Consider the following 57,129-nt stretch of genomic DNA (forward strand, 5'->3'; position numbering starts at 1 on the left):
TGATGACCGGGCGCACGTACTTGAGGATCACGTAGCTGCCCGGGCGCTGCGCCAGACGGTGGCTCACCTTCTCGCCGATCACCTCGAACTGGTCGGTGGTGAGTCCATCGGTCTCGGGGTTGGCGAGCGTGATGGTCTCGATTGGGACGCGGGTCTCGTCGAAGAACAAGCCCGAGTCGTCCTTGTCGTTCGTGAAGTCGGTACGCGACACACGACGGGTGTGTCCCGCCACGGTCTTGCCGGGGAGGTCGGGCTGTGTGTCGGGGATCGGCAACTCGCCCAGATGCATCTGCGCCGGGTCTGGTGAAACCACGCGCTTCTCGCTCTTCTGGCCGAAGAGCTGGCGGCGGAACCACTCGAGCTGATGTTGGATGGTCTGCACTTGGCGCTGCAGATCCTCATGCGCCTGGGCCAGTTCGACGACGCGCTCGGGCGCCCACTGGGCGGCCTCGGCAAGGGTCGGAACGGGGGCGGAGTGCGGCGCGGGCATGGCGCATATTTTACCGTAGAACCCAGCATTCATGCGGGTTGCACGGCGTTTTCGGGCAGTCGGAAACGGCGCTTGGAGCGGACCGGCTCGATACCTTCGAGCAGCAGCTTGAGCCCGGTCCAGTCCATCTGGCGCGTGCAAACCTGCGCCCAGTTCGACACGAAACGCCCCTGTTCGAGGCGCTTGGCCCACACGCAGAATCCGGTGCGGTCCCAGTACAGCACCTTCATCTGCGTGCCGCGCCGGTTGATGAACACGAACAGCTCGCCCGACAGCGGATCGCAGCCGAGCGCCTGGCGCGTGAGCGCGTACAGGCCGTCGAAGGATTTGCGCATGTCGACCGGGCGGCCATAGACATGGACCCGGACGGCGCCTTCGGGGAAGAACATCAGCCGCGCGACAGGTGAAGGATCACGCCGTCGCCCAGATCGAGCCGGAGCTCGAGGCGGCCCATGCCGCCGAGTTTGAGCGTGCCGGCGTCAACGAAGCCGATGCGCTCCATCGCCGGCGCGGCGGGCTGCGTACTCGGCTCGCCCAGCAGGCTACGCCAGCGCCGGAAGGTCGACTCGCTGAGCCCCTCACGGGCGCAGAACGGCTCGACCCCCAGCCCACTCTCGGCAAACCGCGCGATGACCGCTTGCCATTCCTGACGGCCACGCCGCCGCCACTTGTTGTTGGTCGCTGTCGCCCTGGTCACTGCCGGCTCCTCCCTGATGAATGTGGGAGGGATTGTTCCGCGCGGACGGGGGCTGGAGAAGGACGCCGCTCAGTGACCGGTTACCGCATAACCGCCGGCCCGTCGCTTCAGGCTACGCCCTTCTTTGTCGAAGGTTTGGCGCAGCACCAGACCGGCCCGCTTGGCGAGCAGCACCAATTTACGGCGGGCTACATCGAGCAGCCGGCTGTCGGTGGGATAGGCGATGGCCTTCTCCTGCACCGTGGAGTCGACGATGACGCGCTCCAGATCCTTGGGGGCAATCGCCTTGATCGAGACTGCAGTTTCGATCGTCTTGGCCAACAACTCCTCAACCCCGGCATCACCGAGCACACGACGGAAACGCGTCAGGCCACTCGGGTCGCACGGCAGGCGGGTCTCGAAGTACGCGCTCCCGCAAAAGAACTGCCAGTAAGGGTTCTCGGCCCAGCGCTGAACCACGGTCTCGTCACTCTCGCCGAAAGCATGCTTGAGATACAACAAGCCCACCATCAACCGGATCGGCAGGCGCGGTCGTCCCGCTGCACTTGTGCCCGCACCCACCACGTGTGTCGTCGGGCCGAAGAGATCAACACCCTCGATCGCGCGGCCCTGACGATCCTTGCGAGTCAGACAGGGCGCAAGCGCCGCCTCAATCTGCGCCCACGGCATCCGCGTGGCCAGGACCGCCAGCGGGTGGCGAAGATCGATCATGGCGTCCAGCCGAGCGCGGAAAAAGTCCGGGGTGGTCATCGGGAGTGAGCTCTCAAAATCTTCCAGAAACTGAGCGTGATTGCACTGGAAACTGGGAGATCAGGCAAGGCCAAAATCGGTGTCAGCCCGCGTGAGGAAAGAAGGTGGGGGATTATTCAGGGGCGACTTGTTACGCTTTTCGCACCGGGCAAACATCGGGGGTCGTTCTCGCTGAACTCCAGCAACTTGGAAGCTGGGACATTAAGGGCTTCAGCCAGTCGGCAAATGTTCAGAAGCGCGATGTTACGGTGGCCGCGCTCTACCTCACCCAAGTAGCTTCTCGCCAAACCGCTCACGTGGGATAGCGTCTCCTGCGACAACCCCCGTTCGTGTCGCAAGGTCGCGAGCCGTTTGCCAAAGAGGATTCTGGGGTCGGAAGGTTGCACCGGGAGCCGTGAGGGTAATTTCGGCTGATGCTAGGTTTCCGCCCGATATAGGACCACGCGCTATAAGTGACAATTAGCGCGCCGAGCCCTACTATCCGGCCCCCGATAACTAAACACGACCACACAGTGGGCTCAAAATACGGCGAACTGGCGATCGCGCAGCTGCGCGATCATCTACACAAGCGAGAGCACGAAGCCTTTCTCTCCGCATTTCGGGCGCCCACTCTCCTTGTCCTCGCAATGCGAGACAACTACCTCAAGGCGCTTGGCGGTGAGGCTCTCTGCGTTCTCCTTGAAGAAGTGCCAGAACCACCCCCAGATATGCTGCGGCACTACGAGGCACTCCTCCTTGATGGCGCGCTACTGGTGCCGTGCGGCGTTGTCCTCGATCTGGCAAGGCGTCTGAAATCCAAACCCCTCCAGTTGCTTGGCGAGCGGGTTCGCTTACTCGAGAACAGGCTTTCCCGGGCGAAACCTCGGGAGCCTGTCCGCGAAGAGCAGATCGAGGACCTGAAGGCCCCCGTCATCGAAGTCCGTCGCTTCGTCCAGAGCACCTTCATGGAGTTCACTCCGCGCACGGCGGCGGAGACGCTGGGTATGCGAAAGTCGATTTTCCGCAGCGAACAAGAGCGAGCGTTCCAGAAAGCCCTGTCCCTGAGATTCCCGGCGCTCCTGGCTCTACCGAACTACGCTCTCGATCAGATCGCGGAGCTTTCAAGTCTGCGCAAGTATCTCGGGGAGCGGGTATGGTCGTACGGGCGGCATTGCCGGATTGACGCACTGCTCGTGCTGCCAGACGAGGGGCGCCCAGTCGCAGCGTTTGAGCTCGACAGTGGATACCATGACCAACCCGAGGCCCAGTTTCGCGACGAAATGAAGAACGCGATCTTCCGACTGCTCGGAATGCCATTCTTCCGGCTTCGGGTCGAGTCGCCGAGCTCAACAACCAGCGACGAGTGGTACGCGATCCTGACCGATGAGGTCGTACCAAGGTTGGACCTGGGGCGGCGCCTGCATTCCCAGGCGAGCGTTTAACTCGACAGCCCCGCCTATCGACACCATGAAGTGCTCCGTTGAGAACATGATCCTGGTGCTCTGGGATCTTGGTCAGGGCTGCCGAGTAAGTCAACGGCAGTCGCTTGAGAACGTAGCGAGTATTGGGTAGAGAAAAAAATGCCCAGAGACCGAAGCCTGAGAAAAATATTACTGTTAACAATCACAAATCTACGCTGTTACTCACTCACGCGAAACTATGATTGTTTTTACTCCACATAGTGGCTCATCTTGGTCTGGACATCGAGGTCACGCTTGCTGATCGCGACATGGGTGGCCGCGCAGCCGGAAAGGACGAGGGCGGTTACGGAGACGAGGGCAATTCGCTTGAGCATCGGAGGGCTTCCTTGGAAACGGGAAGGCATCGCTCGATGCACCCCCGATCCTGAATCCTGCTATGGGGTGCGTGCGATGCCATATGGAAAATGCGAAATGCATTGTATTCCATATGCTTTATTCATGCAGCGTGAATTCCTCGTGCTGTCGAGCGCTCCGCCGCGCCGCTTTGTTTTCGATGCATGCCTCGTCAAGTATGGCTGTCCGCGCGGTTCGACGTGCGGACGGCCTGCCGGTTAGCCGATCATGCCCGCGCCCACCGTGTTGTTCGTGCTCTCGTCGATGAGAATGAAGGCGCCGGTGGCGCGGTTGGCCTTATAGCGGTCGGCGACGATCGGCTGCGCGAGCTTGAGGCTGACGCGGGCGATGTCGTTCATCGCGAGGCCGCTGGTCTCTTCTCTCTCCAGCGTGTTCACGTCCAGCCGGTAATCGATCCGGGCGACCTTGGCCTTCACCTCGCGCGTGGTGTGGCGCACGAGATAGGTGCGCGCTGGCGACAGCGGCGTCTCGGACAGCCAGCACACCGTGGCGTCGATCTGCTTGACCGGTGCGGGCGCCTCGGCCGACTTGACGATGAGGTCGCCGCGCGAGATGTCGATCTCGTCTTCCAGCAGCAGGGTCACCGACTGCTCGTGGATGGCACGCGGCAGGCTTGCGCCGCCGAGCTCGATGCGCTTGATGCGGCTGGTGGCGCCCGAGGGCAGCACGGTGACGGCGTCGCCGACGGCGATCTCGCCGGATTCCACCCGGCCCATGAAGCCGCGGTAGTCGTGCAGTTCGGGGTTGGCCGAGTCCTGCGGGCGGCACACGTACTGCACCGGGAAGCGGAAGTCCTCAGCCTGCTCGGTGTGGGCGGCGGGGGCGTTCTCGAGGATGTCGAGGAGCGTGGGGCCGTCGTACCAAGCGAGGCGCTCGCCGCGATCGACGATCATGTCGCCGGCCAGCGCCGAAATCGGGATGAAGCGCACGTCATTGATGCCGAGCCTGGCGGCGAAGGCGAGGTAGTCGGCCTTGATGCGTTCGAACACGGCCTCGTCGTAGTCGACGAGGTCCATCTTGTTGACCGCGACCACCAGGTGGGGGATGCCGACCAGGCTGGCGAGGTAGGAGTGGCGGCGGGTCTGGGTGAGCACGCCCTTGCGCGCATCGATGAGGATGATGGCGAGGTTGGCGGTGGACGCTGCGGTCACCATGTTGCGGGTGTACTGCTCGTGGCCGGGGGCGTCGGCGATGATGTACTTGCGCCGGCCGGTGGAGAAGTAGCGGTAGGCGACGTCGATGGTGATGCCCTGCTCGCGCTCGGCCTGGAGGCCGTCGGTCAGAAGGGAGAGGTCGACCGCGCTCATGCCACGCTTGGCGGAGGTCTTCTCGATGGCGTTGAGGGTGTCGGCGAGGATGGTCTTGGTGTCGAACAGGAGGCGCCCGATCAGGGTGCTTTTGCCGTCGTCGACGCTGCCGCAGGTGAGGAAGCGCAGCAGGCCGTTGTCGATCTCGGGGAGGTGCTCAAGGGCGGACATGGTCATTATTCCTTCAATCTTTCTTAAGGGTGGTGCCGGCGAACCGCCGTGGCCCCGCCGGGGATTCCTTCCGAAGGCTGCACCGCTACGCGGTGCTTGGCGGATGGTACGCAAATGAGCGCGCTTCGCGCTTAGACAATCCTCGCCTTCTCCAGGATTACCCGACATGCCCCCGGCTACGTAGCGTGATGGTCAGAAGTAGCCTTCTTTCTTGCGCTGCTCCATTGACGCTTCCGAGGTCTGGTCATCCATCCGCGTCGCGCCGCGCTCGGTGATCGTCGTCGTCGCGGTCTCGGCGAGGATTTTCTCCACCGTATCCGCATCCGACTCCACAGGCGCCGTGCAGGTGATGTCGCCCACGGTGCGGAAGCGCACCAGCACGTCCTCCACCACGTCGCCATCCCTGGCCGGGGTTACGTCGGTCACAGGCTGCAGCAGCCCGCTCTTGCGCACCACCGGGCGCACATGCGCGAAGTAGATCGACGGCAATTCCAGTTGCTCGCGCTGGATGTACTGCCACACGTCGAGCTCGGTCCAATTGCTGATCGGAAAGGCGCGGATGTTCTCGCCCTTGTGGCTGCGCGCGTTGTACAGGTTCCACAACTCCGGGCGCTGGTTCTTCGGGTCCCACTGACCGAACTCGTCGCGGAAGCTCATGATGCGTTCCTTGGCGCGCGCCTTCTCCTCGTCGCGGCGGGCGCCGCCGATGCAGGCGTCGAAGCCGAATTCCTCGATCGCCTCGAGCAGCGTCACCGACTGGTGCTTGTTGCGCGACTCGCCCGGGTGCTTCAGCACCACGGTGCCGCGCGTCATCGAGTCCTCCACCGAGCGTACGATCAGGCGTTCGCCCAGCTCGGCGGCGCGCTTGTCGCGGAAGTCGGTCACTTCCTTGTAGTTGTGGCCGGTGTCGATGTGCATCAGCGGGAAAGGGAAGCGGCCGGGGCGGAAGGCCTTCTCGGCCAGGCGCAGCAGGCAGATCGAGTCCTTGCCGCCGGAGAACAGCAGCACCGGGTTGGCGCACTGGCCGGCAACTTCGCGCAGGATGTGGATGGCTTCGGCCTCGAGCCAGTCGAGGTGGGACAGCGTCTGTTTGGTCAGCGTGGACATGGTGCGTTTACCGTTGCGGATGCTTGATCGGATGTGTTCTGAGCGCGCGCAGCGCGGCCTTCAGTCCGGCACTCAGGGCGTCGAGGCGATGCTGCAGGCTGCGGCGGCCGGCGCCGATCGCCGGGCTGCGCGGGGCTTGGGCGGGATGCTTGCCGTTCATGGTCTCAACCCTCCTTGGCGTGCAGTCCGCACTCCTTGGTCTCGGGGTTCTCCCACCACCAGCGTCCGGCGCGCACGTCCTCACCGGCGGCGATGGCGCGCGTGCAGGGGGCGCAGCCGATGCTGGGGTAGAACTGGTCGTGGAGCGCGTTGTAGGGAACCTCGTTGATCCGGATATAGGCCCACACCTCGGTCTCCGTCCAGTCCGACAGCGGGTTGAGCTTCTCCAGTCCGTTGCCGGCGTCGAATTCGCGCAGCGGCAGGCCGGCGCGGGTCACCGACTGGGCGGCGCGCAGGCCGGTGATCCAGGCTTTGCGGCCGGCGAGCGCGCGACGCAGCGGTTCCATCTTGCGCACGCCGCAGCAGGCCTTGCGCAGCTCGACCGAGTCGTAGAAGGCGTTGATGCCATGGCTGCGCACGTAGGCCTCGACCGCGCCGGCGTCGGGGAAGTAGATCTCGAGCTTGCGGCCGTAGCGGCGTTCGACCTCGCCGATCAGGCTGTAGGTTTCGGCGGGCAGGCGGCCGGTGTCGAGCGAGAACACGGTGATCGGCAGCGCGTGCGACAGGATCAGGTCGGTCAGCACCATGTCCTCGGCGCCAAAGCTGTTGGCGAAGGCGAGCTCGCCCTGCGCCCCGAACTCGGCCACTGCCTCGCGCAGCAGTGCCAGGGCCGTGGCCGCCTTGGCGCCGACCGTGGTGTGCAGGGCGTCGGTCAGGGGCGGTCGGGTGGCCGGGTTGGTGGCTGGGTTGGCGGCCGCCGGACGCAGGATCGAGACGCTAGCGCTCATGGCTGCACCTGTGGGTCGGCCCCGCGCTCGACGCGGCGGAACAGCGGCAACGGATCCTTCACGGAGCGCTGGTAGGGCTGGGTGAAGTCATCGATGCTGGCGATCGCCGCTTCGAGCTGTTCGGCGGTGTAGCGGCCGGCGCGAGGCTGCAGGGCATCGAAGCCGCAGCGTGTCATGTAGTTGAACTGGTCGCGCAGGACCTCGCCGATCGCACGCAGCTCGCCCTGGTAGCCGTATCGGCTGCGCAGCAGGGTGGCGGCCGAATAGCTGCGGCCGTCGGTGAACTTGGGGAAGTGCAGGCCGATGACCTGCAGCACCTCCAGATCGGCGGCCAGCGCGGCGACCTCCTCGCCGGCGGCCAGCCATACGCCCAGGGCGCCGCTGCGTGCACGCGCCAGGAGTTCGTCACGGCGGGCCTGCCATACGGCAAGCGGCACCAGCACCGGGCCGGCAGGCACGGCGATGTCGGCTGCGGCTTCACCCTCGGCGAGCTGGACGATCAGGCGGTCATCTTCGATGACGCGACCGTTCTTCAGGATCCTGTCAGACATGGGCGGCTTTCCTTTGCGGCTGGCGGTCGGCATACACGCGGGCCTTGAAGGGCTCGGTGCCGACGCGTTGTACGGTGTCGATGAAGCGCTCGTCTTCATGGCGCAGTTCGACATAGGTTTCGAGCAGCTTCTCGATCACGTCGACCACCTCATCCTGTGCAAACGACGGGCCGATCACCTTGCCGAGCGTGGTGCCGTTGCCCTGGGTGCCGCCGACGGTGATCTGGTACCACTCCTCGTCGTTCTTATCGACGCCGAGGATGCCGATGTGGCCGACGTGGTGGTGGCCGCAGGAGTTCATGCAGCCGGAGATGTTGAGCTCGATCTCGCCGATGTCGTGCTGGTAGTCGAGGTCGTCGAAGCGGCGCTGGATGGCGTCGGCGACCGGGATCGAGCGCGCGTTGGCGAGGCTGCAGAAGTCGCCGCCGGGGCAGCAGATGATGTCGGTCAGCAGGCCGATGTTCGGTGTCGCCAGCCCGGCCTCGCGCGCCGCCTGCCACAGCGCGAAGAGGTCGGTGCGGCGCACGTCGGCGAGCGCGACGTTCTGCTCGTGCAGCATGCGCGCCTCACCGAAGCTGAAGCGCTCGGCGAGGTCGGCGATTGCGTCCATTTGTTCGGCTGTGACGTCACCTGGGGCGGTGCCGGTCTTCTTCAGCGACAGGACCACCGCGGCGTAGCCGGGCTGGCGGTGGGCGCGCACGTTGCGCTTGATCCAGGTGGCGAAGGCCTTGTTGCCGGCGAGCAGTTCGTCGAAGGCGGCGTCCTGCGCGGGGAGGGCTTCGTAGGCGGGGGGAGCGAAGTGGGCTGACACGCGGGCCAGTTCGGCCTCGGTGATCGTGTTGGGGCCGTCCTTGGAGTTCGCCCACTCCTCTTCGACCTGGCGGCCGAACTCTTCTGGCCCGAGCGCCTTCACGAGGATCTTGATGCGCGCCTTCCACAGGTTGTCGCGGCGGCCCCAGCGGTTATAGACGCGCAGGATGGCCTCGCAGTAGCTGATCAGGTGCTGCCAGGGCAGGAAGGGCTTGATCTCCTCGCCCAGGATCGGGGTGCGGCCGAGGCCGCCGCCCACCAGCACGCGAAAGCCGAGCTCGCCGGCTGCGTTGCGCACCAGGTCGAGGCCGATGTCGTAGACGCGCAGCACCACGCGGTCTTCAGCCGCGCTGTTGAAGGCGATCTTGAACTTGCGCGGCAGGAAGGCGAACTCCGGGTTGTAGGTCGCCCACTGGCGCAGAATCTCGGCGAAGGGGCGAGGATCGGCAACTTCGTCGGCTGCCACGCCGGCGAAGGGGTCGGCGGTGATGTTGCGGATGCAGTTGCCCGAGGTCTGGTTGGCGTGCATCTGCACGCTGGCCAACTCGGCGAGCATCTCCGGCACGTCTTCCAGCTTGGGCCAGTTGAACTGCACGTTGGTGCGCGTGGTGAAGTGGGCGTAGCCGCGGTCGTAGCTGCGTGCGAGGTGGGCGAGCTTGCGAAGCTGGCGGCTGGCGAGGTGGCCGTAGGGCACCGAGATGCGGAACATCGGCGCGTGGCGCTGGATGTAGAGGCCGTTCTGCAGGCGCAGCGGACGGAACTCGTCATCGGGCAGCTCGCCGGCCAGGTGGCGCCGCATCTGGTCGCGAAACTGGGCGACGCGCTCGTCGAGCAGGCGCTGGTCGTGTTCGTCGTACTGGTACATGGCTCTCTCTGTCGTGACCGGATGGGGCCGGCGCTTCGGTGCCGGATGGTGCAGCGCATCGTAAGCACTCTGTTTAAGCGCATGAAGCGGTTTGAGGTTAGACTTTAAGAACTCATTGTTATATGTGGTGCCCAATGAACCTGCAGCAACTCCGCTATGTGCATGAGGTCGCCCGCCGTGGGCTCAACGTATCCGATGCGGCCGATGCACTATTCACTTCGCAGCCCGGGGTCTCGAAGCAGATCCGCCTGCTCGAATCCGAGCTTGGTATCGAGATCTTCACGCGGCACGGCAAGCGCCTGGTGGCGGTCACCGAGCCGGGGCGTGCGGTGCTTGCAATCGCCGAACGCGTGCTGCGCGACCTGGACAACCTGCAGCAGGTGGGCGACGAGTTTGCCAACGAGTCGGTCGGTAGCCTTTCGATCGCGACCACCCACACTCAGGCGCGCTACGTGCTGCCCGATGTGATCCGCCGCTTCATGCAGCGCTATCCGCAGGTCAGGCTGGAACTGCATCAGGGCAATCCGCGCCAGGTGTGCGAGATGGCGCTGGACGGCACGGCCGATATCGCGATTGCGACCGAGGCCATCGCCGAGTATGACGATCTGGTGATGCTGCCCTGCTACCAGTGGAACCGCTGTGTGGTGGCCACGCCCCGTCACCCCATCCTGCAGGCTGCGCCGCTCACGCTGGAGGCGATCGCACGCTACCCCCTGATCACCTACGACGACGCATTCACCGGGCGTGGCCAGATCAACAAGGCCTTCCTGGGACGCGGCCTCAAGCCCAACGTCGTGCTGAGCGCGATCGACTCGGACGTGATCAAGAAGTACGTGGAGATGGACCTGGGCATCGGCATCCTCGCGCGCATGGCCTACGACCCGGCGGAGGACCGCAAGCTGGGCATGGTGGATGCCGCCCATCTGTTCGAGTCGAGCACGACGCGCATCGGGCTGCGCAAGCGGGCCTGGTTGCGTGCCTACGTGTATGCCTTCATCGAGGGGTTCGCGCCGCAGCTGTCGCGGCGCATCGTCGAGGCTGCGGTTGCCGGCGGAGGCTCCGATCCGGGCTTGTGATGCAGGGTGCGCGCTCAGCAGCGCTCGAACCAGCGCCGCAGCCGCGCGCCGCGCAGACCGCCCCCCAGGCCTGCGATCAGGCGCACGCGTGCCTTGAGCGCATCGAGTGGCCCTGGGCTGAGCCAGTTGGCGGGGAGCGCTTCGCGCGGAGCGCTCACCCCGCCGCCGCAGCGACTCGCCAGCACCACGGGGACGTTGTTTGGCAGGGCTTCGAGCGCGGGGCGCCAGGCGTCCGGGAGGCTGGCGTTGCCCGGCAGTGCCAGCACCAATCCCGCAGCCCCGGTCAGCAGGCTGGCCTTGGCAAGCGCGCGGGCAACCGCCGAGGCGAGGGCGGGTGAACTGCCGGCCGCGACCGTCAGCAGCTCCACCGGAGGTAGCGCCTGCGCGTCGGGTGCGATCGAGATGCGGCTGTACCGGTAAGGCGCCAGGGCCTGCAGTGCAGCGTCGCTTGCCAGCACGGTGAGGGCCTCGGCATGCGCGAAGGCATCCACCGCCGAGGGGTGGCGTTTGCTCGTACAGGCTGCGGGCAGGATGCGGTCGCCCAGTACCGCGAGCACCCCCGCGCGACCGGCCGCCGGCCTGCATGCCAGCTCTACCGCCTGGTAGAGGTTGAGCGGGCCGTCTGCCGACAGTGCAGTGGCGGGTCGCATCGCAGCCGTCATCACCACCGGCTTGTTGGTGGCGACGGTGATGTGCAGGAAATACGCCGTCTCTTCCAGCGTATCGGTCCCATGTGTGATTACGATGCCGTCGATCGCAGGGTCCTCGGCCAGCGTCTGTACCCGGCGCGACAGCAACAGCCAGTGCTGTGGGGTGATGTCGCGGCTGTCGAGGCGGAACAACTGCTCGGGCACCAGCTCGGCCAGCCGGGTGAGGGGCGGGATGGCCTCGAGCAGGGCCTCGATCCCAAGCTGACCGGCAACGTAGCTGCGGGTGTCGGCGGCCGAATCGGCGGTGCCGGCGATGGTGCCACCGGTGGCGAGGAGGGCGATGCGGGGTTTGCGCATGGCGGAGAGCGGATTCGGGCGAGTTGGTTGGTCGGGCGGTCGGTCGCGGCAGGGCTGCGGGGCGGCGGGCTGTTCAGGGCAAACGAGAGCCGTTCAGGGGTGCTGAGGGGCGGATTATGGCCCGGGTGTGCAGCAATCGCGCAAGGCCAAGATACGTCGCTCGCGCTCCTGCTCGAGCTGGCGCAGCGCGGCCTCTGGCGGCACGCCGAGCGTCTCTAGGACCCAGCTCGTGAGCTTGAGGCTGGACTCCAGGGTTTCGGGCACGACCACCGAGGCGCCGGCCTCGCGCAGCAGCAGTGCGTGCTTCTCGTCGCGTGCGCGGGCGATGATGCGCATCATCGGCACCATCCGCCTTACGGCATGCACGGCGTGGATCGCCGCTGCGGTGTGGTCCATGGTCAGCACCACGGCGCGTGCCTCGTCGATGCGCAGCTTGCGCAGCAGTTCGGGCCGGCTGGCATCCCCGAACACCAGGGGCGTGCCGGCCTTGCGTTGGTGGGCAACGAGCTGGGCGTTGTTCTCGATCGCAACGTAGCGCACACCTTGCTGGTCGAGCATCTGCCCCACGAGCTGACCGACCCGGCCATAGCCGGCGATGATCACATGACCGTACAGTTCGCCGATGCCCGTGTCTTCTCCTTCGGGCTCCGGTGTGGCAATGCGGCGGTCGATGGCGTCGCCCAGGCTCTGGCCCAGACGCGCCACCACCGGCGCCGCCAGCATCGAGACGCCGACCACGATCAGCATGAACTGGCCGGTCTGGCGCTCGAGCAGTCCGAGGCCGAGCGCCATGCCGATCACGATGAAGGCGAACTCGCCGCCCTGGCTCAGCAGCAGTCCGCCCTCTGCAGCGCGCCCCCAAGACAGGCCGAACACCCGCAGCAGCACGAACACGATCAGGCTCTTCAGCGCGAGCAGGCCCACTATCGACAGCGGAATCCACAACGGCTCCGCGAGCAGCGCACGCAGGTCGATGCCCATGCCCACGGACATGAAGAAAAGACCCATCAGCAGGCCCTTGAAGGGTTCGATGGTGATCTCGACCTCGTGGCGGAACTCGGTTTCGGCGATGATCAGGCCGGCCAGGAGGGCTCCCAGCGCCATCGAGAGTCCCGCGAACCAGGTCAGCGCCGCCACGCCGAGGGTGGTCAGCAGGGTGAGTGCGGTGAAGGTGTCGGGCTGCTTGTCCACCGCGATCTGGTGGAACAGCGGTCGCACCAGCCGCCGTCCGACAAGGTAGATCACCACGACCGTGAGCACGCCCTTGACGACCGCGTAGCCGAGCAGTCCGGCGAAGCTGCCTTCGCCGGAAGAGGTACCGAGAATGCTGATCAGTACCAGCAGCGGCACCACCGCGAGATCCTGGAAGAGCAGGATTGCGAATGCGGACTGGCCAAGCGGCGTGCCAAGCTCGCGGCGCTGGATCAGTAGTTGCATGACGATCGCGGTCGAGGAGAAGGCGATCACTACGCCGAGGATGACCGCAGCCTCGATACCGTTGCCGAAGGCCATCGCCAGCCCGCCGATCGCCACTGCGGAGAGCACGACCTGCAGCCCGCCCAGTCCGAATACCATCCGGCGCATCGACCACAGGCGCTCGACGGATAGCTCCAGGCCGATCATGAACATCAGGAAGATCACGCCGAGTTCGGCAAGGAAGGCGACCTGGTCCGGGCGCACGAAGGTGAACCACGACAGGGGCGGCCAGGCCTGTGCGAGCGAAGCGAGGCCGTACGGGCCAAGCAGCACGCCCACGGACAGGAAGCCGAGCACCGGATTGATCTTCAGGCGCGAGAGCAGCGGCATCAACACGCCACTGAGCGCAAGGAAGAGGATGATTTCCTTCAGGAAGGGAAAACTGTCGTGGGCGTCCATGCAGGCCTGGGTGGGGGATGGATGCTTTCAGTTTATGCCACGCCGCCCGCGGCTGCGCCGAACGATTCGGCGTGCGCGCCCTCGTCGCCGAGGGCAATCGCAGCCTCTTCCTGCTGCTGCAGCATCCACATCTGCGCATAGGCACCGCCTTGCGCCAGCAGCGAGGTATGGCGGCCGCGCTCGACGATGCGCCCCTTGTCCAGCACGATGATCTCGTCCGCACTCATGATCGTCGACAGCCGATGCGCGATCACCAGCGCAGTGCGTCCTTCTGCGGCGCGCTCGATCTGCGCCTGGATGGCCTTCTCGGTCTTCGAGTCCAGCGCCGAGGTGGCCTCGTCGAAGATCAGGATTGCCGGGTTCTTCAACAGTGCACGCGCAATCGCGACGCGCTGCTTCTCACCGCCCGACAGCTTCAGCCCGCGCTCGCCGACGCGGGTGTCGTAGCCGTCGGGCAACTGACGGATGAAATCTTCAAGTTGCGCGGCGCGCGCGGCAGCTTCGACGTCTGCGCGGCTGGCCGTGGGGCGGCCGTACTGGATGTTGTAGTACAGCGTGTCGTTGAACAGCACCGTGTCCTGGGGAACGATGCCGATCGCCGCACGCAGGCTGTCCTGGGAGAGGCTGCGCAGGTCGTGGCCGTTGATGCGGATCGCGCCGCCCTGCACGTCGTAGAAGCGGTACAGCAGGCGGGCCAGGGTCGACTTGCCCGAGCCGGAGTGGCCGACCACCGCCACCGTTCTGCCTGCGGGGATGTCGAAATCCACCTCGAAGAGGATCGGGCGCTTGGCGTCGTAGGCGAAGCTCACGTTCTCGAAGCACACGCTCGCCGGCCCGGCGGGCAGGGCGCGGGCGTCGGGCGCGTCGGCGATCTCCCGATGGGTGTGCATGAGGCCGAACATGCGCTCGATGTCGGTCAGCGACTGGCGGATCTCGCGATAGAGGACACCGAGGAAGTTGAGCGGGATGTAGAGCTGGATCATGAAGGCGTTGACCAGCACGATGTCGCCAATCGTCATCTCACCGCTGGCCACCCGGTCGGCCGCCTGCCACATCATTGCCGTCACCGCGACCGCGATGATCGCTGCCTGGCCGACGTTGAGTGCAGACAGCGAGTACTGGTTGGTGACTTGCGCCTTGGTCCATTTCTGCAACTGCTCGTCGTAGCGCCTGGCTTCGAACTCCTCGTTGTTGAAATACTTCACCGTCTCGTAGTTGATCAGGCTGTCGATCGCGCGCGCGTTGGCGGCGGAGTCGAGTTCGTTGGCTTCGCGCCGCAGCGTGGTGCGCCAGTTCGTCACCTTGACGGTGAAGAGGATGTAGATCGTTAGCGCGGACAGCGTGATGAGCGCGAACACCGCGTCGTAGTTCACCAGCAGGATGCCGATCACCATGCCGATCTCGATCAGCGTGGGCAGGATCGAATACAACGTATAGCTGATCAGTGAGCCGATCGAGCGCGTGCCGCGCTCGATGTCGCGGGTGAGGCCGCCGGTCTGGCGCTCGAGGTGGAAGCGCAGCGACAGCGCGTGCAGGTGGCGGAATACGCGCAGCGAGATCTCGCGTACCGCCTGCTGGGTCACGCGCGCGAACACCACCTCTCGCAACTCGGTCAGCAGCGAGGTGGAGAAGCGCAGTGCGCCATAGGCCAGCAGCAGCGCCGCCGGCACCACGATGAAGGCCTGTTCCGGGGTGATCGTGAGGTCATCGATCAGGTGCTTGAAGATGATCGGCACCGACACGTTGGCGCCCTTGGCCGCGACCAGACAGGCGAGGGCGAACAGTACCCGTCCCTTGTAGGCCCAGATGAAGGGGAAGAGGCTCTTCAGCGTCTGCCAGTCGTGGCGCTGACTGGGTTCGGGGCCAGGGAGTGCAGCGGCTGGGGCACGTCTCATGTGAATTCCGTGGGGCGGTGTTGCGGTGAGTGTTGCGCGGGCAGGCAGCGGTGGTCGAGCCTGGAGGTCGGCGGGTAAGCGCGGATTCTGTTGGCCAGCCAGGATGGCGTCAAATTCCAGACCTTCCGCGCAAAAAAACACGCATGCTCAGCTTGACTTCCGCGGCGGACTTTGTAGGATTCAAACAAACGTTCGAATTAGTTCTTTCGATACGCTCATCGCAGAAACGATGGGTGGCTCGCGCAGGCCGGACGGTGCATACGCGTTTTTCCCGAGGAGACACGGAACGCGGACTTGCGCATGCTCGGTATCGGTGTTTGCGCGATGCGCTCGGCATGCGATGCGTGTTTCGCAGAATCTTGGCCACGTCTACAACAAGATTTTCCGCCAGTTGGCGGCGAAATCGCCCATGAGGAGGAGTCAAATGAGTCGGAGTCATTCAGCAGCGCAGCCGCGCCGCCCCGGGCTGGCGCTCGGTACCCTGGCAGCTTCCGTTGCCCTGGCCTTTGCTGCGCCCACCGCGGTGCATGCGTTCGAGTTCACCAGTGCCAGCGGCGAGGTGACGGGCAGTTTCGATACCACGCTTTCGGTCGGCGGCCTGTGGCGGATGCAGGATCGCGAGTCTTCGCTGATCAGCATCGCCAACGGCGGTACCTCGCGCGACCCCAACTCCGATGACGGCAACCTCAAGTACGACAAGGGTGACATGGTTTCGCTGGCCTTCAAGGCCACGCACGACCTGGAGCTGAGCTACCGGAACTTCGGCGCCTTCTTCCGTGGCACCTATTTCTACGACCACGCCTTCATGCACAAGAGCGGCATGAGCAATGCCGCGCGCGGTGAACTCGGGCGCGATGCGGAGCTGCTCGACGCCTATGTGCGCGGGCGCTTCGACGTTGGCGGTCGGGCGCTCAATGTGCGTGCCGGTCGCCAGGTGGTGAGCTGGGGCGAGAGCACCTTCATCCAGAACGGCATCAATGTCCTCAACCCGGTCAACGTCAGCCGCTTGCGCGTGCCCGGCTCCGAACTCAAGGAAGGCCTGACCCCGATCGGCATGCTGTGGGCTTCGCAGGAACTCACCGACAACGTCTCCGCTGAAGTCGTGTGGATGGCGGAGTGGGAGAAGACCAAGATCGAGCCGGCGGGGACCTTCTTCAGCACCAACGACTTCGTGTCTGCGGGGGGCAACATCGCCTACACCGGCTTTGGCCGGCTGAATGACGGCAACAAGCCGCCGATGATGTACATGGGACCGACTACGCCCGCCCAGCTTTTCGCGCCTCGTGCGGATGACCGGGAGCCGGGGAATGGCGGCGAGTACGGTCTTGCGTTGAGGATGCTGGTACCTGAGTGGAACTACACCGAATTCGGCCTTTATCACGTGAACTACCACAGCCGGATTCCGTTCGTTTCGGGCTACCGGGGAGGGTACTCGACCCACGGCACGCCGATTCCCGGCTGCAACGTGTTCGATCCTGTCGTCGCCTCAGGGGCAAGCGGCTTGCCGGGCGGGTGCGCCTACGCGAGCGGTCGTGGCGGGGAGTATTTCGTCGATTATCCAGAGAACATCAAGCTGTTCGGTTTGAGCTTCAACACCGCAGGTCCGGCCGGCATCGCCCTGCAGGGGGAGTACTCATATCGCAAGAACCAGCCGGTCCAGTTGCCGTCGGCAGAATTGCTGCTTGCAGCGCTGGGTGCGCCCAACCAGATCACGGGCACGGGCGTGACGCAGGTGGGGCCGAGCACATTCGTTCCGACTGCCTTCCTGAAGCCCTATGGCGAGGAGATCACGGGGTATCGCCGCGTGAAGATGCATCAGGTTCAGCTGACCGGTACCAAGGCGGTGCCGCAGGTGCTGGGTGCGGAGCAGATGGTCGTGGTCGGAGAGATCGGCTATACGCATCTGAATCTGCCTTCGAATCTGAAGTTCGCAGCATCCGGCTGCCATCTGCCGCAGGTGGGTTCGTCGACGGCCACTTCGTTCGGCGCCACCAGCGCCGGTTGCTTCATGACGGAAAACTCGTGGGGGTATCGGCTGCTTGCCCGCTTCGAGTACCCGAACGCGGTTGCCGGTGTGAACCTCTCGCCGCGCATCGCGTTTTCGCATGACGTCAGCGGCAGGGGGCCGACCTTCAATGAAGGGGCCAAGGCCGTCACGCTGGGGCTGGGCATGAACTACCGGCAGAACTGGCAGGCCGACATTGCGTACAGCACCTTCTTCGGTGGCAAGAAGATCACGGGGGTCGATCCGAGCCCGAATCCGTATGGCCAGCCGCAGACCTACGCGAGCCACACCAACCCGCTCTACGACCGCGATTTCCTCTCGGTCAGCGTCAGCTACTCGTTCTGAGCACCCACCGGATTCTGGAGACTCAAGTTATGCGCAAGACACTCACGATTCTCGGCGCAGCGCTCGCGGTGGCGCTGGCCACGCCGGCCCTGGCCGATGCCTCGCGGTTGGGCAAGGACCTGACGCCCATGGGGGCGGAACTCGCCGGCAACGCGGCGGGCACCATTCCCGCCTGGGACGGCGGCCTGAAAGCCGCTCCGGCGGGTCATGAGGCGGGCGGGCACTATGCTGACCCCTTCGCAGCCGACAAGCCGCTGTTCACGATCGACGCCAGCAACCACGCGCAGCATGCCGACAAGCTCACCCCGGGCCAGCTCGAGATGCTCAAGACCTACGCCACCTGGAAGCTGAACGTCTACCCGACGCGGCGCAGCGCGGCCTTCCCGCAGGGGCACTACGAGCAGACCGTCGCCAACGCCGGCCGCGCCAAGCTGGTCGACGGTGGACGCACGGTTGAAGGCACCACGGGCGGCATCCCCTTCCCGATTCCGCAGAACGGCGCTGAGGCGATCTGGAACCACCTCGCGCGCTACCGCGGCGAGGCCTATGCGATGAACTGGAGCCAGGCAGCGGTGACACGCCAGGGCACCTACACGCCGGTGCGCTTCGAGTACCAGTACGACTTCCACTACGGCAGCCTGAGCAAGTCGCCGGAGCAGATCGAGCAGGGCAAACTGTTCAACTTCCTGCAGACGGTGACCGCGCCGGCCCGACTGGCGGGGCAGATCCTGCTGGTGCACGAGTTCCTCGACCGCCGCCAGGCCTGGACCTACAACCCCGGCCAGCGCCGCGTGCGCCTGGCGCCCAACGTCGCCTATGACAACCCGGGCACGGCGGCCGACGGCCTGCGCACCAACGACGACTTCGACATGTACAACGGCGCCATCGACCGTTACGACTGGAAGCTCGTAGGCAAGAAGGAGATCTACGTTCCTTACAACAGCTACAAGCTGGTGGGCAACACGGTGAAGATGGCTGACGTGCTGCAGGCCGGGCACCTGAATCCCGAGCACGCGCGCTACGAGCTGCACCGTGTGTGGGTGGTGGATGCGACGCTGAAGGACGGCACCAGCCACAGCTACAAGCGGCGGACGTTCTACCTCGACGAGGATTCGTGGTCGATCCTGGTGATCGACAAATACGACGCGCGTGACCAGCTGTGGCGTGTGTCGGAGCTGCACACCGTGAACTGGTACGACATCCCGATGCTGTACCCGAGCCTGGAGGTGCACCACGACCTGCAGTCGGGCCGCTACATCGCGATGGGCCTGCGTAACGACGAGCCGCGCGTCTATCAGGCGATCGATGCGCGTCCGGCGGACTTCACGCCGGCGGGCCTGCGCGGCGCGGGTACGCGCTGATGCGGCAAGCCCGGCCTGCCGAGGCCGGGCGTTTTCGTTCGTCGGGCTGCGGGTCGCCCGTCCCCGACGAACGGCAAGACCTCTTTCCTGTCCTGACTGCCGGCCCCTTGCAAGGGCGCGGCATGCGAGCACCTCCTCATGAACCGAGCAATCGGCGTCCTCTTCGTCGCCTTCGTGGTGGCAGCGACGGCCTACGCTTTCTCCGGGCGAAGCGACTCGCCCATGCCGCCCACCCAGGTCCGGATCTCGAACCTGCAGATGCTCGATGCTGCCGAGAGCCCCGAAGGCCGGCTGCTCGCGGTGGGTGAACGCGGGAAGATCTTCATCTCCGACGATCGTGGCGGGAGCTGGCGTGCAGCCAGCACCCCAGGCGCAGCAGTGCTTGCGGCGGTGCGTTTCATCGACGCCCGGCAGGCGGTAGCGGTCGGGCATGACGCCGTGGTCCTGCGCAGCGAGGACGGGGGCGAGAGCTGGCGCATGGTGCAATCCGATCCCGAGGCCGAAGAGCCGCTGTTCGGGCTGTGGCTCGGCGAAGGCGGGCAGGGCTTTGCGGTCGGTGCCTACGGGCGTTTCCTCGCGACCTCCGATGGCGGCGAAACCTGGGCGCCGCGCGAGATCGAGGCGAACGCGGACGCGCTGCACCTCAATGCGGTGCTGCCGCTCGGTGGCGAGCGTTTCCTGATTGCCGGCGAGGCCGGCACGCTGCTGCGTTCGGACGACGGCGGGCAGACCTGGTCAGCGCTCGAGTCCCCCTATGCGGGGTCCTTCTTCAATGCGCTTTCGCTTGCCGAGGGGCGTGCCCTGGTGTTCGGCATGCGGGGCCATGTGTTCCGCACCGATGATGCTGGGGACTCTTGGACCGAGGTCGATACGGGCGTGCATGCCTCTCTCTTCGGCGGGCGCGTGCTTCGGGACGGCAGGGTGGTACTGGTTGGCCAGAGCGGCGTGGTGTTGGTGAGTGCGGATCAGGGGCACAGCTTCGACCGTCTGCAGGGGCCGGACCGGCTGGTGCGTGCGGCGGTGGCAGAAGTGGGGGATGGCGAGATTCTGCTGGTGGGTGAGGAGGGCGTGGTGCGCATGACCTTGCCCGCGGTGGTCGGGGAGAAGTCCTGATGTTGAAGCAGTTCGTCGAGTTCCTTGGTCTGCTGCTGTTCAAGCGGCGCAAGTTCTTCCTGGGCGTTTTCGTGCTGTTGACCGTGCTGCTCGGCGCGTCGGCGAGCCGCCTGCAGGTCGACGCGGGTTTCGAGAAGATGATCCCGCTCGAGCACGAATACATGAAGACTTTCATGGCCTACCGCAACACCTTCGGTGGTGCCAACCGCGTGCTGGTCGCGCTGCGTCAGCATGAGGGCGACATCTACAACGCGGGTTTCATGCAGAAGCTGAAATCTGCCACCGACGAGGTCTTCTTCATCCCGGGCGTGGACCGGGCGACCGTGACCTCGCTGTTTACGCCCAACGTACGTTTCATCGAGGTGGTCGAAGCCGGTTTTGCCGGTGGCAACGTCATCCCGGCGGACTTCGAGGGCACGGCGGCGGATCTCGAGACCGTGCGTGAGAACGTGCTCAAGTCCGGTCGCGTCGGCCGCCTGGTGTCCAACGATCACCGCGCGGCGATGATCAGCGCGGAGCTGCTCGAGATCGACCCGAACACCGGTGCCCGGCTGGATTACCTTGCCGTGGCGGAGCAGCTCGAGGACCTGCGCGAGCGCTATGCGGGCGAGGGGCTGGATGTGCACATCATCGGCTTCGCCAAGGCGGTGGGTGACATCACCGACGGCGCGCGTGGCGTGCTGATGTTCTTCGTGGTTGCGTTCGGCATTACCGCGGTGCTGCTGTTCCTGTACTCGGGTTCCGTCAAGCTTGCAGTGCTCACGCTGGCATGCGCGATGGTCCCGGTCGTCTGGCTGATGGGGCTGCTGCCGCTGATCGGCTTCGGCATCGACCCGATGTCCATTCTGGTGCCTTTCCTGATCTTCGCCATCGGCGTCAGCCATGCGGTACAGATGACGCACGCCTGGCGGCTGGAAATCATGCAGGGGGTGGGGCCGCTGACCGGTGCGCACAATGCCTTCCGCCGTCTGGTGCTCCCGGGCTCGATGGCGCTGACCACGACCGTGGTCGGCTTCCTCGTCATCCTGCGCATCGAAATCGACATGGTGCGCGAGCTGGCGCTTACCGCCGGGCTCGGTGTGGCACTCATCCTGGTCACCAACATGCTGCTGCTGCCGGTGCTGCTGTCGTGGACGCGGCTCGATGCGGAGGCGATGCGGCGGACCATGACCGCCGAAGCGAAGGACCACTGGCTGTGGGCGCGCCTGCGTACGCTGGCCGAGCCCAAGCGAGCCACGGTGGTGGTGCTGATCACCGCGGTGCTGCTGGGCGCAGCCACCTGGAAGTCGCGTGACCTGCGCACCGGCGATCTCGGTCACGGCATCCCCGAACTGCATGAGGACTCACGCTACAACCAGGATACGGCCGCAATCGTCGAGTCGTTCTCGATCGGTGTGGATGTGCTGTCCGTGATCGTGCAGACGAAGGGCGTGGATGGCGCATGCACGAACTTCGAAATCATGGACACCATCGACCGCTTCGAAACCACCATGCGCGGCGTCCATGGGGTGCAGAGCGTGGTTGGCCTGCCGGGCGTGGCAAAGACGATCAATGCGGGATGGAACGAAGGCAACCCCGCCTGGCGGGCGTTGTCGCGCAACCCGACCGTGCTCGCACAGTCGGTGACGCCGGTCGATACCAGCACCGGCCTGCTCAATACCGACTGCAGCGCGATGCAGGTGCTGATCTTCACGCGCGACCACGAAGGGCCGACGATCGCCCACATCGTCGCCGAGGTGAAGGCCTTCCGCGAAGCCAATCGTGGCGAGCATATCGACTTCCTGCTCGCCTCCGGCAACGTGGGGGTCATGGCCGCGACCAACGAGGCCGTCGACGCTGCCTCGTTCGAGATCCTGGTGCTGGTGTTCGGGGCGATCAGCCTGCTGTTCTTCCTCGAGTTCCGCTCCTGGCGTGCCACGTTGTGCATCATCCTGCCGCTGATGATCGCGGCGGTGTTCTGCAATGCGCTGATGGCTCTGCTCGGCATCGGGCTCAAGGTGTCTACGCTGCCGGTGGTGGCGATCGCCGTGGGGATCGGGGTCGACTACGGCATCTATTTCTACGAGCGCATGTCGCACCGCTTCGAGCATGGTGATTCGCTGCCCGACGCCTTTTACGCCGCGCTGAGCCAGCGCGGCACGGCGGTGATGTTTACCGCCACGACCATGGCGGTGGGGGTGGGCACGTGGATCTTCTCGGCGCTCAAGTTCCAGGCCGACATGGGTCTGGTCATGGCGCTGATGTTCGTGATCAACATGCTTGGCGCGCTGCTGCTGCTGCCCTCGCTGGCGGCATTGCTGCTCGGCGACCGCCCGGCGGCCGGAAAGAAGGGCTGAGCGTGCGGGTCTTGCGTCCGGCGGCGAGGTTCGCGCAAAGAGAGACAAATCCGCGCATAAAAAATCTTGACAGCCTTCGGGCTTTCCTTAGAATTCAAACGAACGTTTGAATGAGCTTGACTCATTCAGGAGACCGATGGTGAGCACAACAACCGGCAGACATGGACCCGAGACGCGCGGCCGCATCCTGGATGCAGCCGAGGCCCTGTTTGTCGAGCATGGGCTGGAGGCGACCTCCATGCGAATGATCACCGCGCTCGCGGGGGTGAATCTGGCTGCCGTGAACTATCACTTCGGCTCGAAGGAAAACCTGATCCAGGAGGTGTTCCGGCGCCGTCTGGGGGAACTCAACCAGCGTCGCCTGGCTGCGCTGGATCAGGTGGAGGCGGATGCGGTGCGCGCAGGTGTCCGCGTCAAGCCCTCGCAGGTGCTGGAGGCGTTTTTCGAGCCATCGCTGCAGATGGCGACTGATCTCGCACACGGGGGGCGGATCTTCATGCAGCTGCTCGGTCGGACCTACACCGAGCCGAACGCCTTCGTGCGCAAGTTTCTCGCGGCCGAATATGCGGACACGCTGGAGCGCTTTCTCGCTGCGCTTTACGAGTCCCTGCCGGGCGTGCCACGCGAGGAGATCCTCTGGCGCTTCCACTTCATGATGGGTGCGACCTCCTACGCGATCGCCGGCACTGACGCACTGCAACTTTTCGCCGGCAAGTTCGACGACGAAGACCCCGCGCGGCTGATTCCGCGATTGATGTCCTTCCTGCTGGGCGGCCTCCGGGCGCCCCTGCCCGATTTTGCACACTCCGGCACGGCCGAGCCGGGCGATGTGCGCTGACCGATCAGGAGAACACGAAAGATGATCTGGTTGCTACTGGTTTCCCTCCCTCCCTTGGCAGGCGCGCTCGCCTACGGGCGAGCGCCTCTTTTTGCCTGGCTCGGGCTTGGGTTGGCGTGGCTTGCTGCCGTGGGCTGGGCTGCAGGCTGGGGGTTTGGCTGGACTGTCCTCGCGCTTCTGGCCTATGGCGGCGCGCTCGGAGCGATGATGAATGAAGGCATGCGCCTGAAGCGGATCACCGGTCCGATCTTCAAGGCCTTCCGCGCGGTGCTGCCGACGATGTCGCAGACCGAGAAGGACGCGCTCGAGGCCGGCACCGTGTGGTGGGAAGGCGAACTGTTCGCCGGCAAGCCCGACTGGAACAAGCTGCAGTCCTATCCCTGGCCGAAGCTCAACGCCGAGGAACAGTCCTTCCTCGACAACGAAACCGATGAACTCTGCCGCCTGACCGACGACTGGGACTGCACGCAGAAGGGCGACATGCCGGCCGAGGTCTGGCAGTACATCAAGGACAAGGGCTTCCTCGGCATGATCATCCCCAAGGAGTACGGCGGAAAGGGCTTCTCCGCCTTCGCCCACTCCCAGGTCGTGACCAAGCTGTCCACGCGCTCCTCGGCGCCGGCGGTGACGGTGATGGTGCCCAATTCGCTCGGACCGGCGGAATTGCTGTTGCACTACGGCACGCCCGAGCAGAAGCAGCACTATCTGCCGCGACTGGCGACCGGTGAGGAGATTCCGGCGTTTGCGCTCACCAGTCCGTGGGCGGGCTCCGATGCGGCCTCCATCCCCGATGCCGGCGTGGTGTGCAAGGGCATGTGGAACGGCGAGGAAGTGCTCGGCATGCGCGTCAGCTTCGACAAGCGCTACATCACCCTGGCGCCGGTATGCACCGTGTTCGGCCTGGCCTTCCATCTCTACGATCCCGATCGCCTGCTGGGGGGCGAGGAGGTGCTCGGCATCACCTGCGCACTGATCCCGCACGACCATCCGGGAGTGGACATCGGGCACCGCCACTTCCCGCTCAATGCGGTGTGGATGAATGGTCCGGTGCGCGGCAAGGATGTGTTCGTGCCGCTCGAGTTCATCATCGGCGGGCCGAAGATGGCCGGCCAGGGCTGGCGCATGCTGATGGAGTGCCTCGCGGCCGGCCGCAGCATCTCGCTGCCGGGCTCCAATACCGGCATGCAGAAGATGACTGCGCGTGCGGTGGGCGCCTATGCTCGCGTGCGCTACCAGTTCAAGACCGCGATCGGTCGCTTCGAGGGCGTGGAAGAGGCGCTTACCCGCATCGGCGCCAACACCTATCTGTGCGATGCGGCGCGGGTGATGACCGCGGGCGCAATCGATCTGGGCGAGAAGCCTTCGGTGGTGTCGGCGATCGTGAAATATCACGTTACCGAGCGCGCTCGCCAGACGGTGAACGACGGCATGGATGTGATCGGCGGAAAGGGCATCTGCCTGGGGCCGCAGAACTTCCTCGGGCGTGCCTACCAGCAGATTCCGGTGGGCATCACCGTGGAGGGTGCCAACATCCTCACCCGCAGCCTGATCCTTTTCGGCCAGGGTGCGATCCGTTGCCATCCCTACGTGCTCAAGGAAATGCACGCGGCGCAGCGCGGCGACCTGAAGGCATTCGACAAGGCGCTTTGGGGGCACGTCGGTTTCACCGTGTCCAATGCGGCGCGGGCGCTGGTGATGGGGCTGACCGGTTCGCACTTCGTCGGCGTGCCGGACACGGTGGCGCCGGAAACCCGGCGTTACTACCAGCAACTCACGCGCTTCTCGGCTGCGTTCGCCTTCATCGCCGACATCTCCATGGGCACGATGGGCGGTGCGCTCAAGCGCAAGGAAAAGCTCTCCGCCCGTCTGGGTGACATTCTTTCGCTGATGTACCTGGCCAGCGCAACCCTGCGGCGCTACGAGGCCGAAGGTCGCCAGGCGGCCGATGCGCCCCTGATGCACTGGGCGATCTGGGACTGCATGTTCCGTATCCAGCAGGCCTTCGAGGGCGTGATCGCGAACTTCCCGAACCGATTCTTCGCCTTCCTGCTGCACCGCGTGGTGGTGTTCCCGCTCGGCCGCCCGTATGTCGTGCCTTCCGACAAGCTCGGGCATCAGGTCGCGGCGCTGCTGCTCGAACCCTCGCCAACCCGCGACCGCCTGACGTCCGATGTGCATCTGCCCACCGATGTCGAGGAGCCCGTCGGTGCGCTCGAGGCAGCGCTGGTCGCGACCATCGACGCGGAGCGGATCGAGGCCAAGCTCAAGGAGGCGCGCCGTGAGGGGCGCTTCGATCCCAGGATCCTCGCCTCCGGGGACGTGGATGAGATCTGGCGCATTGCCCTGCATGCGGGGGTGATCGACGAGCGCGAGTACGCGATCATCGAGCGCCGGAACATGTTGCGCGACAAGGTCATCCGGGTAGACGACTTCAAGTACGACTTCGGACTCAAGGCTGCGATGCGCAAGGTGCCGTCGCACTCGCCGGCGCGCGAGGGGGCGGCATGACGCGTCCGGTCTACATTGTCGACGGTGCGCGCACGCCTTTCCTCAAGGCACGCAATGCGCCGGGTCCCTTCACCGGGGCGGACATGGCCACCGCCGCGGGCAGTGCACTGCTGGTGCGCCAGCCCTTCGCTCCCGATGAACTCGACGAGGTGATCCTGGGCTGTGCCAGCCCTTCGGTCGACGAGGTCAACATCGGCCGTGTGGTGGCGCTGCGCATGGGCTGCGGCAACGCGGTGCCCGGCTGGACGGTGATGCGCAACTGTGCCTCCGGCATGCAGGCCATCGACTCCGCGATTGCCAACATCCAGTGCGGTCGCAGCCAGCTCGTGCTCGCCGGCGGTGTGGATGCGCTGTCGCACGCGCCGCTGCTGTTCTCGGACAAGATGGTGCGCTGGCTGGCGGGCTGGTACGCGGCCAGGGACGCAGGACAGCGCTTCGAGATGCTCCGGCGCTTCCGCTTCGGCCACCTGAGTCCGGTGATCGGCATCATGAAGGGGCTGACCGACCCGATCGTCGGGCAACTGATGGGCCAGACTGCCGAAAATCTGGCGTGGAAGTTCGGCATCAGCCGTGAGGACATGGACGCCTTCGCGGTCGAGAGCCACCGCCGCGTATGTGCCGGGCAGGACGCTGGGCACTACGCCGACGAGATCGTTCCGCTGGTCGATCGCGACAGCAAGGTCTACGCGGCCGACGACGGCGTGCGGCACGACTCGTCCATGGCCAATCTCGCCAAGCTCAAGCCGTTCTTCGACAGGAAGTACGGCCGTGTCACCCCCGGCAACAGCTCGCAGATCACCGATGGCGCCGCCTGGCTGGTGCTGGCCTCGGAAGAGGCGGTCGAGCGCCACGGCCTGCAGCCGCTCGGGCGCATCGTCGACAGCCAGTGGGCAGGCCTCGCGCCCGATCAGATGGGTCTGGGGCCGGTGCACGCCACGATGCCGATCCTGCAGCGCCACGGCCTGGCGCCGAACGACCTGGATGCGTGGGAGCTCAACGAGGCCTTCGCAGCGCAGGTGATCGCCTGCCTGCGTGCCTTCGGCGACGACGAATACTGCCGCACCCATTTCGGCACCGACGCCCCTGGCGCACCGGCTGCGGAGCGGCTCAACGTGGATGGTGGCGCGGTCGCGCTCGGCCATCCGGTCGGCGCGAGCGGAGCTCGCATCGTGCTCCATCTGCTGCATGTGCTACGCCGCAAGGGCGGCGGGCGTGGGCTCGCGTCGATCTGCATCGGTGGTGGGCAGGGTGGCGCGATGCTGGTGGAGACCGTCTGATGAGCACGAACATGCAACATGACTGGAAGCACTGGCGCCTGCGTCGGGAGGAATCCGGTTTGGCCTGGCTGGATCTGGACAAGGCGGACGCGAGCGCGAACGTGCTGTCGTCCGAGGTGATGAGCGAGTTCGCCAGCGTGCTCGACGCGCTGGACGCTGCGCCGCCGAAGGCGCTGGTGATTGCCTCGGCCAAGCCCGCCGGCTTCATCGCCGGCGCCGATATCGAGGAGTTTTCGCGGTTGGACTCGGTGCTGGCCGCGCGCAGGCTGGTCGAGCGTGGCTGGCTGCTGTTCAACCGGCTGGCTGCGGTGGGGTACCCCACGCTGGCCCTGATCCGCGGCCACTGCATGGGCGGGGGGCTGGAGTTGGCGCTCGCCTGCCGTTACCGCATCGTGGTGGACGATCCCGGCACCAAGCTCGCGCTGCCCGAGGTCATGCTCGGCATCGTGCCGGGGTGGGGCGGCATGTTGCGCCTGCCCGACCGGATCGGCCCGGCTGCGGCGCTGGACATGATGCTGACGGGTAAGGCGGTGGACGCAAAGAAGGCGAAGCGCCTCGGCATCGCCGACGACTGCGTGCCGCCGCGGGTGATGGAATCGGCCGCGCGCATCATGGCCCTGTCCGGTGCGCCGGCACGCAAGCTGCCGCTCAAGGAGCGCGCGCTGCGCTGGGCGATGAACGGCCCGGCGCGGGCAAAGGTCGCCGACAAGGCGCGCGCCCAGGCTGCAAGCAAGGTGAGCCGCGAAAACTACCCGGCACCGTTCGCGATCATCGACATCTGGGAGCGCTACCGCGGCAACGCGCTCGACGTTCCGGCGCAGGACCCGTCCTCGCTCGACACGATCTTCACATCGCCGACCGCGCGCAACCTGGTACGCGTCTTCTTCCTGCAGGAGCGGCTCAAGGCCTTCGGCAAGGATAGCGACTTCGCGCCGCGCCACGTTCATGTGGTGGGTGCGGGCGTCATGGGCGGCGACATCGCCGCGGTGTGTGCGCTGCGCGGCATGACGGTGACGCTGCAGGACCAGTCCGTCGAGCGCATCGCACCGGCGATCGCGCGCGCCGCAAAGTTGTTCGAGCGCCGCCACAAGGGCGATCAGAAGCAGGTTCGGTTCACGCTCGACCGGCTCATCCCCGACCCCAGGGGCACGGGTGTGGCGCGCGCGGACGTGATCATCGAAGCCATCTTCGAGAACCTGGACGCCAAGCGTAGCCTGTTCGCGGACCTGGAAGCGCGCGCGAAGCCCGATGCGGTGCTGGCCACCAACACCTCCAGCCTGCGCCTGGAGGACATCGCCACCGTGCTGAAGGACCCCGCGCGGCTGGTGGGCATCCACTTCTTCAATCCGGTGCCGATGCTGCCGCTGGTCGAGGTGGTGCAGGGCGAGACCACCGACGCCGAGGTCCTGCGCCGCGCCACCGGCTTCGTGCGCCGGATCGACAAGCTTCCGCTGCCGGTGAAGAGTGCGCCGGGCTTCCTCGTCAATGCGGTGCTCGGCCCCTACATGCTCGAGGCTCTGCGCTGCGTGGAGGAAGGCGTTGCGCCCGAGACCGTCGATGCCGCATTGCTTGCCTTCGGCATGCCGATGGGGCCGGTCGAGCTGGTCGATACCGTGGGGCTGGATATTGCCGTCGCGGCGGGCAAGGCGCTTGCGGGTGAGGGGGCCGAGCCGCCGAGGCGGCTGATGAAGCTGGTCGGCGAAGGCAAGCTCGGCCGCAAGAGCGGGGAAGGCTACTATCGTTGGGAAGATGGCAAGGCGATCAAGGGCGAGGCGCAGCAAAAGGGCGGCAAGCGCCGCAAACCTGCGCCCGAGCCGATTCCCTACGGACTGGCCGGACGCGTGATCGCCCCCTTGCTCGACGCCACGCAGCGCTGCGTGGCGCAGGGGGTGGTCGCCGATGCCGACCTGGCCGACGCAGGCGTGATCTTCGGTGCGGGCTTCGCACCTCACACCGGCGGGCCGATGCACTATGTTGCGAACAGGAGCTAGGGCCTGCTACGTGTCGCCCTGCGGCACAGGTGGCTGCGGGTGGCTTGCATCCCGGCCAGCCCCGGTCTTTTCCTCTTCTAAGTTGGTGCCTGGCGCAAGGAGTTCGTGATGCCCCCGCATGCAGCCCCCGTCTTTACCTCGCTTCCGGAGCACAAACAACCCGCCCTGCGCGTGATGCCGATGCCCGCCGACCTCAACCCGGCGGGTGACGTGTTCGGTGGCTGGATCATGTCGATGGTCGATATCGCGGGGGCGATCCCCGCGCACAGGCGGGCCAAGAGTCGCGTCGCGACCGTGGCGGTGAATTCGTTCGTATTCAAGCAGCCGGTGTCGGTGGGCGACCTGGTGAGTTTCTATGCGGAGGTGGTGTCGGTGGGTTGCAGTTCGGTGACGGTCGATGTGGAGGTCTTCGCCGAGCGTGACCCGGAGAACCCGGTGGTGGTGAAGGTGACGGACGCGCGCCTCACCTACGTGGCGCTCGATGATCGCGGGCGCAAGCGGCCGATTCCGGCCGAGTGAATGCGGCACAAGCGCCGCACGAATGCCGCACTGTACAACCGGAGGTTTGCTGTCCATGCATGAACACCTGATCGAATCGACGCCCTCGGCGTATGGCTATCCACTGCTGATCAAGCAACTCCTGCACACGCCGCGTGCCACCGCCGCGGACCAGGAGATCGTTTACGCGGACAAGGTGCGCATGCGCTACGCGGACCTGTTCGAACGCATCGACCGCCTCGCCAATGCACTCGCCAGCCTCGAGGTGCAGCGCGGCGACACGGTGGCGGTGATGGACTGGGACAGCCACCGCTATCTGGAGTGCTTCTTCGCCGTACCCATGTACGGCGCCGTACTGCAGACCGTGAACGTGCGCCTGTCGCCGGACCAGATCGCCTATACGCTGAATCACGCCGGTGCGAGCGTGCTGATGGTCAATGCCGAATTCCTCCCGCTGCTGAAGCAATTCCGTACCGAACTGGAGAGCGTGCGCAAGCTCGTGCTGATCAGCGACGAGCCGGTCGACGAGGATGCGCTGCCCGAAGGGTTCGTGGGGGAGTACGAGGTGCTGCTGGCGCAGGCGTCCAGCGAGTTCGACTTTCCGGATTTCGACGAGAACACCCGGGCCACCACCTTCTACACCACGGGCACCACGGGGCTGCCCAAGGGCGTGTATTTCAGCCATCGCCAGCTGGTGCTGCACACGCTGGCGACCACGGCGGCGCTGGGCCTGTCGCCCGCGCAGGGGCGTTTCCATCGCGGCGACGTGTACATGCCGATCACCCCGATGTTCCATGTCCATGCCTGGGGCGTGCCCTACATCGCCACGCTTGCGGGGGTGAAGCAGGTCTATCCGGGGCGCTATCACCCCGACACGCTGTTGAGCCTGATCGAGCGCGAGAAGGTCAGCTTCTCGCACTGCGTGCCCACGATCCTGATGATGCTGCTGATGTCGCCGCGCTCCAAGGACGTGGACCTCTCTGGCTGGAAGGTGGTCATCGGCGGTTCGGCGCTGCCCACGGGGCTGGCCGAGCAGGCGCTCGCGCGTGGTATCGATGCCTTCACCGGCTACGGCATGTCGGAGACCTGCCCGATCCTGACCCTGGCGCACCTGCCGCATGACGCCGACCCGTCGCAGCCACATGCCGAGCTGCGCGTGAAGACCGGGCGTCCGATCCCGCTGGTCGATTTGCGCACCGTCGACGCGAGTCTCGCCGACGTGGCCCGCGATGGCCGCAGTGTGGGCGAGGTGGTGGTGCGTGCGCCCTGGCTGACGCAAGGCTATCTGCACAACCCGGAGGCGTCGGCGCATCTATGGGAAGGCGGCTGGCTGCACACCCAGGACATCGGCCACATCGACCCGGCCGGCTACCTGCAGGTCACCGACCGCATCAAGGACGTGATCAAGACGGGCGGCGAGTGGGTGTCTTCGCTCGAGCTGGAGGATCTCATCGGGCGCTGCGCGGGGGTCGCCGAAGTGGCGGTGATCGGGGTGCCGGACGAAAAATGGGGCGAGCGTCCCGCCGCGCTGGTGGTCCGAAAGCCCGGCAGCGAGGACACGCTGGATGCCGACACGGTGCGCGCCCATGTCGAGCGTGCCGCGCAGGAAGGCCATGTGTCGCGCTATGCAGTGCCCGACAAGGTGGTGTTTGTCGATGCGCTGGATCGCACGAGTGTCGGCAAGATCAACAAGCGCGCCCTGCGCGCCCGCTTCGCCTGAAGCACGAACGCGCCCGCGCCGCGTGCGCGCGGGCTTGAACCGAGACTCTCTCATCAGGAGGTGCATGTGAGCAGATTGATCATTCGCAAGGTTGCCGTGCTCGGCGCCGGCGTCATGGGGGCGCAGATTGCGGCCCATTGCGCCAATGCCGACGTGCCGGTGGTCCTGTTCGACCTGCCGGCCAAGGAAGGCCCGGCCAACGGCATCGTCGACAAGGCCGTCGCCGGCATGAAGAAGCTCGATCCGGCGCCGTTCGCCGCCAAGGATCGGGCGCAGTACATCGAGCCCGCCAACTACGGCAGCGATCTCGCACGCCTGGGCGAGTGCGACCTCGTCATCGAGGCGATTGCGGAGAAGGTGGAGTGGAAGCTCGATCTCTACGCCAAGGTGGCGCCGCACCTCAAGGCGGGGGCAATCTTTGCCTCCAACACCTCCGGCCTGTCGATCGAGGCGCTTGCTGCCGGGATGCCGGTTGATCGCCGCAGTCAGTTCTGCGGCGTCCACTTCTTCAACCCGCCGCGCTACATGCCGCTGGTGGAGCTGATCCCCACCGCGGCCACCGACCCCGCGCTGCTCGACGGCCTGGAAACCTGGCTGACCACGCGTCTGGGCAAGAGCATCGTTCGCGCCAAGGACACGCCCAACTTCGTCGCCAACCGCGTCGGCGTGTTCTCCATCCTCGCCGTGCTGCACCATACCGCCCGCCTCGGGCTGGCCTTCGATGAAGTCGACCTGCTCACCGGCCCGCGCATCGGCCGCCCCAAGAGCGCGACCTTCCGTACTGGCGACGTGGTGGGCCTGGATACGCTGGCGCACGTGGTCGGCACCATGCAGGCGACCCTGCCCAACGACCCCTGGCATGCGCACTTCAGCACGCCTGAATGGCTGCAGGCCCTGATCGCCAAGGGTGCGCTCGGGCAGAAGACCAAGTGCGGCATCTACCGCAAGCAGGGCAAGCAGATCCAGGTGCTCGACCTGAAGCTGCAGGACTACCGAGAAAGTGGCGGTGAGGTCTTCCCCGAGGTCGACGCGATCCTGAAACTGAAGAACCCGGCGGAAAAATTCGCCCAGCTCGCAGCGCATCCGCACCCTCAGGCGCAGTTCCTGTGGTCGATTTTCCGCGATGTGTTCCATTACTGCGCGGTGCACCTGGGCGACATCGCCGACAACGCGCGCGATGTGGATCTGGCGATGCGGTGGGGTTTCGGCTGGGCGCAGGGACCTTTCGAAACCTGGCAGGCCGCCGGCTGGAAGGCGGTGGCGGAGATGGTTCGCGACGATATCGCGCACGGTCGCGCCATGGCCGACGTTCCGCTGCCGGCCTGGGTGTTCGAGCGCGAGGGCGTGCATGCGCCGGCCGGCGCCTACAGTGCGGCGGAGAACGCGCTGAAGGCGCGTGCCAAGCTGCCGGTGTATCAGCGCCAGCTCTATCCCGACCGCGTGCTTGGCGAGGCGCCGGACGATCGTGGCGAGACGCTGTGGGAGAACGCCGGCGTGCGCCTGTGGCGCCGTGCCGACCAGGATGCGCGCATCGGCATCGTGTCGATCACCTCCAAGATGCACGCGATCGGCGACGAGGTCATGGATGGCCTGCTTGAGGCGATCGCGCGTGCCGAGCGCGAACTCGACGGGCTGGTGATCTGGCAGCCCGCACCCTTTGCGGTGGGCGCCAACCTGCAGCAGGTGGGTGAGGCCTGCCGTGCCGGGCAGTTCGATCTGCTCGAGAACATGGTGGCCAAGTTCCAGCGCACCTCGATGGCGATCAAGCATGCACAGGTGCCGGTGGTAGCTGCAGTGCAGGGCATGGCGCTGGGGGGCGGCTGCGAGTTCGTCATGCACGCCGCGCACCGGGTCTTTGCGCTGGAGAGCTACGTCGGCCTGGTGGAGGCTGGCGTGGGCCTGATCCCGGCCGGCGGTGGCTGCAAGGAGTTTGCTCTGCAGGCGCACGCCATGGCGCAGCGCGCGGCGGGCGGCGACGTGTTCCCCTTCATCCAGAACGCGTTCCAGACCATTGCCATGGCCACCGTGGCCAAGAGCGCGCAGGATGCGGTGCGCCTCGGCTTCGGCCGCGCCTCGGACGACGTGCTGTTCAACGCGCACGAGATCCTGTTCGCAGCGATCCGCAGGGCACGCGCAATGGCCGAGTCGGCCTGGCGGCCGGCCTTGCCCGACCCGCAGATCACCGTGGCGGGACGCAATGGCATTGCCACCTGCGAAATGATGCTGGTGAACATGGCCGAGGGCGGCTTCATCTCGGCGCACGACTACCGCGTCGCCAGGGCGGCGGCCACCGCGCTGTGTGGCGGCGAGGTGGACACCAATCGCCGCGTTGGCGAGCAGTGGATCCTGGATGTCGAGCGTGCGCAGTTCGTCGAACTGCTCAAGACCGAGAAGACCCAGCAGCGCATTGCGCACATGCTGGAAACCGGCAAGCCCCTGCGCAACTGATGGCCGCCGTCTGACGGCAACGGATTGAGGAAACAAGCATGAGCAAACAGATTCAGGACGCATACATCGTCGCCGCGGTGCGCACGCCGGTTGCCAAGCGCAATGGGGCTTTCCGTTACGTGCGCCCCGACGACATGCTGGCGAAGGTGTTGCGCGCGGTGGTGGCCAAGGTGCCCAACCTCGACGCCAACGAGATCGGCGACGTCATCACCGGTTGTGCGATGCCGGAGGCTGAGCAGGGCATGAACGTGTCGCGCATCGGCTTGCTGCTGGCGGGCCTTCCCGACAGCGTGCCCGGCCTGACCATCAACCGCTTCTGCGCCTCGGGCCTGCAGTCGGTGGCCGATGCCGCCAACCGCATCCGCCTGGGCGAAGCGGACGTCATGATTGCCGCCGGCACCGAGAGCATGAGTGCGATGCCGCAGATGATGGGCAACAAGGTCAGCCTCAACCCCGAGATCTTTGCGCACGCTGAAAATGTCGCGATCGCATATGGCATGGGTCTGACCGCCGAGAAGGTCGCGCAGCAGTGGGGGGTGAGCCGCGAGGACCAGGATGCCTTTGCGGTCGAGTCGCACCGCCGCGCCTGCGCGGCGATTGCGGCGGGCCACTTCGCGAGCGAGATCGTGCCCTACGCGGTGCAGTCGCATGTGCCCGGCGGCGATGGCGCGGTGCGCATCAGTGAGCGTGTGCTCGAGCATGACGAGGGGCCGCGCCCCGACTCCGCGGTGGAAAAGCTCGGCAAGCTGCGCCCGGTGTTTTCCGCGCGCGGCTCGGTCACGGCGGGCAACAGTTCGCAGATGTCCGACGGCGCTGCTGCGGTTCTGTTGATGAGCGAGGCCGCGGTGAAGCGCTACGACGTGCGGCCGATCGCACGCTTCGCCAGCTTCGCCGTCGCCGGCGTGCCGCCCGAGGTCATGGGTATCGGTCCGGTGGAGGCGATCCCGCGTGCGCTCGCGCGCGCCGGAGTGACGATGGCGGACATCGGCTGGACCGAGCTCAACGAGGCCTTTGCCGCCCAGGCGCTGGCGGTGATGCGTCAGCTTGAGATGGACCCGGCGAAGGTGAACCCGCTCGGGGGGGCGATCGCGCTGGGCCACCCGTTGGGCGCTACGGGGGCAATCCGCACCGCGACGCTGATGGCGGCGATGCAGCGCGACCCGGGGCTGCGCCACGGCATGATCAGCATGTGCATCGGCACGGGCATGGGGGCTGCAGGCGTCTTCGAGCGCTGCTGATCGCTTCTGTCCTTCTCCGCCGTGAGCGCCGCTGGTTGCTCGCGGCGGGCCCTGGTTGGCGTGTGGATAACACGGATGACGTGAACGTCAACACGCTCTCGGCGTGATCCCGGGGTAACAATCTTTTATAATTCGTGCGTTTATCGACGCGAGGCCGTCACTTCAGCCGCTTGCCGAGGGGGCAGGTGCGCAGATCCAGGGCGGCCTCGTCCATTCCCACGAGTCTATGGGCGAAAAGCGCATGATAAGAATCAAACGCGGCCTGGACCTGCCCATCACCGGCGCGCCCGCGCAGCGGATCGAGGACGGACGTCCGGTGCGCAGCGTGGCCGTCATCGGCTTCGACTACCACGGCATGAAGCCGACCATGGCAGTGCAGGTCGGCGACCGGGTGAAGCTCGGGCAGGTCCTTTTTTCCGACAAGAAGACGCCGGGCGTGGTGTTTACTGCGCCGGGCGCCGGCACGGTCAGCGCCATCCATCGCGGTGATCAGCGCGTGCTGCAGTCGGTGGTGATCGATCTCGAAGGCGATGAGGCCGTCGAGTTCGCGCGCTACGGCGATAGCGAGATCGACGGGCTCGACCCGCAGAAGGTGCGCGAGGGCCTGATCGAGTCGGGTCTGTGGACTGCGCTGCGTACGCGGCCGTTCAGCAAGGTGCCCGCGATCGATGCGCAGCCGAAGTCGATCTTCGTCACCGCGATGGACACCCATCCGCTTGCGGCCGACCCGACGGTGGTTATTGGAGAGCATAAGGACGATTTCGCGCGCGGTGCTCGCGTGCTTGCGCGCATCGCACCGGTCATGGTCTGCCACGCCGAGGGCACGCAGATGCCGTGTGCCGGCCTCTCAAACGTGCGTACCGAAACCTTCGCCGGGCCGCATCCGGCGGGCCTTGCGGGGACACACATTCATTTCCTCGATCCGGTGCACGCCGAGAAATCGGTGTGGTCGCTCAACTACCAGGACGTGATCGCGATCGGCAAGCTGTTCGCCACCGGGCGGTTGTGGACCGAGCGCGTCGTGGCGATTGCCGGTCCCATGGTTGAAAAACCCCGCCTGCTGCGGGCGCGTCTGGGCGCTAGTCTGGACGAACTCACCGCAGGAGAACTCAAGACTGGCTGCAAGGTGCGCGTGATCTCGGGTTCTGTGTTCGGAGGGCGCACTTCCCGTGGTGCCTGTGCCTACCTGGGACGTTATCACCTGCAGGTGTCCTGCCTTCAAGAGGGTACCGAGCGCGAGATGCTGCATTACCTGCGTGCAGGGGCCGAGAAGCACTCGGTGCTCCCGCTCTACATCTCCAGGCTTTCTCCCGGCAAGCTGTTCAACTTCACCACCAGCACCAACGGCAGTCCGCGTGCGATGGTGCCGATCGGGAACTACGAAGAGGTGATGCCGCTCGACATGCTGCCTACGCAGTTGCTGCGCGCGCTGATCGTCGGCGACACCGAAACCGCCCAGAAGCTCGGCTGTCTGGAACTGGACGAGGAAGATCTCGCGCTGTGCACCTACGTGTGCGCCGGCAAGTACGAGTACGGTCCCATCCTGCGTGACAATCTCACGCGCATCGAGAAGGAGGGTTGAGCATGAGTCTGCGCTCCTGGCTCGACAGCATCGAGCATCACTTCGAGAAGGGCGGCAAGTACGAGAAGTACTATGCCCTGTACGAAGCCGTCGACACCGGTCTGTTCAAACCGGCCAGCGTCACCCGTACCACCGCCCACGTGCGTGACGGTCTCGACCTCAAGCGCATGATGATCACGGTGTGGCTGTGCACCTTCCCCGCCATGTTCTTCGGCATGTGGAACGTCGGCTACCAAGCCAACAGCATCCTCGCAGCCAATGCCGACCTGATGGCGGCGCAGGAGGGCTGGCGCATCGCACTCACCGGCGCGCTGGCGGGGCTGGATCCGGCCAGCCTGTGGGCGAACTTCCTCCACGGGGCGACGTACTTCCTGCCTGTTTATCTCACTACCTTCATCGTCGGCGGCTTCTGGGAGGTGTTATTCGCTTCGATCCGCAAGCATGAGGTCAACGAGGGCTTCTTCGTCACCTCGGTGCTGTTCGCCCTCACCTGCCCGCCGGATATCCCGCTGTGGCAGGTCGCGCTCGGGATCAGCTTCGGCGTGGTGATCGGCAAGGAAGTCTTCGGCGGCACCGGCAAGAACTTCCTCAACCCGGCGCTCACCGGCCGTGCCTTCTTGTATTTCGCCTACCCGGCCGAGATGTCGGGCGATGCGGTGTGGACCGCAGTCGATGGCTATACCGGCGCAACCATGCTTTCGCTCGGCGCCTCGGGCGGCATCGAGGCGGTGCTCGGCAACGGCATCGACTGGATGAGCGCGTTCCTCGGCACGGTGCATGGTTCGATCGGCGAGACCAGCACGCTCGCCATCCTGTTGGGCGGCGTGGTGCTGCTGGGGATGAAGATTGCCTCGTGGCGCATCGTTTCCGGCGTGATGGTGGGCATGATCGCGACCAGCCTGCTGTTCAATGCCATCGGCTCCGATACCAACGCCATGTTTGCCGTTCCCTGGCACTGGCACCTGGTGATGGGGGGCTTCGCCTTCGGCATGATCTTCATGGCCACCGATCCGGTATCGGCTTCGATGACCAATACCGGAAAGTGGATCTTCGGTGCGCTGATCGGCGTGATGACCGTGCTGATCCGCGTGGTCAACCCGGCCTTCCCGGAAGGCATCATGCTCGCCATCCTGTTCGGCAACCTGTGTGCACCGCTGATCGACCACTTCGTGGTCGCGGCCAACATCAAGCGGAGGCTCGCGCGCAATGTCTAAGAAAGAATCGACGAGCCGTACGCTGCTGGTGGCGCTCGCGGTCAGTCTCGTCAGTTCGGTCTTCGTCGCCGGCGCAGCGGTGTCGCTGAAGCCGGTGCAGATCGAGAACCGCCAGCTCGACAAGCAACGCAGCATCCTGTCCATCGCCGGCCTGGGCGAAGCGGGCATGTCCGGCCGCGAGGTCAAGGATCTGTTCGCCGAGCGCATCAGTGCCAAGGTGGTGGATCTGGAAACCGGCCAGTTCACCGATGCGAAGGATCCGGCGACGTTCGACCCGCTCAAGGCCGCGCGCGATCCGGCGCTGTCCGATGCGCTGCCGGGCGAGCAGGACATCGCCATGATCAAGCGCCGTGAGCGCTACACCACGGTGTACATGGTCCAGCGCGAGGGCGAGCTCGAGACCCTGATTCTGCCCATTCGCGGTTACGGCCTGTGGTCCACGCTGCACGGCTTCATGGCGGTGAAGGGCGATCTCAACACCGTGGTTGGTATGGGCTTCTATCAGCACGCCGAAACCCCCGGTCTCGGCGGCGAGGTCGACAACCCGAACTGGAAGGCGCAGTGGCCTGGCAAGGAGCTCTTCGACGCGTCCGGCAAGCCGGTGATCCGCATCGTCAAGGGTGGCGTCGACCCTGCCAGCCCGGACGCGAAGCACCAGGTCGACGCACTTGCCGGCGCCACCCTGACCAGCAACGGTGTCGACCGCCTGATCCAATTCTGGCTTGGTGAGCAGGGCTTCGGCCCGCTGCTCGCCAAGCTGCGTACACAACAGGGGGCTTGAAAATGGCCAAACCGACCGTCAAGGAAGTCCTGTTCAATCCGGTCTTCGCCAATAACCCGATCGGCCTGCAGATCCTTGGCATCTGCTCGGCGCTCGCGGTGACGTCGAACCTGCAGACCGCGCTCGTGATGTCGATTGCGCTCACGCTGGTGACCGGCTTCTCCAACCTGTTCATCTCGATGATCCGCAACCAGATCCCGAGCTCGATCCGCATGATCGTGCAGATGGTGATCATCGCGTCGCTGGTCATCGTGGTGGATCAGATCCTCAAGGCCTACGCCTATGGCCTGTCCAAGCAACTCTCGGTGTTCGTCGGCCTCATCATCACGAACTGCATCGTGATGGGCCGCGCCGAAGCCTTCGCCATGCAGAACCCGCCCATGCTCTCGTTCATGGACGGCATCGGCAACGGTCTCGGCTACAGCGTGGTGCTGCTCACCCTGGGCGTGATCCGCGAGCTCTTCGGTGCCGGCAAGCTGTTCGGCGTCGAGATCATCGCGCTCGCCAAGGATGGCGGCTGGTACGTGCCCAACGGCCTGCTGCTGCTGCCGCCCTCTGCGTTCTTCCTGATCGGCCTGCTGATCTGGGGGCTGCGCGCCTGGCGGACCGAGCAGGTCGAGGAACCGAGCTTCCGTATGGCGCCGCAAGTCGTGGAAAAGGAGGCTTACTGACATGGAGCACTATCTGAGCCTCTTCGTGCGGGCCGTGTTCATCGAGAACATGGCGCTCGCCTTCTTCCTCGGCATGTGCACCTTCATCGCGATCTCGAAGAAGGTAGAGACCGCGATCGGACTCGGCATCGCCGTGGTGGTCGTGCAGACCATCACGATGCCGGCCAATAACCTGATCTACACCTACCTGCTGCGTGACGGCGCACTGGCGTGGGCAGGCCTGCCGGATGTCGATCTGTCCTTCCTCGGGCTGCTGTCCTACATCGGCGTCATCGCGGCGATCGTGCAGATCCTGGAGATGCTGCTCGACAAGTACGTGCCCAGCCTCTACAACGCGCTCGGTGTGTTCCTGCCGCTGATCACGGTGAACTGCGCGATCATGGGCGGCACGTTGTTCATGGTCGAACGTGACTACAACTTCTCCGAAAGTGTGGTGTATGGCCTGGGCTCTGGGTTCTCCTGGGCGCTGGCGATCGCACTGCTCGCCGGCATCCGCGAGAAGCTCAAGTACAGCGACGTGCCAGAGGGCCTGCAGGGCTTGGGCATCACCTTCATCACCATCGGCCTGATGTCGCTGGGCTTCATGTCCTTCTCGGGCGTGCAGCTGTAAGGAGACCGTGAAACGATGAATACCGAAATCATTCTGGGCATCGGGATGTTCACCGCCATCGTGCTCGCGCTGGCCGTGTTCATCATCGCCGCCCGCTCGAAGCTGGTGTCGTCGGGTGACGTCACCATCGACATCAACGGCGAGAAGAAGATCACCGTGCCGGCGGGCGGCAAGCTGCTGCAGACCCTGGCCGAGAGCGGTCTGTTCCTGCCCTCGGCCTGCGGTGGCGGTGGCACCTGCGCGCAGTGCAAGTGCGTGGTCACCGAAGGTGGCGGCTCGATGCTGCCCACCGAGGAGTCGCACTTCACCAAGCGTGACGCCAAGGAAGGCTGGCGCCTGTCCTGCCAGACCCCGGTCAAGCAGGACATGAAGATCGAGGTGCCGGAGGAGGTCTTCGGCGTCAAGAAGTGGGAGTGTACCGTCGAGTCCAACCCCAACGTGGCGACCTTCATCAAGGAGCTGACGCTGCGCCTGCCCGAGGGCGAGGACGTTGCCTTCCGCGCCGGCGGCTACGTGCAGCTCGAGTGCCCACCGCACGTGGTCAATTACAAGGATTTCGACATCCAGGAGAAATTCCGCGGCGACTGGGACAAATTCAACCTGTGGCGCTATGTCTCCAAGGTGGACGAGACCACCATCCGCGCGTACTCGATGGCGAACTACCCGGGCGAAAAGGGCGTGGTGAAGTTCAACATCCGTGTCGCCTCGCCCCCGCCGGGTCGCGACGACATCCCGCCGGGCAAGATGTCGTCCTGGGTATTCAACCTCAAGAAGGGCGACAAGGTCACGGTGTACGGCCCCTTCGGCGAGTTCTTCGCGCGCGAGACCGACAACGAGATGGTCTTCGTTGGCGGCGGCGCGGGCATGGCGCCGATGCGCTCGCATATCTTCGACCAGTTGAAGCGCCTGCATAGCACGCGCAAGATCACATTCTGGTACGGCGCGCGCTCGATGCGCGAGGCCTTCTACGTCGACGAGTTTGACAAGCTTGCCGCGGAGAACCCCAACTTCAAGTGGCACCTGGCGCTCTCCGACCCGCTCCCCGAGGACAACTGGACCGGCTATACCGGTTTCATCCACAACGTGTTGTACGAGCACTACCTCAAGGACCACCCGGCCCCCGAGGACTGCGAGTTCTACATGTGCGGCCCTCCGATGATGAACGCGGCAGTGATCAAGATGCTGCTGGATCTCGGCGTCGAACGCGAGAACATCATGCTCGACGATTTCGGCGGTTGAGCAACCCGGCGGCCGGCCTGCAGTCGCCCGCGCTGCCAGCAGGCCAACCCGTAACAGGACCCGCAACCGGTTTCCTCAACCGTTGCGGGTTCGTTCTTTCCGGCCCTCGCACGTGAGATTCAGCGCGACAGGCGATAGGCAAGCTGGCCGAGCAACTCGTGCAGTGCGAACCACGCAGCGTAGGCGGTGTTCTGCCCGGGGATGAACTGCAGGCCCTGTTCTTCCGCGCCGTTGCCGCCCCCTCCGCCCAGCCACGCCGTCGGCGCGGGAGTCACTCTCAGCCCGGCCGCTTCGAATTCCGCACGTGCGCGCTCCATGTGCATGGCGTGCGTGACCAGAAGGATGCTGCGCACGCCCGCAGCCTGGAGGTGGGTTGCCGAAAAGCGTGCGTTCTCCCGCGTGTCGCGCGATGCGGACTCCAGCCAGCGCGGGCTGATGCCGAAGTCCTCGCGCAGGCTGCGTTGCATCAGCACGGCCTCCGGTACGCCTCCTTGCGGGGCACCGCCGCTGGCCAGGACCGGGAGCCCGGTCTCGCGCGCAAGGCGGGCCGCATAGCGCAGACGCTCGAGCGCGAGGCGGTTGACGGTGTCGCCGCCAAACTCGGGCGCATGCTTGCGCCGCCCGGCGCCGAGAACGACGATGGCTTCCGCGTCCTGTGCGGCACCCGGCGCGAGCGCATGCGGGTATTCGACCCGGGCCACGAGCCAGTTCACGCTTGCGGGCGTCACCAGCGCCAGGCTCAGGACCACGCCGGTCCAGGCGAAGCATCGGCCGAGGCGGGGGCGGCGCTCGAGCAGCAGCAGGCCGGCAACGATGGGCAGCAAGGGCATCAGCGGCGGCAGCGCAGCCACGGCCAGCGCCTTCTTCAGCCAGAACAACAGGGAGGTCAGCTCGAGTTCCATTCGCATGCACCGGGCTTGTCGTTTGTCGGTGGGGATAGGGGCAAGTATTATCGGTGCATCGAGCCCGACACGTCGCCCATGCGCAGAACGATAACGCCTTCTTTCCCCTCCGCCTCGCGCACGCCCCCGTTCCACACCCCGCTTTCCGCGGTGGAAGAGGGGTGCGTACGCACATGAGCCTGCGCGATCTGCTCTGGCTGGCCGTGATCGCTTTGCTTGGCTACGCGAGCTGGCAGTTCGTGCGCGCCTTGCGTGCCCCGCGCGAGCCTGGCGCTGCCCACGTGCAGGCTCCGGCACGCGGGCCGACCGGGCCGGCCGGCCCGCGTGAGTCGGAGGAGGCGGGTGCCAATGCGACGATTGCAGATGATGAGGATGGACTGGACGAGGGTGATTTCGAGTACGCGCCGGTGCTGGCCTCCCGCCCTGTCGTTGCGCCGGCGCCTGCGGAGCCGGCGGCCGGCGGGTATGGCTCGTCTGGAGCTGGGTCTGCCGAGCAGCCGGGTGGTGGAGCCGAAGCGGAGGTCTTTGCGCTGCAGCTGGAGAATTCCCGGCTACGCCAGGAGTTCCAGGCGCAGCGCGATCTGGTCGCCTTGCAGCAGCAGGAGATCACCCGCCTGGTAGAGGATGTCACTGCGCTGCAGGATGAACTCGACCGCATCAGGGTACAGCCCGCGAGTTCGCCAGAGTACTCCGAAGCGCTGCTGCTTGCCTCACAGGGGCTCAATGCGGAGATGATCGCGGCCCGCTGCGGCATCACGCTCGCCGAGGCGGAGCTTGTGCTTTCCTTGAGTCGGCGGGGCGAGGGGGGGACATGAGCGCACGTCTGACCGCTCCACGGCGCGTACTGCTGTTGCGCGCCACGGCAGCGCTGGCCGCAGCGGTGGCGCTCGGTCTTGCGGCCTTGTTGCTGAGTGCCCGGCCTGAGGTGCCGGCCCCCTGGCCGCAGGCCGCCCCACCGGCCGCCCCACCGGCCGCCCAACCGGGCGCCGAAAGTGTCGCTCCGTCTCGGTTGCCTGCGGTGGTGCCAGTGCCGGTGGAGACGTCCACCGCACTGGCGCTCGAGCACCCCGAGGTTTCTCTGGAGCCCGCTGCAAGCCCTGCGCCTGCCAGCGCCGAGAATCCCGCTGCGCCGGCCAGCACCCCTCCTTCCGTGCCGGAAGTGCCCGAGGGTGTGCTGTTGCCGCACGCCGCGGCGAGTGGCGGCGGCCCGGGCTACCGGATTCAGCTAGGGGTCTTCGGCGACCCGGCCAATGCCCTGCAACTCTACGAGCGGCTGGCGGCGGAAGGGTACGCTGCGGGCATCCAGAGCCGTGTCGTCCTGGGCCCCTTTGCCGACCGGGACGCTGCGGAGCGGGCGCGCCGCAAGTTGCGCGAGGGGGGGCATGGCGCGGGCGTGCTCGTGCCGCCGCCGCGTTCGAATTGATGCGCCGTGACTGCCTTCACGGCGTGCAAGGCCCCACAGGGGGGACGATGCATCCAATTTTGAGGAGAGGGTGAGCCAATGCAGATCAAGAGTCCGATGTTTGGCAGTGCGGAAGTGCCCGAGGACAAGATCATCGAGTTCCCGATGGGCTTGCCGGGCTTCGAGGAGTGCAGGCGTTTTGCGCTCGTGCACGAAGAGGGCGGGGGCGCCGAGGTACTCCTGTTGCAGAGCGTCGACGACCCTCAGGTGGCGTTCTCGATCACCTTGCCCGAGCGGCTCGGCATCAACCTCGAGTTCCAGCTGAGCGACGAGGAGGTCGCCATGCTGAAGCTTCAGTCGCCCGAGGATGCCGCGGTCGCAGTGATCGTGCGCAAGGACGACGGGCCGTCGAGCGGACCCGCCTCGGCCGGGCTACGGGCCAATTTCGTCGCGCCGCTGGTGATCAACGTTGGCGCGCGGGTTGGCATGCAGAAGGTGATCAACCGCCTGGGCTGCGACATCACCCTGCGCGCCCAGGCTTGAGCGCGAGCGGCCCTGTGCGGATGGGGCCGATTCGCGAGGCAGTTCGCCCGCCGTGCCTTCGGGCGCAGCGGGCGGTGCGTGCGCCCCCGGCAGGCGCGGGTACAATCACGCTTTTGTGATTCCGGAGGCAAGTCCGTGGCCCGTCAGATCATTTCCACCCCCAACGCACCGGCCGCGATCGGCCCCTATTCGCAGGCCGTCAAGGCCGGCAACCAGGTGTTCCTGTCGGGGCAGATCGGCCTGGATCCCGCGACCATGGAGATGGTCGAGGGGGTGGAGGCGCAGGCGCAACGCGTTTTCGCCAACCTGCAGGCGGTGGCCGAGGCTGCGGGCGGCTCGTTCGCGGATGTGGTCAAGATCACCATCTATCTCACCGACCTGTCGAATTTCGGCGTCGTCAATGAGGTCATGAAGTCCTGCTTCGCCGAGCCCTATCCGGCGCGCGCGACCGTTGGGGTGCGCGAGCTCCCGCGGGGTGCGCTGGTCGAGGCAGACCTGGTGCTCGTGGTCGATTGAGCAGGGCCAGGCTCAAGGCGCAGGTGTGAAGGGTCTGGCGTGAGGGGGGGGAGCCTGACGGCGGGGCAAGCGAAATCGCCTGCTCCGGCGTTGCAGCCGCAGGGCTGGGCCGGCGTGGGTGGGGCGCTTGCGGCCCGCCTCGCCAGGCTCGATCTCCGCGCGCCACGCGACGTGCTGCTGCACTTGCCCTTGCGCTATGAGGACGAAACGCGGCTCACTCCCATCGGGGCAGCGCGGCCTGGTTTGCCGGCGCAGGTGGAGGGCGAGGTGGTGTCGTGCGAGATCATGCTGCGCCCGCGGCGCCAGCTCGTGGCGCGGGTCGGGGACGGTAGCGGAACCCTGGTGGCGCGCTGGCTGAACTTCTACCCCTCGCAGCAGAAGCAGCTTGCGCCGGGTCGGCGGGTCCGCCTGTTCGGCGAGGTCCGCGGCGGGTTCTTCGGCGACGAGATGGTGCATCCACGGGTGCGCAGCGTCGACGCGGGCGAGCCGTTGCCGCAGGCCCTGACCCCGGTCTATCCGACCACGGCCGGCGTGGGGCAGGCGACTTTACGCAAGCTGGTCGATCGTGCGCTGCAGACGGAGCCCCTGGACGAGTTGCTGCCCGAAGAGTGGCTGCAGCGCCTCGGGCTTCCAGGCCTCGCGGATGCCCTGCATGCACTCCATCACCCTGCGCCGGACGCCGCTCCCGATGCCCTTGAGCGTCGGACTCATCCCGCCTGGCGGCGGATGAAGTTCGAGGAACTGCTGGTGCAGCAGCTGTCGCTGCGCCGTGCCTACCTCGCACGCCGCGCGCGCTCGGCGGTGGCGCTGCCGGCGCGCGCAGTCCTGACCGCGGCGCTGCTCGACACCCTGCCCTTCCGGCCGACGGGCGCGCAGGCGCGTGCCTGGAGCGAGATCGCCGCCGATCTCGCCGCGCCGCATCCGATGCAGCGCCTGCTGCAGGGCGATGTGGGCTCGGGCAAGACCCTGGTGGCTGCGCTCGCGATGCTGCAAGCCGCCGAGAATGGCTGGCAGGCCGCGATGATGGCGCCCACCGAGATTCTCGCGGAGCAGCACTGGAGAAAGCTCTCGGCCTGGCTCGCGCCGCTGGGCGTCGAAGTCGCCTGGCTGTCGGGCGGACGCAGGAAGCGCGAGCGCGAGGCCGCACTGGCCCGTCTGGCCAGTGGCGAGGTGCTGCTTGCCGTGGGCACGCATGCGCTGATCGAAGATCCGGTGACCCTGCCACGGCTGGCGCTCGCGGTGGTCGATGAGCAGCACCGCTTCGGTGTGCGCCAGCGCCTGGCGCTGCGCGAGAAGGGCGAAGGAGGGCGGCGTCCGCACATGCTGATGATGTCGGCGACGCCGATCCCGCGTACGCTGGCGATGACCCATTACGCCGATCTCGACGTGTCGGTGCTCGATGAACTGCCTCCAGGCCGTACCCCGATCCGCACCCGGCTGGTCTCCGAGGCGCGCCGTGAACAGGTTGTGGCGCGCATGCGCGCGGCCTGCCTGGGGGGGCGGCAAGCCTACTGGGTGTGCCCGCTGATCGAGGAATCCGAGGCCCTGCAACTGCAGACGGCGCAGGACACCTGGGCGGCACTGGTTGAGGCCCTGCCGGAGTTGCGCATCGGGCTGATCCATGGCCGCCTGAAGAACGACGAGAAGTCCACCACAATGGCGGCGTTTGCGGCGGCGGAGCTCGATGTGCTGGTGGCCACCACCGTGATCGAGGTCGGTGTGGATGTGCCCAATGCCAGCCTGATGGTGATCGAGCATGCGGAACGCTTCGGGCTCGCGCAACTGCACCAGTTGCGCGGCCGGGTCGGGCGCGGTACGGCGGAGTCGGAGTGCATCCTGATCTACGCCCAGCCACTCTCCGCGACTGGCCGTGCGCGCCTGAGAGTGATCTACGAGAACACCGATGGCTTCGCGATTGCGCGCGAGGATCTGGGAATCCGTGGCCCGGGTGAGTTCGTCGGCGCGCGCCAGAGCGGCGTGCCGCTGCTGCGTTACGCAGACCTCGAAGCCGATGCCGACCTGATCGAGCCTGCGCGCGCACTTGCTGAAGATCTCCTGCGACGCGAGCCGGCCGCCGCCGAGGCCCTGATGGTGCGCTGGCTGGGCGGGCGGGAGGCCCTGTTGCGGGCCTGAGCGCCGCGCGTCACCCAATCCGAACCATGCGTCCGCTGATCGCCTTTCCTCTCCATACCGGGCCGCGCCACGAAACCTGGCTGGCCCATCCACCGCGCGCCGGCATACCCGAGGCCTTGCGCCCGTGGCTGCGCGATCCGGGTTCGCTCACCGCACGCATCCGGGCACGCTGCGGGCGCTTCGCCGTGCAGGTGGTGTGTCAGCAACTGGCGCGGGTGCATCGTGACGAGGCCTTGCTGCTCGGCCTGCGGCCGGGCGAGCGCGCCTGGCTGCGCGAGGTCCTGCTCCTCGCCGATGGCCGGCCGGTGGTGTTCGCACGCTCGCTGCTGCCGCGGCGCAACGTGCGCGGGACCTGGAACCTCTTTCATGGCATGGGCTCGCGCCCGCTCGGGCAGGCCCTGTTCTCCGACCCTGAGATCAGCCGTCTGCCGCTCGCCTGTCGCCGTCTGGACAGGCGCGATGCGCGGTATCATCGCGCCCAAGCCGCACTGGCCCACCATGCCCCGGGACAGTTCGTGCCGCGCGCCTTGTGGGCGCGGCGCTCGATCTTTCTCCTGCGCGGCAGCGCGCTGATGGTGAGCGAAGCCTTCCTGCCCGAAATCCTGGAACTGCCCCGATGACGTTCGGCATGAGCCTGCACGACAAGTTGCCCCACTATGTCCGCTTGATGCGGATCGACAAGCCGATCGGCACCCTGCTGCTGCTGTGGCCCACCCTGTGGGCGCTGTGGGTGGCGGCCGGCGGACTGCCGCCCTTGCACATCCTGGTGATTTTCGTGATCGGCACCTTCCTGATGCGCTCCGCAGGTTGCGTGATCAACGACTATGCCGACCGCGACATAGACGGTCACGTGGAGCGCACGCTCGATCGCCCGCTCGCAACCGGCCGTGTTCGCGCAGGCGAGGCTTTGTGGCTTGCAGCGGGGCTTTCCGCGGTGGCCTTCCTGCTCGTGCTGCCGCTGGGCTCGCTGGTGATCTGGCTTTCCATTCCGGCATTGTTCCTGGCCGGCAGCTATCCGTTCACCAAGCGCTTCTTCGCGCTGCCGCAGGCCTACCTGGGGCTGGCCTTCGGTTTTTCGATCCCGATGGGGTTTGCGGCAGTGCTGGGCGAGGTGCCTGCGCTGGCGTGGGTGATGCTGCTGGCCAACACCTTCTGGACGATCGCCTACGATACCGAATATGCCATGGTGGACCGTCCGGATGACCTCCGGCTCGGCATTCGCACGGCTGCGATCACCTTTGGTCGCTACGATGTCGCGGCGGTAATGCTGTGCTACGGCGCCGCGATCGTGCTGCTGGGTGTGGTCGGGGTCATGATCGGTGCCGGATTCGTCTACTACCTCGGCCTTGCTGCCGCCTCGGTGATCGCGGGTTACCACTACACCCTGATCCGGGAGCGTGCGCGGAGCGGATGTTTCAAGGCCTTCCGCCACAACAACTGGTTCGGTGCCGTCGTGTTCGCCGGCATCTTCTTCGACCTCCTCCAGTGCGCAGCGTGAGCGCGGGGCGCCACCTGCGGGTGCGCGCCCCGCGCGCGCGATGATTTCGCACTTCCTACCGGACATCCCATGCACTTCATGACCGCTCTCGAAGCCGCCTGGCAGCAGCGCAACAGCCTGCTCTGTGTCGGCCTCGATCCCGATCCCGCAAAATTCCCCGCCCATCTGCGGGGGCGCCCGGATGCGATCCTCGCGTTCTGCACGCAGATCGTCGACGCCACTGCCGACCTGGTGTGCTGCTTCAAGCCGCAGATCGCCTACTTCGCCGCGCACCGCGCGGAGGAGCAGCTTGAGGCCCTGATCGAGCATATCCATGCGGCTCACCCCGACACCCCGGTCATCCTCGACGCCAAACGCGGCGATATCGGCAGTACCGCCGAGCAGTACGCCATCGAGGCCTTCGAACGCTTCAAGGCCGACGCGATCACGGTCAATCCGTACATGGGCCGCGACTCGGTCGATCCTTACCTGGCCTACCCCGACAAGGGCGTGATCCTGCTGTGCCGCACCTCCAACCCCGGCGGCTCGGACCTGCAGTTCCTGGAGGTCGATACGCCGAAGGGCCGCATGAAACTCTACGAACATGTTGCGCGCACCGTTGCGGAGGACTGGAACGCGAGCGGGAACTGTGGCCTGGTCGTCGGTGCCACCTACCCGGCCGAGATCGCCCGCGTGCGCGAACTGACCGGCAACCTGCCGCTGCTGGTGCCGGGGATCGGCGCCCAGGGCGGCGACATCGCCGCCACGCTGGCGGCGGGGCGCACGGCGAAGGGCGCCGGGTTGATGATCAACTCCTCGCGTGCGGTGCTGTATGCCGGCAAGGGCGAGGACTTCGCCGAGGCCGCGCGGAAGGTCGCGCTGGAGACCCGCGACGCGATCAATGCCCATCGCTGAGCACACCTGTTCGAGCGTGACTGCACCCAGCACGTACGCTCGCGTGTGACCACAACTTCGCGCCGGCGGGCGCGTCAATGCCTGACCAGGGCTCGCCCGCCCATGCCACGCATCCAACACGAGACGCCCGAATGAAATACGACGACCTGCGCGACTTCATCTCCCAACTCGAGGCGCGCGGAGAATTGAAGCGCATCACCGCCCCGGTCGACACCCACCTCGAGATGACCGAGATCGCTGACCGCGTCCTGCGCGCCGGCGGGCCGGCGTTGCTGTTCGAGAAGCCGGTGACGAAGGGTGTGCCGCAGTCGATCCCGGTGCTCGCCAACCTCTTCGGCACCCCGCAGCGGGTGGCGATGGGCATGGGCGAGGATGTCGCCGACGGCAACTGGAGCACGCCACTGCGCGAGGTGGGCAAGCTGCTCGCCTACCTGAAGGAGCCCGAGCCGCCCAAGGGCCTGAAGGACGCCTGGGAAAAGCTGCCGGTGCTGAAGCAGGTGCTGAACATGGCACCGAAGGAAGTGCGCTCTGCGCCCTGCCAGCAGGTGGTGTGGGCGGGCGATGAAGTTGACCTCGCGAAGCTGCCGATCCAGCACTGCTGGCCGGGCGACGCCGCGCCGCTGATCACCTGGGGCCTGGTGGTGACGCGCGGGCCGCACAAGAAGCGCCAGAATCTAGGCATCTACCGCCAGCAGGTGATCGGCCGCAACCGCGTGATCATGCGCTGGCTGGCGCATCGGGGCGGCGCGCTGGATTTCCTCGAGCACCAGCGCGCCCATCCGGGCGAGCCTTTTCCGATCTCGGTGGTGCTCGGTTGCGATCCGGCGACCATCCTCGGCGCGGTGACGCCGGTGCCGGATTCGATCTCGGAGTACCAGTTCGCCGGCCTGCTGCGTGGCGCCAAGACCGAGCTGGTGAAGTGCCTGGGCAACGACCTGCAGGTGCCGGCCTCGGCCGAGATCGTGCTCGAAGGCGCGATCCACCCGAACGACATGGCGCCTGAAGGCCCCTACGGCGACCATACGGGCTATTACAACGAGGTCTCCGATTTCCCCGTGTTCACCATCGAGCGCATCACCCTGCGTCGCGACCCGATCTACCACAGCACCTACACCGGCAAGCCGCCCGACGAGCCGGCGATGCTGGGCGTGGCGCTGAACGAGGTCTTCGTGCCGTTGCTGCAGAAGCAGTTCACCGAGATCGTCGACTTCTACCTGCCGCCGGAGGGCTGCTCCTACCGCCTGGCGGTGGTCAGCATCCGCAAGCAGTACCCGGGCCATGCCAAGCGCGTGATGTTCGGCATCTGGAGCTTTCTGCGCCAGTTCATGTACACCAAGTTCATCATCGTGGTGGACGAGGACGTGAACATCCGCGACTGGAAGGAGGTGATCTGGGCGCTCACCACGCGCATGGACGCCACCCGCGACACCACGCTGGTCGACAACACGCCCATTGATTACCTCGATTTCGCCAGCCCGGTCGCCGGCCTGGGCAGCAAGATGGGGCTGGATGCGACCAACAAGTGGCCAGGCGAGACCAGCCGCGAATGGGGCACGCCGATCGTCATGGACGCGGCGGTGAAGGCGAGGGTGGACGCGATGTGGGGTGAGTTGGGGCTGTAGCGCGGGGCCTGAACGCACGAACCGTAATGCGGGCGCGCGTTACGTTTTGTTGTTGCGCGTTGTGCGGACAGGCGTCATGGTCCGCGCTCGAAGTCTTCTTCATGCGCCGCGGAGTTTCCCGGCGCGGGCTTCATTTTCGAGGAAAGTCGATGAGCACCCCCTATCCCGCTCCGCTCCAGGTGGACCAGCCGTCCGAGAACATGGTCACCGTCACCCATCTGGTCTATGCGCTGCACGCCTTCGCGGTGTTTTCGGCGGTGGTCGGTTCGGCGACGATCATCTTCAGCTTCGTCGCCAGCCTGCCCTCCATTGCAGCAGTGGTGCTGAACTACTGGAATCAGAACGCGGTGCGCGGTACCTGGCTGGAGAGCCATTTCCGCTGGCAGATCCGCACCTTCTGGTTCGCGGTGCTTTGGGTCGTGGTGGCCGGACTGATGGTGCTGACCATCATCGGTGTGCCATTCGCGATCGGGCTGCTGCTGATCGTCGGCCTGTGGATCCTGTACCGTATCGTGCGCGGCTGGTGGGTGCTGATGCAGCGGCGGCCGCTGCCGATGCCGCCGACCTGAGGCCCTGTAACTGCCGGGCTGCTTATCCGCCGCCTGCCCAGATCCATTCGAGCAATGCATCCTGCGCCGCAGCGCTCTGGGCGGCTTCCGGGTGATTGATCATCATCACCAGCGCATGACGACGCCCATGGCGGTCGAGCAGGTAGCCGCCCATTGCGCGCACGCCGTTGAGGGTCCCGGTCTTGATGTGCGCCTGTCCGGACACCGGGCTGCCAGACAGCCGGCGACGTGCCGTGCCGTCCAGGCCGGCGACGGGCAGCGCCGAGATGTATTCCGGCATCCAGGGACGTTGCCATGCCGCGATCAGCAACTGCCCCAGGCTGTCGGCGCGGATGCGCTCGATGCGTGAAAGACCCGACCCATTCTCGATCACCAGGCCCTCGGTACCGATGCCCGCGGCTGCAAGCGCTTCCTGCGCGGACTGTGCCCCGGCGGTGACCATGTCGGTGGCGGACTGGGGGAGCTCGGGACGGCTCGCGCCGAGTGTGGCGAGCAGCTGGCGCGCAATCACGTTGCTCGACCATTTATTCATTTCCCGGATCACGTCGGCCAGCGCAGGAGAGTCGTCGCGGATGAGTTCCGTGGCGCCGGTCGGCGTCGTTCCCTCACGCACCTGTCCTCCCAGCCGGCCGCCTGCCTCGCTCCACAGCGCACTGACCAGTGCCGTGCCGAATTCGGCGGGGGGCAGTGGTGCGGCGCTCCAGGTGCGGGGGCCGCAGGCGCGCGGGAGGGTGCCGCTGAGCACCAGGCGTTGGCCCGGCTCGATCTGCGCCTGAAGATCCTTGTACCAGGTGCCGCAGGGCGCGTCGGACGTCCTGATCCGGTTGTCGATGGTGACGCCGGCAAGCGGTGGTTCCGCAGCGAGGGTGACCGGCTCGCTCGCCGCCTTGCCCGGGTAGAGGCCCAGCAGCACGGTGTTGTAGTGCATCAGCAGGCCGTGGGGGCCACTGTTGTAGGGCCGCAGCCCGCGTCCGTCAAAGGCGTCCGGGTCGTGCGGGGGCAGGCGCAGCACGGACGCGTCGAGCACGATGTCGCCCGCCACACCTTCGATACCCAGGTTGCGCACGCGGCGCAGCATCTTCCACAGGCGGTCGTAGCCGAGCATCGGGTCGGCTCCGCCAAGCAGGTGGAGGTCGCCCTCGAGCAACCCGCCCCGAATGGGGCCCGTTACCGCGAGGCGCGTACGCCAGGTGTGTGCAGGGCCCAACTGCTCGAGTGCGGCGAAGCTGGTCACCAGCTTCATGACCGAGGCCGGATTCATGGGCTGGTCTGCCCGGATGGCGAGCGTGGGGCGGTCGGCATCCACGGGCTGGACCCACACCGAAACCGCCTCCACGGGGATGTGGGCTGCGTCGAGTGCCAGGCGCACGCCGGGCGGGAGCGGGGCGCTGACGGTCGCACCTTGCGCGGGCGGGCCGAGAAAAAGCACGCCAGCGAGGGGCAGCAGTCTTAAGAAATACCTGATGGCCATGAAACGTATCCTGATCGGATGGCGCGGGGAGAACGGCTAGAATGAAGGCCTTGCGGCGGACAGTGAGATTGTCTGCATTTTAAATGGGGGCGTCCCGGCCTCGGCGCTTGGTGCAGGAAAGGTGTGCCAGGTCTGGGGCCGGCAGGAACGATGAGCGGATTCGGACATTACACTCGTACGGCAGATGAGCTTGAGCGTGAGATCGTCAAGCGTGGTATTGCGATTGGCGTCGATTGGCAGGATCAGGCCCGCATGCGCGACCTGGCGCGGCAGGCGCTGAGTTGCTCGTCGGACTGCATGATGAAGTTGCTGCGCAGTCCGGTGCGGCAGGAAAAGCTCACTGGCGAGCTGTTCGCGCTTTCGGAGCTGATGCTTGAGAACATGCGCCAGAGTGCGGAAATGGGGCTTCACACGCACGGTGGCCCGGCATGGAAGGCTTTCGGGCGAGCCTTGAACGAGGAGTACGACGCAGGGATCCGGCGCCCCGTGCCCAAGGAAGGACTGCAGGCCTGACGCTTTGCGGTCGTCGGAACCCGGGGGCGATGCCGATTCAGTTGGCCACGCGCTCGCCGGAGAAGAGTTCGGCGACGGTTTCGCGCTCGCGCACGACGAGCGCGCGGCTCCCCTCCACCAGGATCTCGGCGGCGCGGGGGCGGGTGTTGTAGTTGGAGCTCATGGTCATGCCATAGGCACCTGCGGAGAGGATCGCGAGCAGATCGCCTTCGGCCACGTCGAGCATCCGTCCGCGGGCGAGGAAGTCGCCGCTCTCGCAGATCGGGCCGACCACGTCGTACTGCGCAGCAGATGCCGCGCACGGACGGACTTCGACCACTTCGTGCCATGCATCGTACAGCGCCGGGCGTGCAAGGTCGTTCATGGCAGCGTCGACGATGGCGAAGTTCTTTGTTTCGCCGGGCTTGAGGTATTCGATCCGGGTCAGCAGCAGCCCCGCGTTGCCGACCAGCGAACGACCGGGCTCGAAGCAGAGCTCCTCGTTACGACCGGCGAACACCTCGAGCAGCGGCGCCAGGTAATCGGTCGCCGAAGGGGGTGTTTCGTCACGGTAGCGGATGCCCAGCCCCCCACCCAGGTCGATGTGCTCGAGCGCGATTCCCTCGGCTGCGAGTTGCTCGACCAGGTCGCGCAACTTCTCCGCCGCCTCGGCCATGGGGGCGGGGTCGAGCAGCTGGGAGCCGATATGGCAGGCTACTCCGCTGATCCGCAGGTGGGGCAGCCGGGAGGCCTGCCGGTAGAGCGCAAGTGCGTCGGCAAAGGCGACGCCGAACTTGTTGCCCTTCAGGCCGGTGGAGATGTAAGGGTGGGTCTTCGGATCGACGTCCGGATTGACTCGCAGCGCGATCGGCGCCTGCTTGCCGAGTTCGCCTGCCAGCGCATTCAGGCGCTCCAGTTCGGCTGCCGACTCGATGTTGAAGCAGCGGATCCCTGCCTCCAGCGCCTGTCGCATCTCCGCGCGGGTCTTGCCCACGCCCGAGAACACGACCTTGTCCGCGCGGCCCCCCGCAGCGAGGACACGGGCGAGTTCGCCGCCGGAAACGATGTCGAAGCCAGCGCCAAGACGGGCGAAGACTGAAAGGATGCCGAGGTTCGAGTTGGCCTTGACGGCGTAGCACACCAGCGCGCGGCGTCCGGCGAGCGCCTGTTTCCAGGCAGCGAAGGCGGATTCCAGTGCTGCACGCGAATAGACATAGGTCGGTGTGCCAAAGCGCTGGGCGATGTCTTCCAGTGAAGTCTCCTCCAACCACAATGCGCCTTCGCGCAGCGTGAGCGTGGGGAGAGGCCAGGCGGGCGTAGCAGAGGTGTTCATTGGAGCAGGGAGTCGGAGGTGAGGTCCGGCGGGACGAGGGGTTTGTTATGATCGGCGCCCGCACTCGAGGCGGGGGAGGTGCCAGGCTCGGGCAGATAGAGCGGGCCCTTGATGCCACAGGCCGACAGCAGCGCGCAGCACAGCGCGATGAAGGGAATTCTGGCTCGCATCGCCATTCTTCAGGTAAAACCGGAATCCTAACAGAAGGAATCAGCATGGAAGAATCCGCGTTCAACGCACTGGCCGAGGCCGAACTGGCACGCATCGAGTCCGCGCTCGAGGACTGCGGTGTGGATCTGGACATCGAGCCGAAGCCCGGAGGCATCCTGGAGCTGGAATTCGAGAACGGCACGAAGATGATCATCAACCGCCACACCGCGGCGCGTGAGATCTGGGTGGCGGCCAGATCGGGTGGCTTCCACTTTCGTCTGCTCGACGGACAGTGGATCAATACCCGCGATGGCGGGGAGCTGTGGAAGATGCTCGCCGGCTTGATCGGAGCGCAGGCTGGCGAGCCTGTGGTGTTGACCCCGCCGGCCTGAAGGGGAAGCCGCTCAACGCCTGATCGGCGTCGGCAGGCGGTCTTCGACCGGGGCTGGGGCCTGTGCCGGAAAGCCCGGAAGTTGCGAACGGGTGACCGGCGCCGGCGGGATGGCCTCGGTTTCCGCTTCCATGGCGGGCAGTCCGTCGCCGGCGAACATCTCCTGCAGCCAGTCCGGGGCGATCGACGGCGTCGGTGGGGCGTACTCGGCATAGTGATAGTCCTCGCCGGAGCCCAGGCCGTTCTCGACGAGCTTCAGTCCGGGTGGGGGCGGGGGCGAAACGTCCGGCACGCCTTCGAGCGCCGTGCGCATGTAGTCGACCCAGATCGGTAGTGCCGCTGCGCCGCCGGTTTCGCCTCGGCCCAGGTTGCGCGGCTGGCCGAACCCGACCCAGCTCACGGCGACCAGATCCGGGTGGTAGCCACAGAACCATGCATCGACATAGTCGTTGGTGGTCCCCGTCTTGCCTGCGAGATCCTGGCGCTTGAGCACCTTCGCTCTTGTTGCCGTTCCGCGCTGTACTACGTCGCGCATCATCGAATCCATCAGCCAGGCATTGCGCGCGTCGATCACGCGCGCTGCGCTCTGGCCGGCCACGGGCGGGTCCGTTCGTGCGATCAGGCGACCGCTGCCGTCATAGATCTCCTTCACCACGTAGGGCTCAATGCGGTAGCCGCCATTGGCGAACACCGCATAGCCGGCGGCCATCTGCCAAGGCGTTGCAGCGCCTGCGCCCAGCGCCATGGTCAGATAGGCGGGGTTCTGGCTGCGGTCGAAGCCGAAGCGGCCGAGGAATTCCTGCGCGTACGCGGGGGAGATCTCCTCGAGCAGGCGGATCGAGACCATGTTTTTCGAGCGTGCCAGTGCCTCGCGCAGCGTCATCGGGCCGGCATAGCGGCCGTCGTAGTTCTTGGGCTCCCATGCCTTCGAGCCCGTGACCCCCGCAGGATAGTAGAGGGGGCCGTCTTCAAGGACATTGCCTGGTCCGAAACTGCGCTCGAGCGCGGCAGAGAAGATGAAGGGCTTGAAGCTCGACCCCGGCTGGCGCACCGCCTGCGTGACATGGTTGAACTTGTTGCGTTCGAAATCGAAGCTGCCAACCAGGGCGCGTACGGAGCCGTTGTGCGGGTCGATGGCGACGAATCCTGCCTGGACCTCGGGGAGTTGGGCGATCTCCCAGGCGTCCTTGCCGGTGCTGCGCAGGCGCACGATCGCTCCGGGGCGGATCCTGCGGCTCTGCGGCGCCTTCTCGGCCAGCATCGGCGCCGCAAGCCCGAGCCCCTTGCCAGCGATGCGCAGCGACTCGCCGCGGCGATAGGCGACGACTTCCTTCGAAGAGGCTCTCAGGACGATCGCGGCGAGGAGGTCATCGTGGTCGCCATGATTCTCCAGGGCTTCATCGAGCAACTCGGGTGCGATGTCGCCGCTGGGCAACTCCACAAAGGCCTCCGGGCCCCGATAGCCGTGACGGCGGTCGTAAGTGAGCACCCCCTTGCGCAGGGCAGCGTAGGCGGCCTCCTGGTCCTTGCGGGTGATCGTGGTGACGATGCGGATACCCAATTCGTAGGCCTGATCGCCGAACTGCTCGAGGGCGATCTGGCGCGCCATCTCGGCGACATGGTCGGCGTGGAGCGTGATGTCCTGGTGCTTGCGCGCTCGCGCCGTGTCGTGCCGGCTCTGTGCAGGTGTGGCGAAGGCGAGCGCCTCCTGGTATTGGGCTGCGCCGATGAAGCCGGCCTCGAGCATGCGGCGCAGCACGTACTGCTGGCGAACTGCCGCGCGAGCAGGATTGACGATCGGGTTGAACGCAGAGGGGGCCTTGGGCAGGCCAGCAAGCATCGCAGCTTCGGGCAGGGTCAGCTCATCGAGCGTCTTGCCGTAGTAGGCGCGTGCCGCCTGAGCGAAGCCATAGGAGCGCTGGCCGAGGAAGATCTGGTTGATGTACAGCTCCAGAATCTGGTCCTTCGTGAGGTTCTGCTCGATCTTCAGGGAAAGCAGGATCTCGTAGAGCTTGCGGCTGTATGTCTTCTCGCGCGTGAGGAAGAAGTTGCGTGCGACCTGCATCGTGATCGTGG

Annotated in this window: 51 protein-coding genes and 1 pseudogene (1 of these 52 only partly in view); 32 read left to right on the forward strand and 20 right to left on the reverse strand. The window is 66.1% G+C overall.

The window, feature by feature from the left end; genetic code table 11:
• The 5 genes and pseudogenes from ACUH78_RS08915 to ACUH78_RS08935 all read right to left on the reverse strand — a co-directional run.
• Positions 1–490: IS66 family transposase (locus ACUH78_RS08915; protein ID WP_510497559.1), on the reverse strand; the 490-nt coding region annotated here is incomplete at its 3' end.
• 29 nt (positions 491–519) lie between these two features.
• Entirely contained in the window at positions 520–879 is a 360-nt protein-coding gene (gene tnpB / locus ACUH78_RS08920; RefSeq protein WP_004254732.1) for an IS66 family insertion sequence element accessory protein TnpB, read from the reverse strand.
• Positions 879–1,187, reverse strand: a complete 309-nt coding sequence (gene tnpA / locus ACUH78_RS08925) for an IS66 family insertion sequence element accessory protein TnpA (protein ID WP_510497560.1) — start codon at positions 1,185–1,187, stop codon at positions 879–881. Before tnpA ends, tnpB begins: the two co-directional genes overlap by 1 nt.
• Positions 1,188–1,271: 84 nt before the next feature.
• A pseudogene (locus ACUH78_RS08930) lies at positions 1,272–1,937 on the reverse strand (transposase); the annotation flags it as partial.
• Between the two features lie 116 nt (positions 1,938–2,053).
• A complete protein-coding gene (locus ACUH78_RS08935; RefSeq protein WP_418364363.1) occupies positions 2,054–2,323 on the reverse strand; it encodes a helix-turn-helix domain-containing protein in 270 nt (89 codons plus the stop codon).
• A gap of 126 nt (positions 2,324–2,449) precedes the next feature.
• Here ACUH78_RS08935 and ACUH78_RS08940 point away from each other — a divergent pair, with 126 nt between their 5' ends.
• Positions 2,450–3,358: a DUF2726 domain-containing protein gene (locus ACUH78_RS08940; protein ID WP_445333271.1), complete on the forward strand. Its 909-nt coding sequence runs from the start codon at positions 2,450–2,452 to the stop codon at positions 3,356–3,358.
• 227 nt (positions 3,359–3,585) lie between these two features.
• On the opposite strand, the gene ACUH78_RS08945 is transcribed toward ACUH78_RS08940, so the two are convergent.
• From ACUH78_RS08945 to ACUH78_RS08975, 7 genes are all read right to left on the reverse strand, one after another.
• Positions 3,586–3,711 (reverse strand): hypothetical protein, encoded by a 126-nt coding sequence (locus ACUH78_RS08945; RefSeq protein ID WP_418364361.1) that lies wholly within the window; start codon positions 3,709–3,711, stop codon positions 3,586–3,588.
• Between the two features lie 237 nt (positions 3,712–3,948).
• Entirely contained in the window at positions 3,949–5,229 is a 1,281-nt protein-coding gene (gene cysN, locus ACUH78_RS08950) for a sulfate adenylyltransferase subunit CysN (protein WP_445333272.1), read from the reverse strand.
• 192 nt (positions 5,230–5,421) lie between these two features.
• On the reverse strand, positions 5,422–6,336 hold the full coding sequence (cysD, locus tag ACUH78_RS08955) for a sulfate adenylyltransferase subunit CysD (RefSeq protein ID WP_445333273.1): 915 nt from the start codon (positions 6,334–6,336) through the stop codon (positions 5,422–5,424).
• Positions 6,337–6,343: 7 nt separating this feature from the next.
• Positions 6,344–6,496: a hypothetical protein gene (locus ACUH78_RS08960; protein ID WP_418364358.1), complete on the reverse strand. Its 153-nt coding sequence runs from the start codon at positions 6,494–6,496 to the stop codon at positions 6,344–6,346.
• A 4-nt stretch (positions 6,497–6,500) separates the two neighbouring features.
• Positions 6,501–7,283 (reverse strand): phosphoadenylyl-sulfate reductase, encoded by a 783-nt coding sequence (locus ACUH78_RS08965; protein ID WP_435751132.1) that lies wholly within the window; start codon positions 7,281–7,283, stop codon positions 6,501–6,503.
• Positions 7,280–7,834 (reverse strand): DUF934 domain-containing protein, encoded by a 555-nt coding sequence (locus ACUH78_RS08970; protein WP_435751131.1) that lies wholly within the window; start codon positions 7,832–7,834, stop codon positions 7,280–7,282. The genes ACUH78_RS08965 and ACUH78_RS08970 overlap by 4 nt, the downstream gene beginning before the upstream one ends.
• Positions 7,827–9,509 carry a nitrite/sulfite reductase gene (locus tag ACUH78_RS08975; RefSeq protein ID WP_418364355.1) on the reverse strand — a complete coding sequence of 561 codons (1,683 nt, stop codon included), beginning with the start codon at positions 9,507–9,509 and terminating at the stop codon, positions 7,827–7,829. The genes ACUH78_RS08970 and ACUH78_RS08975 overlap by 8 nt, the downstream gene beginning before the upstream one ends.
• A gap of 134 nt (positions 9,510–9,643) precedes the next feature.
• Here ACUH78_RS08975 and cysB point away from each other — a divergent pair, with 134 nt between their 5' ends.
• Positions 9,644–10,585, forward strand: coding sequence for an HTH-type transcriptional regulator CysB (gene cysB / locus ACUH78_RS08980; protein WP_418364354.1), 942 nt, complete (start codon positions 9,644–9,646; stop codon positions 10,583–10,585).
• Between the two features lie 14 nt (positions 10,586–10,599).
• On the opposite strand, the gene ACUH78_RS08985 is transcribed toward cysB, so the two are convergent.
• The 3 genes from ACUH78_RS08985 to ACUH78_RS08995 form a co-directional block, all read right to left on the reverse strand.
• Positions 10,600–11,592, reverse strand: a complete 993-nt coding sequence (locus ACUH78_RS08985; protein WP_418364353.1) for an asparaginase — start codon at positions 11,590–11,592, stop codon at positions 10,600–10,602.
• 114 nt (positions 11,593–11,706) lie between these two features.
• The gene (locus ACUH78_RS08990; protein WP_418364352.1) at positions 11,707–13,467 is read right to left on the reverse strand and encodes a cation:proton antiporter domain-containing protein; all 1,761 of its coding nucleotides are present in this window, start codon (positions 13,465–13,467) and stop codon (positions 11,707–11,709) included.
• Between the two features lie 32 nt (positions 13,468–13,499).
• Positions 13,500–15,362: an ABCB family ABC transporter ATP-binding protein/permease gene (locus ACUH78_RS08995; RefSeq protein WP_418364351.1), complete on the reverse strand. Its 1,863-nt coding sequence runs from the start codon at positions 15,360–15,362 to the stop codon at positions 13,500–13,502.
• A gap of 424 nt (positions 15,363–15,786) precedes the next feature.
• Here ACUH78_RS08995 and ACUH78_RS09000 point away from each other — a divergent pair, with 424 nt between their 5' ends.
• From ACUH78_RS09000 to nqrF, 18 genes are all read left to right on the forward strand, one after another.
• Positions 15,787–17,712 (forward strand): DUF1302 domain-containing protein, encoded by a 1,926-nt coding sequence (locus tag ACUH78_RS09000; protein WP_435750220.1) that lies wholly within the window; start codon positions 15,787–15,789, stop codon positions 17,710–17,712.
• A 29-nt stretch (positions 17,713–17,741) separates the two neighbouring features.
• Complete coding sequence (locus ACUH78_RS09005; protein ID WP_445333274.1) at positions 17,742–19,073, forward strand: DUF1329 domain-containing protein; 1,332 nt, start codon at positions 17,742–17,744, stop codon at positions 19,071–19,073.
• 138 nt (positions 19,074–19,211) lie between these two features.
• On the forward strand, positions 19,212–20,186 hold the full coding sequence (locus ACUH78_RS09010) for a WD40/YVTN/BNR-like repeat-containing protein (RefSeq protein ID WP_445333275.1): 975 nt from the start codon (positions 19,212–19,214) through the stop codon (positions 20,184–20,186).
• Positions 20,186–22,522, forward strand: coding sequence for an efflux RND transporter permease subunit (locus ACUH78_RS09015; protein WP_445333276.1), 2,337 nt, complete (start codon positions 20,186–20,188; stop codon positions 22,520–22,522). The genes ACUH78_RS09010 and ACUH78_RS09015 overlap by 1 nt, the downstream gene beginning before the upstream one ends.
• Before the next feature lie 136 nt (positions 22,523–22,658).
• Positions 22,659–23,360, forward strand: coding sequence for a TetR/AcrR family transcriptional regulator (locus ACUH78_RS09020; protein WP_418364346.1), 702 nt, complete (start codon positions 22,659–22,661; stop codon positions 23,358–23,360).
• Between the two features lie 21 nt (positions 23,361–23,381).
• A complete protein-coding gene (locus ACUH78_RS09025) occupies positions 23,382–25,868 on the forward strand; it encodes an acyl-CoA dehydrogenase (RefSeq protein WP_445333277.1) in 2,487 nt (828 codons plus the stop codon).
• A complete protein-coding gene (locus tag ACUH78_RS09030; RefSeq protein ID WP_418364344.1) occupies positions 25,865–27,145 on the forward strand; it encodes an acetyl-CoA C-acetyltransferase in 1,281 nt (426 codons plus the stop codon). Before ACUH78_RS09025 ends, ACUH78_RS09030 begins: the two co-directional genes overlap by 4 nt.
• Positions 27,145–29,136: a 3-hydroxyacyl-CoA dehydrogenase NAD-binding domain-containing protein gene (locus ACUH78_RS09035; RefSeq protein WP_445333278.1), complete on the forward strand. Its 1,992-nt coding sequence runs from the start codon at positions 27,145–27,147 to the stop codon at positions 29,134–29,136. The genes ACUH78_RS09030 and ACUH78_RS09035 overlap by 1 nt, the downstream gene beginning before the upstream one ends.
• A gap of 108 nt (positions 29,137–29,244) precedes the next feature.
• Positions 29,245–29,655 carry an acyl-CoA thioesterase gene (locus ACUH78_RS09040; protein WP_418364342.1) on the forward strand — a complete coding sequence of 137 codons (411 nt, stop codon included), beginning with the start codon at positions 29,245–29,247 and terminating at the stop codon, positions 29,653–29,655.
• A 55-nt stretch (positions 29,656–29,710) separates the two neighbouring features.
• Positions 29,711–31,354, forward strand: coding sequence for a fatty acid--CoA ligase (locus ACUH78_RS09045; RefSeq protein ID WP_445333279.1), 1,644 nt, complete (start codon positions 29,711–29,713; stop codon positions 31,352–31,354).
• A gap of 66 nt (positions 31,355–31,420) precedes the next feature.
• A complete protein-coding gene (locus ACUH78_RS09050) occupies positions 31,421–33,802 on the forward strand; it encodes a 3-hydroxyacyl-CoA dehydrogenase/enoyl-CoA hydratase family protein (protein WP_445333280.1) in 2,382 nt (793 codons plus the stop codon).
• 38 nt (positions 33,803–33,840) lie between these two features.
• Entirely contained in the window at positions 33,841–35,040 is a 1,200-nt protein-coding gene (locus tag ACUH78_RS09055) for an acetyl-CoA C-acyltransferase (RefSeq protein ID WP_418364339.1), read from the forward strand.
• A 241-nt stretch (positions 35,041–35,281) separates the two neighbouring features.
• The gene (locus ACUH78_RS09060) at positions 35,282–36,622 is read left to right on the forward strand and encodes a Na(+)-translocating NADH-quinone reductase subunit A (protein WP_418364338.1); all 1,341 of its coding nucleotides are present in this window, start codon (positions 35,282–35,284) and stop codon (positions 36,620–36,622) included.
• A gap of 2 nt (positions 36,623–36,624) precedes the next feature.
• The gene (locus tag ACUH78_RS09065) at positions 36,625–37,836 is read left to right on the forward strand and encodes an NADH:ubiquinone reductase (Na(+)-transporting) subunit B (protein ID WP_418364337.1); all 1,212 of its coding nucleotides are present in this window, start codon (positions 36,625–36,627) and stop codon (positions 37,834–37,836) included.
• The gene (locus ACUH78_RS09070; RefSeq protein ID WP_435750233.1) at positions 37,829–38,617 is read left to right on the forward strand and encodes a Na(+)-translocating NADH-quinone reductase subunit C; all 789 of its coding nucleotides are present in this window, start codon (positions 37,829–37,831) and stop codon (positions 38,615–38,617) included. Before ACUH78_RS09065 ends, ACUH78_RS09070 begins: the two co-directional genes overlap by 8 nt.
• Before the next feature lie 2 nt (positions 38,618–38,619).
• A complete protein-coding gene (locus ACUH78_RS09075) occupies positions 38,620–39,288 on the forward strand; it encodes an NADH:ubiquinone reductase (Na(+)-transporting) subunit D (RefSeq protein ID WP_418364335.1) in 669 nt (222 codons plus the stop codon).
• A gap of 1 nt (position 39,289) precedes the next feature.
• Positions 39,290–39,898 (forward strand): NADH:ubiquinone reductase (Na(+)-transporting) subunit E, encoded by a 609-nt coding sequence (nqrE, locus tag ACUH78_RS09080; RefSeq protein ID WP_418364334.1) that lies wholly within the window; start codon positions 39,290–39,292, stop codon positions 39,896–39,898.
• 15 nt (positions 39,899–39,913) lie between these two features.
• Positions 39,914–41,137 carry an NADH:ubiquinone reductase (Na(+)-transporting) subunit F gene (nqrF, locus tag ACUH78_RS09085; RefSeq protein ID WP_418364333.1) on the forward strand — a complete coding sequence of 408 codons (1,224 nt, stop codon included), beginning with the start codon at positions 39,914–39,916 and terminating at the stop codon, positions 41,135–41,137.
• 119 nt (positions 41,138–41,256) lie between these two features.
• Here nqrF and ACUH78_RS09090 read toward each other — a convergent pair whose 3' ends face one another.
• Positions 41,257–42,039 (reverse strand): YdcF family protein, encoded by a 783-nt coding sequence (locus ACUH78_RS09090; RefSeq protein ID WP_445333281.1) that lies wholly within the window; start codon positions 42,037–42,039, stop codon positions 41,257–41,259.
• A 173-nt stretch (positions 42,040–42,212) separates the two neighbouring features.
• Here ACUH78_RS09090 and ACUH78_RS09095 point away from each other — a divergent pair, with 173 nt between their 5' ends.
• The 10 genes from ACUH78_RS09095 (at position 42,213) to ACUH78_RS09140 (ending at position 51,216) form a co-directional block, all read left to right on the forward strand.
• Positions 42,213–42,854: a DUF2802 domain-containing protein gene (locus ACUH78_RS09095; RefSeq protein ID WP_435750235.1), complete on the forward strand. Its 642-nt coding sequence runs from the start codon at positions 42,213–42,215 to the stop codon at positions 42,852–42,854.
• Positions 42,851–43,462 carry an SPOR domain-containing protein gene (locus ACUH78_RS09100; protein ID WP_445333282.1) on the forward strand — a complete coding sequence of 204 codons (612 nt, stop codon included), beginning with the start codon at positions 42,851–42,853 and terminating at the stop codon, positions 43,460–43,462. The genes ACUH78_RS09095 and ACUH78_RS09100 overlap by 4 nt, the downstream gene beginning before the upstream one ends.
• Positions 43,463–43,540: 78 nt before the next feature.
• Positions 43,541–43,984 (forward strand): flagellar assembly protein FliW, encoded by a 444-nt coding sequence (fliW, locus tag ACUH78_RS09105; protein ID WP_418364329.1) that lies wholly within the window; start codon positions 43,541–43,543, stop codon positions 43,982–43,984.
• A gap of 135 nt (positions 43,985–44,119) precedes the next feature.
• Positions 44,120–44,500, forward strand: a complete 381-nt coding sequence (locus ACUH78_RS09110) for a RidA family protein (RefSeq protein WP_418364328.1) — start codon at positions 44,120–44,122, stop codon at positions 44,498–44,500.
• A gap of 90 nt (positions 44,501–44,590) precedes the next feature.
• Positions 44,591–46,633 carry an ATP-dependent DNA helicase RecG gene (gene recG / locus ACUH78_RS09115; protein ID WP_418364327.1) on the forward strand — a complete coding sequence of 681 codons (2,043 nt, stop codon included), beginning with the start codon at positions 44,591–44,593 and terminating at the stop codon, positions 46,631–46,633.
• A gap of 26 nt (positions 46,634–46,659) precedes the next feature.
• Positions 46,660–47,253, forward strand: a complete 594-nt coding sequence (locus ACUH78_RS09120; protein ID WP_418364326.1) for a chorismate--pyruvate lyase family protein — start codon at positions 46,660–46,662, stop codon at positions 47,251–47,253.
• Positions 47,250–48,131 carry a 4-hydroxybenzoate octaprenyltransferase gene (ubiA, locus tag ACUH78_RS09125; RefSeq protein WP_445333283.1) on the forward strand — a complete coding sequence of 294 codons (882 nt, stop codon included), beginning with the start codon at positions 47,250–47,252 and terminating at the stop codon, positions 48,129–48,131. The genes ACUH78_RS09120 and ubiA overlap by 4 nt, the downstream gene beginning before the upstream one ends.
• Before the next feature lie 69 nt (positions 48,132–48,200).
• Entirely contained in the window at positions 48,201–49,025 is an 825-nt protein-coding gene (pyrF, locus tag ACUH78_RS09130; protein ID WP_418364324.1) for an orotidine-5'-phosphate decarboxylase, read from the forward strand.
• Positions 49,026–49,156: 131 nt separating this feature from the next.
• A complete protein-coding gene (gene ubiD, locus ACUH78_RS09135; RefSeq protein WP_445333284.1) occupies positions 49,157–50,647 on the forward strand; it encodes a 4-hydroxy-3-polyprenylbenzoate decarboxylase in 1,491 nt (496 codons plus the stop codon).
• Between the two features lie 149 nt (positions 50,648–50,796).
• On the forward strand, positions 50,797–51,216 hold the full coding sequence (locus ACUH78_RS09140; RefSeq protein WP_418364322.1) for a DUF4870 family protein: 420 nt from the start codon (positions 50,797–50,799) through the stop codon (positions 51,214–51,216).
• 22 nt (positions 51,217–51,238) lie between these two features.
• Here the strand turns inward: ACUH78_RS09140 and dacB are convergent, their stop codons facing one another.
• Complete coding sequence (gene dacB / locus ACUH78_RS09145) at positions 51,239–52,687, reverse strand: D-alanyl-D-alanine carboxypeptidase/D-alanyl-D-alanine endopeptidase (protein ID WP_418364321.1); 1,449 nt, start codon at positions 52,685–52,687, stop codon at positions 51,239–51,241.
• Between the two features lie 150 nt (positions 52,688–52,837).
• Between dacB and ACUH78_RS09150 the strand changes: the two genes are divergently transcribed.
• Entirely contained in the window at positions 52,838–53,200 is a 363-nt protein-coding gene (locus ACUH78_RS09150; protein WP_418364320.1) for a hypothetical protein, read from the forward strand.
• A gap of 37 nt (positions 53,201–53,237) precedes the next feature.
• Here the strand turns inward: ACUH78_RS09150 and lysA are convergent, their stop codons facing one another.
• Both lysA and lptM read right to left on the reverse strand, forming a co-directional pair.
• Positions 53,238–54,512 (reverse strand): diaminopimelate decarboxylase, encoded by a 1,275-nt coding sequence (gene lysA, locus ACUH78_RS09155; protein WP_445333285.1) that lies wholly within the window; start codon positions 54,510–54,512, stop codon positions 53,238–53,240.
• Complete coding sequence (gene lptM / locus ACUH78_RS09160) at positions 54,509–54,682, reverse strand: LPS translocon maturation chaperone LptM (RefSeq protein ID WP_418364318.1); 174 nt, start codon at positions 54,680–54,682, stop codon at positions 54,509–54,511. Before lptM ends, lysA begins: the two co-directional genes overlap by 4 nt.
• A 45-nt stretch (positions 54,683–54,727) precedes the next feature.
• On the opposite strand from lptM, the gene cyaY reads away from it, so the two are divergent.
• Complete coding sequence (gene cyaY, locus ACUH78_RS09165) at positions 54,728–55,054, forward strand: iron donor protein CyaY (protein ID WP_418364317.1); 327 nt, start codon at positions 54,728–54,730, stop codon at positions 55,052–55,054.
• A gap of 12 nt (positions 55,055–55,066) precedes the next feature.
• On the opposite strand, the gene ACUH78_RS09170 is transcribed toward cyaY, so the two are convergent.
• A protein-coding gene (locus ACUH78_RS09170) for a penicillin-binding protein 1A (RefSeq protein ID WP_418364316.1) crosses the window boundary here: on the reverse strand, positions 55,067–57,129 show its 3' portion. It continues 355 nt past the right edge of the window; only the last 2,063 of its 2,418 coding nucleotides appear in the window; its start codon lies beyond the right edge, outside the window; it ends in the stop codon at positions 55,067–55,069.

Source organism: Thauera sp. ZXT1-4, assembly GCF_052598215.2.

Coding starts and splice junctions, on each gene's coding strand:
- tnpB (WP_004254732.1), bottom strand. CDS start 879: ATGTTCTTCCCCGAAGGCGCCGTCCGGGTCCATGTCTATGGCCGCCCG.
- ACUH78_RS08945 (WP_418364361.1), bottom strand. CDS start 3,711: ATGCTCAAGCGAATTGCCCTCGTCTCCGTAACCGCCCTCGTCCTTTCC.
- cysN (WP_445333272.1), bottom strand. CDS start 5,229: ATGTCCGCCCTTGAGCACCTCCCCGAGATCGACAACGGCCTGCTGCGC.
- cysD (WP_445333273.1), bottom strand. CDS start 6,336: ATGTCCACGCTGACCAAACAGACGCTGTCCCACCTCGACTGGCTCGAG.
- ACUH78_RS08960 (WP_418364358.1), bottom strand. CDS start 6,496: ATGAACGGCAAGCATCCCGCCCAAGCCCCGCGCAGCCCGGCGATCGGC.
- ACUH78_RS08965 (WP_435751132.1), bottom strand. CDS start 7,283: ATGAGCGCTAGCGTCTCGATCCTGCGTCCGGCGGCCGCCAACCCAGCC.
- ACUH78_RS08970 (WP_435751131.1), bottom strand. CDS start 7,834: ATGTCTGACAGGATCCTGAAGAACGGTCGCGTCATCGAAGATGACCGC.
- ACUH78_RS08975 (WP_418364355.1), bottom strand. CDS start 9,509: ATGTACCAGTACGACGAACACGACCAGCGCCTGCTCGACGAGCGCGTC.
- cysB (WP_418364354.1), top strand. CDS start 9,644: ATGAACCTGCAGCAACTCCGCTATGTGCATGAGGTCGCCCGCCGTGGG.
- ACUH78_RS08985 (WP_418364353.1), bottom strand. CDS start 11,592: ATGCGCAAACCCCGCATCGCCCTCCTCGCCACCGGTGGCACCATCGCC.
- ACUH78_RS08990 (WP_418364352.1), bottom strand. CDS start 13,467: ATGGACGCCCACGACAGTTTTCCCTTCCTGAAGGAAATCATCCTCTTC.
- ACUH78_RS08995 (WP_418364351.1), bottom strand. CDS start 15,362: ATGAGACGTGCCCCAGCCGCTGCACTCCCTGGCCCCGAACCCAGTCAG.
- ACUH78_RS09000 (WP_435750220.1), top strand. CDS start 15,787: ATGAGTCGGAGTCATTCAGCAGCGCAGCCGCGCCGCCCCGGGCTGGCG.
- ACUH78_RS09005 (WP_445333274.1), top strand. CDS start 17,742: ATGCGCAAGACACTCACGATTCTCGGCGCAGCGCTCGCGGTGGCGCTG.
- ACUH78_RS09010 (WP_445333275.1), top strand. CDS start 19,212: ATGAACCGAGCAATCGGCGTCCTCTTCGTCGCCTTCGTGGTGGCAGCG.
- ACUH78_RS09015 (WP_445333276.1), top strand. CDS start 20,186: ATGTTGAAGCAGTTCGTCGAGTTCCTTGGTCTGCTGCTGTTCAAGCGG.
- ACUH78_RS09020 (WP_418364346.1), top strand. CDS start 22,659: ATGGTGAGCACAACAACCGGCAGACATGGACCCGAGACGCGCGGCCGC.
- ACUH78_RS09025 (WP_445333277.1), top strand. CDS start 23,382: ATGATCTGGTTGCTACTGGTTTCCCTCCCTCCCTTGGCAGGCGCGCTC.
- ACUH78_RS09030 (WP_418364344.1), top strand. CDS start 25,865: ATGACGCGTCCGGTCTACATTGTCGACGGTGCGCGCACGCCTTTCCTC.
- ACUH78_RS09035 (WP_445333278.1), top strand. CDS start 27,145: ATGAGCACGAACATGCAACATGACTGGAAGCACTGGCGCCTGCGTCGG.
- ACUH78_RS09040 (WP_418364342.1), top strand. CDS start 29,245: ATGCCCCCGCATGCAGCCCCCGTCTTTACCTCGCTTCCGGAGCACAAA.
- ACUH78_RS09045 (WP_445333279.1), top strand. CDS start 29,711: ATGCATGAACACCTGATCGAATCGACGCCCTCGGCGTATGGCTATCCA.
- ACUH78_RS09055 (WP_418364339.1), top strand. CDS start 33,841: ATGAGCAAACAGATTCAGGACGCATACATCGTCGCCGCGGTGCGCACG.
- ACUH78_RS09060 (WP_418364338.1), top strand. CDS start 35,282: ATGATAAGAATCAAACGCGGCCTGGACCTGCCCATCACCGGCGCGCCC.
- ACUH78_RS09065 (WP_418364337.1), top strand. CDS start 36,625: ATGAGTCTGCGCTCCTGGCTCGACAGCATCGAGCATCACTTCGAGAAG.
- ACUH78_RS09070 (WP_435750233.1), top strand. CDS start 37,829: ATGTCTAAGAAAGAATCGACGAGCCGTACGCTGCTGGTGGCGCTCGCG.
- ACUH78_RS09075 (WP_418364335.1), top strand. CDS start 38,620: ATGGCCAAACCGACCGTCAAGGAAGTCCTGTTCAATCCGGTCTTCGCC.
- nqrE (WP_418364334.1), top strand. CDS start 39,290: ATGGAGCACTATCTGAGCCTCTTCGTGCGGGCCGTGTTCATCGAGAAC.
- nqrF (WP_418364333.1), top strand. CDS start 39,914: ATGAATACCGAAATCATTCTGGGCATCGGGATGTTCACCGCCATCGTG.
- ACUH78_RS09090 (WP_445333281.1), bottom strand. CDS start 42,039: ATGGAACTCGAGCTGACCTCCCTGTTGTTCTGGCTGAAGAAGGCGCTG.
- ACUH78_RS09095 (WP_435750235.1), top strand. CDS start 42,213: ATGAGCCTGCGCGATCTGCTCTGGCTGGCCGTGATCGCTTTGCTTGGC.
- ACUH78_RS09100 (WP_445333282.1), top strand. CDS start 42,851: ATGAGCGCACGTCTGACCGCTCCACGGCGCGTACTGCTGTTGCGCGCC.
- fliW (WP_418364329.1), top strand. CDS start 43,541: ATGCAGATCAAGAGTCCGATGTTTGGCAGTGCGGAAGTGCCCGAGGAC.
- ACUH78_RS09120 (WP_418364326.1), top strand. CDS start 46,660: ATGCGTCCGCTGATCGCCTTTCCTCTCCATACCGGGCCGCGCCACGAA.
- ubiA (WP_445333283.1), top strand. CDS start 47,250: ATGACGTTCGGCATGAGCCTGCACGACAAGTTGCCCCACTATGTCCGC.
- pyrF (WP_418364324.1), top strand. CDS start 48,201: ATGCACTTCATGACCGCTCTCGAAGCCGCCTGGCAGCAGCGCAACAGC.
- ubiD (WP_445333284.1), top strand. CDS start 49,157: ATGAAATACGACGACCTGCGCGACTTCATCTCCCAACTCGAGGCGCGC.
- ACUH78_RS09140 (WP_418364322.1), top strand. CDS start 50,797: ATGAGCACCCCCTATCCCGCTCCGCTCCAGGTGGACCAGCCGTCCGAG.
- dacB (WP_418364321.1), bottom strand. CDS start 52,687: ATGGCCATCAGGTATTTCTTAAGACTGCTGCCCCTCGCTGGCGTGCTT.
- ACUH78_RS09150 (WP_418364320.1), top strand. CDS start 52,838: ATGAGCGGATTCGGACATTACACTCGTACGGCAGATGAGCTTGAGCGT.
- lysA (WP_445333285.1), bottom strand. CDS start 54,512: ATGAACACCTCTGCTACGCCCGCCTGGCCTCTCCCCACGCTCACGCTG.
- lptM (WP_418364318.1), bottom strand. CDS start 54,682: ATGCGAGCCAGAATTCCCTTCATCGCGCTGTGCTGCGCGCTGCTGTCG.
- cyaY (WP_418364317.1), top strand. CDS start 54,728: ATGGAAGAATCCGCGTTCAACGCACTGGCCGAGGCCGAACTGGCACGC.